Source organism: Allobosea sp. TBD101, assembly GCF_059817965.1.
In genome coordinates this window covers 714696-770447 of record NZ_CM187543.1, presented here as the reverse complement: position 1 = coordinate 770447, position 55752 = coordinate 714696, and the positions used below count along the sequence as shown (strand labels likewise).

The following is a 55752-nucleotide window of genomic DNA, read 5'->3' as shown; positions in this document are numbered from 1 at the left end:
CCACCAAGCCGACCGGCCCGAAGCTGGAAGCGGCCAAGAAGTTCCTCGCCTTCGTCACGACGCCCGAGGCGATGCAGCTCTGGCTCGAAACCGTCGGCGAGTTGCCAGCCCGCAAGGAAGCGGCCGAGACCGAGAAGAACCTGAACCACCCGGTCTACGGGCCGTTCCTCAAGGCGCTCAACTACGCGCACGCCACGGTCTTCGTCGACGAGCTGGCCCAGCGCCAAGTCTCGCTCGACATGATCAACCGCGTGCTGCTGCAGAACCAGGATGCCAAGGCCGCGCTCGCCGAGGCCGCCAAGGCCGAGCAGGGCATCCTCGACCGCTTCTACAAGAAGTGAGAGCCCGCGCGTGAACCACGCCGTCATCCCGGCCGCAGCGCAGCGGAGCGCCGGGATCCATCATAGTGCTCCGACGCTCGACGATGGATCCCGGATCGGCGCGGCTTCGCCGCTTGTCCGGGATGACGCGACGGTTCCCGCGCACGCTTCGGAATGGTCACGATGAGCTTGTCTCAGAAAGCCGCCGATTCCGGCGCCCGCCCCTCTTCGGGCCTCGGCATGCGCCAGAAGCAGGTCCTCTGGGCCTGGTCCTTCCTGGCCGTGCCGGTGCTGTTCTATGCGGTGGTGCGCTTCTATCCGACGCTTGAAGCGTTCTGGATCGCGACCACCAACTGGAACCTGCTGACCAAGCCCTCCTTCATCGGGCTCGCCAATTTCAAGCGGCTGATGGCCGATCCCGTCTTCTGGCAGGTCTTCCGCAACACCGCGCTCTACCTGCTGCTGGGCACGCCGATCAGCCTGCTGCTCGCCTTCACCATCGCCTATCACCTCGACCGCGTGCGCTTCCTGCACGGCTTCATCCGGGCGCTGTACTTCCTGCCCTTCCTGACGACCGCGGCGGCGATGGCCTGGGTCTGGCGCTGGTTCTACCAGCCGGTGCCGATCGGCCTGTTCAACAACCTGCTCGCCGGGCTCGGCATCGCCCAGCAGCCCTTCTTGCGCTCGACCACGCAATCGCTGCCGGCCGTGCTGGCACCCGCGATCTGGGCGGGGCTCGGCTTCCAGGTCGTGATCTTCATGGCCGGCCTGCGCGCGATCCCGACGACCTATTACGAGGCCGCCCGCATCGACGGCGTCTCGAACGGAACGATCCTGCGGCGCATCACCCTGCCGCTGCTCAAGCCGACAATCGTCTTCCTCGTCGTCTTCTCCTCGATCGGGTTCCTGCGCATCTTCGATCAGGTCTACAACATGACCAGCCAAACGAGCAGCGACCCCGGCGGGCCCCTCAACGCCACCAAGCCGCTCGTGCTGATGATCTATCAGACGGCCTTCTCCTCCTTCGACATGGGCTATGCCGCGGCCCAGACCGTCGTGCTCTTCCTCGTGCTGCTCGTGGTCTCGCTGCTGCAGCTTCGGCTGCTGAAAGACCGCTGATGAGCGCCGCCGCCTCCCCCTTGGCCCTGCGCATCGAGCCCGGCCGCCTCCTCACCTGGCTCCTGCTTTTCGGCGGCGGCCTGCTGATGGTGACGCCGCTCGCCTTCATGTTCGCGACCTCGCTGAAGGATTCCTCCGAGATCTACGATCTCGCCTTCTTCCCGGCCCATCCGACGCTCCAAAACTATGTCACCGTGCTCTCGGACGGCCGCTTCCTGCGCTGGTTCGCCAATTCCTTCGGCATCGCGGTCGCGGTGACGCTCTCGAACGTCTTCTTCGACAGCCTCGTCGGCTACACCCTCGCGAAGTTCCAGTTCCGGGGCCGCTATCTCGTCTTCATCGCCATCCTCTCGACCTTGATGATCCCGACCGAGATGCTGGTCATCCCCTGGTACGTCATGGCCAAGAACTTCGGCTGGCTCGACAGCTACTGGGGCATCATGTTCCCGGGCATGATGACGGCCTTCGGCACCTTCCTGATGAAGCAGTTCTTCGAGACCGTGCCGAACGACTTCCTCGAAGCCGCCCGCATCGACGGCCTCAACGAATTTGCGATCTTCTGGCGCATCGCCATGCCGCTGGTGACGCCGGCGCTGTCGGCGCTGGCGATCTTCACCTTCCTCAGCAATTGGACCGCCTTCATCTGGCCGCTGATCGTGACGACCTCCAAGGAACTCTACACCTTGCCGGTCGGCCTCACGAGCTTCGCGGTGGAATCGCAGGTCCAGTGGGAGCTGATCATGACGGGCGCGGCGCTTGCCACCCTGCCGACGCTGACCGTCTTCCTGCTGCTCCAGCGCTATATCGTGCGCGGCGTGGTCCTCGCCGGTCTCAAGGGCTGATTGCCATGACGAAAACCGATCCACGGGCGAGCGACACGTCCGTCTTCCCCGATCCCGTCTACAAGGAAATGGTGCTGCGCCCGCTCTTCGACGGCGCGAAGACGCATCACGTCCAGAGCTTCCGCGCCATCGACCGTGCGCATCTCGTCATGCTGGCTGAGACCGGCATCCTGCCACGCGCCACGGCCGGCCGCATCGCCCGCGCGCTCGACGCGATCGATGCCGAGATCGACCCGGCCAAGCTGAGCTATGACGGCACGGTCGAGGATTATTTCTTCCTGATCGAGGCCGAGCTGAAGAAGCGTCTCCCGGCCGACGATGCCGGGCGCCTCCATACCGGTCGCTCGCGCAACGATATCGACCACACCCTGTTCAAGCTCGCCCTCAAGCCGCGGCTCGACCATATGGCCGGCCTGCTGCGCGCCCTGATCACCGCGACGCTCGATCTCGCCGAGCGCGAGAAGGCGACGCTGATCGTCGCCTATACCCATGGCCAGCCGGCCCAGCCGACCACCCTCGGCCATTACCTCTCCGCCGCGATCGAAGTGATGCTGCGTGACCATGAGCGACTGGTGCAGGCGCGCGCCTTGCTCGATCTCTCGCCGATGGGCGCGGCCGCGATCACCACCTCGGGCTTCCCGCTCGATCGCGCCCGCGTCGCGCATCTGCTCGGCTTTTCGGCCCCGCTGCAGAACTCCTATGGCTGCATCGCCGCAATCGACTACCTGACCGCGACCTATAGCGCGGTCGAGCTCGTCTTCCTGCATCTCGGCCGCCTGATCCAGGATTTGCAGGTCTGGACCGCCTTCGAGGTCGGCCAGCTCTACGTGCCCAATGCTTTCGTGCAGATCTCCTCGATCATGCCGCAGAAGCGCAATCCCGTGCCGATCGAGCATCTGCGCCACCTGGCATCGCAGACCGTGGCGCGCGCCCGGATGGTCCGAGACATCGTCCACAACACGCCCTTCACCGACATGAACGATGCCGAGGGCGAAACCAACGAGGCCGGCTACCAGGCCTTCGCCACCGGCGAGCGCGTGCTCGGCCTCCTCGCCGTGCTGCTGCCGGCGCTACAGGTCGACGGGCGGCGCGTCGCCGAGAACATCCGCCGCTCCTGCATCACCATCACCGAGCTTGCCGATACGCTGGTGCGGTCGGAAGGCCTGTCCTTCCGCACCGCCCATGAGATCGCCGCCGATGTCGCGCGCGCCGTGGTCGCGGCCGATGGCGACCTGCCGCGCGACGGCTATGCCCCCTTCCGCAAGGCCTTCCGCGAGCATGCCGGCCGCGAGCCGGCGTTGACCGAAGCCGCCTTCGCCGAGGCCGTCTCGCCCGAACATTTCGTCGCGGTGCGCGAGCGCTTCGGCGGGCCGGGGCCGCAGGCGCTGGCCGCCGCCTTTGCGGGTTATCGCGGCGTGCTGGTGGCTGCCGGCCTCGCTGCGACTGCAACCGCCGCACGCGAGGCTTCCGCGCGCCATGAACTCGACGCCGCCTTCGCGGATCTGATGGGAGCAGCCTGATGGCGGGTATCGAGCTTCAGGGGCTGGTCAAGCGCTACGGCAAGACGCAGGTCGTTCACGGCATCGACCTTGCCATTGAGGACGGCGAATTCGTCGTCTTCGTCGGCCCGTCCGGCTGCGGCAAGTCGACCACCCTGCGCATGATCGCCGGTCTTGAGGAGATCGACGGCGGCACCATCACCATCGGCGAGCGGCCCGTGAACCGGCTGGAGCCGAAGGAGCGGAACATCGCCATGGTGTTCCAGAACTACGCGATCTACCCGCATATGAGCGTCGCCGAGAATATCGGCTTCGGCCTCTATACGGCCAAGCTCGACAAGGCCGAGAAGCGCCGCCGCATCGAGGAGACCGCGCGCATCCTTGGCCTCGAACCGCTGCTGGAGCGCAAGCCCTCGGCATTGTCGGGCGGCCAGCGCCAGCGCGTCGCCATCGGCCGCGCCATGGTGCGCGACCCCTCGGCCTTCCTCTTCGACGAGCCGCTCTCCAATCTCGACGCCCAGTTGCGTGCGCAGATGCGCCTGGAGATCAAGCGCCTGCACCAGCGGCTCGGCCGCACCATCGTCTTCGTCACCCATGATCAGGTCGAGGCGATGACGCTGGCCGACCGGATCGTGGTGATGCGCGACGGCCGAATCCTCCAGGTCGGTGCGCCGATGGAGCTCTACGAGAAACCGGCCGATGTCTTCACCGCCCGCTTCATCGGCTCGCCGACGATGAACATCCTGCCGGCCAGGACGACCACCGCCGATGGCAAGCCGAAGCTGGAGTTGGCCGGCAACGCCATCGCTCTGCCGTCCCGCCCCACGCCGCTCCCCGCCGAGGTGCTGGTCGGCGTCCGCCCGCAGGAACTGCGCGTGCTCGCCTCCGACGAAAGCGCCGATCTCGTGCTCACCGGCAAGGTCGCCGTGGTCGAGCCGCTGGGGTCCGAGACCTTCGTCCATGTCGAGCATGGCGACGGCCTTATCCTCGCCTCTGCCTCGGCCAAGGCGCCGCCGGTCGTTGGCCACGAAGTCCGGCTCGGCGCCGGCATCGATTCCTTGCGCCTGTTCGACGCGGCAACCGAGCGCGCCCTATGAGCGTCGGCCGCGACCTCGTCCTCAGCATCGGCCGGCTCTACTGCGACATCGTCTTCCGCGGGCTCGACGCAATGCCGCGTCTCGGCGAGGAGCGCTTCGCCGATAGCGTGGCGATCGTGCCCGGCGGTGGCGGCTTCATCACGGCCGCCCATCTCGCCGCGCTCGGAACACGCGCGGGCCTGCTCGCCCGCCTCGGCACGGACCCGCTCTCCGGCACGCTGGCGCCCGCGCTGGCGGAAAGCGGCGTCGATCTGCGCTGGCTCGAACGCACGCCCGAGGCCGGCCCGCAGCCGACCGTCGTGATGGTTCAGGACGGCGAGCGCGCCTTCCTGTCGCGACGTGCCGGCAGCGCCCGCCCGGCGACGCTGGACGTAGCCCTCGCAGACCCGGCCGCGCGCCATCTCCACATCGCCGAATTCGCCACGCTCGCCGAGATCCCCGACCTGATCGACCGGGCGAAGCATGCCGGCCTCACCGTCTCGCTCGATCCGAGCTGGGATGATGACTGGATCCGCCGGCCCGACCTGATCGCGCGCGCCGCCGGCGCCGATATCTTCCTGCCCAACGCGGCCGAGGCGCGCGTCATCACCGCTTGCGATGACCTCGACAAGGCCGGCCGCCGCCTTGCCGAGCATTTCCCGATCGTCGTCATCAAGGACGGCGGCAACGGCGCGCGACTGTTCCAGCGCCACGACGCCATCACCCTGCCCGCGCCCGAGGGCGGACCGGTTCTCGACACGACGGGAGCAGGCGACGCCTTCAATGCCGGTTTCCTCGTTGCCTGGCTCGCCGAGGCCTCCCGCGAACAGGCCTTGGCGGAGGGCATCGCCTGCGGCACGCTGTCAGTGCGTTCGGTTGGCGGAGCCGGGATGCGGCTCGACCGTGCCGATGTCGATGCCATGAGCCAGAACCTGCTGCACAGCGATGACCGGATCGATGCCTGAAGCCCTTCTCACCCGCGAGGCGGCCGAGGCGGCCGAGGTCGCTGCGCGCCAGATTTCGACCAATGCCGACGCCATGGCGCAGCTGGGCGAGCAGCTCCGGCGGCGCAAGCCTGCCTTCATCGCGACCTGCGCGCGCGGCTCCTCCGACCACGCCATGACCTATGGCAAATACCTGCTGGAGCGCACGCTCGGCTTGCCCGTCGCCTCGCTCGGCCCCAGCCTCGCCTCGGTCTATGGCGAGGAGCTCGATCTCTCGGGCGCCGTCTTCATCGCAGCCTCGCAGTCCGGCCGCAGCCCGGACGCGCTGCAACTGACCGAGACCGCCAGGCGCGGCGGCGCGCTGACGGTCGGCCTGATCAACGACATGGACTCGCCGCTTGCCGCATTGGTCGATGTCGCCCTGCCACTTGCCGCCGGCCCCGAGACCAGCGTCGCCGCGACCAAGAGCTTCCTCGCCACCGGCATCGCGCTGCTCCATCTCGCCGCCGCCTGGAGTTGCGACCGAGGCCTTGCGGACACGCTGGTGAGATCCCCCGAGTTGCTCCGGCAGGCCGGGCTCTGCGACTGGTCACCCTTCTTCCGGCGCCTCGAGAACGCGACGAGCCTCTATGTCATCGGCCGCGGGCTCGGGCTCGGCATCGCCCAGGAGATGGCGCTGAAGTTCAAGGAAACCTGTCGCATCCATGCCGAGGCCTTCAGTGCCGCCGAGGTGCTGCACGGCCCGCTGGCGCTGGTCGGGCCGGGGTTCCCGGCACTGGTCCTCGACCCCGCAGACGAAGGCAGCGAGAGCACGCTTTCGATCGCCCGCACCTTCGCCGGGCTGGGCGCCGATATCGCCTATGCCGGCTCCGATGTCGTGCCGGGCATCGCCCTGCCCGTACCGGCAGAGAGCCCGGCCGCGCTGATGCCGCTGCTGCAGGCGCGCGCCTTCTACGGCGGCATCGCCGCGCTCGCGGCCGCGCGTGGACTCGATCCCGACCGCCCGCCGCATCTACGCAAGGTCACGCAGACACTCTAAAACGCCGCACCGCTCTCCCGTCCGAAGCAGAGCGCGCCCGGCGTCTGCATGACTTCCGCTGGGCATCCGCCGGCGCTAGGTTTCGTCCGGATCCGCCGCCCGGAAGGAATGCCCCCGATGTACCAGGGCCTTGATCCGAATATCGATGTCCGCCTGCTGCGGGCGACCTATCTCCTGCTGAAGGAGAAGAATGTCTCGCGGGTGGCGGCCCTGCTCGGCCACAGCCAGCCTGCGGTCAGCCTCAGCCTCAAGCGGTCGCGCGCCGTGTTCAGCGACCCGCTCCTCGTCCGCTCCGGCCAGCGCTGGGTCACGACCGAGCGCGGACGTGAGATCCAGGTTCTGCTCGAAGCCGTCCTCGGGCAGCTCACCGAGGCCACGGAATCCGGTCGGGATTTCGATCCCACGACCGCGGAATTGCGGCTGCGCGTCGCCACCATGAACAGCTTCGGCGCCTTCCTGATCCCGGCGGTGGTGGCGAGCATGCGCCGCGAGGCGCCCGGCATCTGCGTCGACTTCTACGCCCCGACCGAACGTACCGATCTCGCCGGCGAGCTCGGCGAGCGGACCGACCTCGTCATCGGCAGCTGGCTCGCCCCGCCCGGCAATCTGCGTTCCAGCACGCTGCTCCATTGCGGCATCGCCTGCGTGATGCGGAAGGACCATCCGCTCGCCGGCCTGTCCCGGATCGATCTCGACGAATACATGAAACACGACCACGTCTCGCCGACACCGATCGCCAATGCGGCGTATAGCCCGATCGACGCGCCGCTGGCGCGACTGGGCCTGCGCCGGCGCGTCGGCGTCACCGTGCCCGAATACGCCCAGATCCCGCAGTTGCTGCGCCGGACCGATCTCGTCTTCAGCACCGCCAAGCCCTATGCCGACTATATCGCCGAGACGGCCGGCTTCGGCGAACTGACGGTCGTGCCCGCGCCGCGCGAGTTCGGTGAGATGCAGCTCTACATGCAGTGGCACGAGCGCGCCCATGCCAGCCGGCCGAACCAGTGGCTGCGCAACCTGATCCGCCAGGAGGCGAAGCGCTTCGACCACGCCCTGAACGACCTCGCTCACGAGCCGCCGCGCCGCGAAGCGATGCCCGCAGGATAAGCCTGGCGATATACCGATCATAATCCGCCATAAGCTTCCTGTTGTGCCGGCTACGCTCCATAGTGCCGCCGATCTGGATATCCAGGCGGCCACGGACGGGGCGGGACCATGCCGAGCCAACTGCTGATCGAAACCGGCCGCGGCGAGGCAGGGCGATGACGGCCGATCCCGGCTATCTCACCCTCGACTCCCTCAGCGCCAGCTATGGCGGCGCGCTCGCAGTCGACCGGCTCTCGCTGGAGATCGGCAAAGGCGAATTGCTCTCCCTCCTCGGCCCCTCCGGCTGCGGCAAATCGACGACGCTGCGCATGATCGCCGGTTTCGTGCCGACGACAGGCGGCCGCGTGCTGCTCGCCGGGCGCGACATTACCCATCGCAAGCCCTACCAGCGCAATATCGGCGTGGTCTTCCAGTCCTATGCGTTGTTCCCGCACCTGACAGTGCTCGACAATATCGGCTTCGGCCTGCGCATGCGGCGCCTGCCGAAGCAGGTCTGGCGCGAACGGGCGCGGGCCGCGATGGAGACGGTGGGGCTCGGTGGCTACGCCGAGCGCTATCCGTCCCAGCTCTCAGGCGGCCAGCAGCAGCGTGTCACGCTCGCCCGTGCCCTCGTGGTCGAGCCTGAGGTGCTGCTGCTCGACGAGCCTCTTTCCAATCTCGACGCCAATCTGCGTGCCGACATGCGCAACGAGATCCGCTCGCTGCAGCAGCGCCTGGGCATCACCACCATCTTCGTCACCCATGACCAGCAGGAGGCGCTGGCCATGTCGGACCGCGTCGCGGTGATGGAAAAGGGCGTCATCCGCGAGCTCGGCACGCCGCGCCAGCTCTGCGACGCGCCGACCTCGGAATTCTCCGCCAGCTTCCTCGGCGCCCGGACGGTGATCGCGGGCAGCACGAAGAACGGCCTGTTCCATGCGCCGGGGCTGACCTGCGAGCTTGCGCCGAACGGCGTCGGGCGCCTCGTCCTGCGCGCTTCGCGCCTGCGCCTCTCGGACAAGCCGCAGGGACCCTTGCGCGTCTCCGGCACGATCGCCTCGGTCGCCTATCTCGGCGAGAGCTTCGAGGTCGATCTCGCCAGCGAGGCCGGCATCATCCGCCTGATCCTGCCTTCCGATATCCCGCCCCCGCCCGTGGGTGCTCCCGGCAGCGTCATCGCGCTGCCCGGCGGCGCCACCTTCATCTGACAGGAGTGCCAGCCGTGACGCCTTCCCGCAGGACCTTCAACAAGCTGGTGCTCGGCGCCGGCCTCACCGCGCCCGTGCATTTCATCACGCCCGTCCGCGCCCAGCCCAAGAAGGGCGACGAACTCGTCGTCGGCATCTGGGGCGGCGCGCAGGAGCGCATCGTGCGCGAGCATGTCGAGAAGCCGCTCGTCGAAAAATATGGCTGCAAGGTCAGCTATGTCCTCGGCAACACGCTGGAGCGCCGCGCCCGCGCCTATGCCGAGCGCGGCCGGCCGAGCTTCGACGTCATCTATCTCAACATCTACGAGAGCCGCGAGGCCCTGCAGGCCAAGGTCACGCAGGCGCCGACCAAGGCCGTGCCGCAATACGAACACCTCTACGAACCCGCCAAGATCGGCGGCTACGGCATCGCCTTCAACCCCTGCACGATCGTCTATGACGGCCGCAAGGCGAAGAAGCCGGTGACCTCCTGGAAGGACATCTGGAACGACGAGTGGAAAGGCCGCGTGAGCTGGCCCGAAGGTCTCGGCACCGAAGGCATCGCCGCGCTGATGATGACGGCGCGCACCTTCGGCGGCACCGAGAAGGATTTCGACATGGTGATCCAGAAGGTGAAGCAGCTGAAGCCCTTCGCCGCGATCCATTCGAGCCAGGTCCAGCTCTACGACATGTTCGACCAGGGCATCTGCGACATCGGCGTGGAGTTCGCCTCCTTCACCCGCAAATACGCCGAGACCAAGAACCCGAACATCGTCATCGCCGACCCCGTCGAGGGCCAGGCCATCTCGATGAATGTCGGCTGCATCACCGAAGGCACCCGCAATCAGGTCCTGGCCGAAGAGTGGATCAACCTCCACCTGTCCGAACCCTGCATGCTCGCCTTCGCCCGCGAGATCTACTACTCGCCGACCGTGCGCAACATCACCATTCCCGCCGATCTCAAGGGCAAGGTGCTGGCCGGCGACGACATCGCCAAGATGGTCGATTTCGACTGGGCCTATATCAACGCCAATCGTGCGGCCTGGCAGCGCAAGATCGACCGCGAGATCGCCGGATGACCGACTGGAAAGGACCGGCGCTCTCCGCGCCGGTCACGCTCTGGTTGCTGCTCGCCTTCGCCGCCCCGCTGGCGGTGGTGATCCTGCTCTCGCTCCAGGCGGGCGGCGACCCGTTCGCATCGCTGATCCAGCCGCTGTCGCTGGCGCAATTCGCCGAGATCGCCGGGGACAGCTTCTATTTCCAGGTCCTCAACGAAACCATCCTGATCGGCCTCGCCACCACGGCGATCTCGGCCGTGCTCGGCTATCCCCTCGCCTATTGGCTGGCGCGGATGCCCGTGCAGTGGCGCGCGCTCGCCTTCGCGGTGATCCTGATCCCGCTCCTGACCAATGTCGTGGTGCGCTCGCTCGGCGTCATGCTGCTGCTCTCGCCGGACGGTCTGATCAACAGCGTGCTCCGGCTCGTCGGCCTGCCCACCGCCAACCGCATGCTCTTCACCCATGGCGCGGTCGTCGTCGGGCTGGCGCAGGTCTTCATGCCCTTCATGGTGATCGCGCTCTACGACACCATGCAGAGCACCTCGCCGCGCGTCCACGAAGCCGCCGAGAGCCTGGGCGCCGGCCCGGCCGTGCGCTTCCTCACCGTCGACCTGCCGCTCTCCCTGCCCGGCCTGCGCTCGGGCACCGTCATCGTCTTCCTGATGTCGGCCACGGCTTATGTCTCGGCGACGCTGCTCGGCGGCAAGAAGGTCATGACCATCGGCATGCTGGTGATGCAGGAAGCGGTCGCCAATCTCAACGCCCCGCTCGCCTCGGCGCTCGCCATTGTCGTGACCCTCGCCGGCCTGATCTTCGCCGGGCTCAGCACCTGGGGACTGAACCGGGCGATGCCCTGGCGCGCCGGCAAGCCGGGCGAGCCACTCTCCCTGCCCGGCTGGTGTGTTGCACTCGCCGAGGCGCTCGGTCCCACCCTGTCGCGCCTGCTGCTGGCCGCGAGCATCGGCCTTTTGCTACTGCCGCTCGGCCTCGTCGTCGTCCAGAGCGTCAACGACGTGCCTCTGGCGACCGCGGCCGGCTTCCGCGGCTTCACCTGGAAATGGTACGAGCAGGTCCTGTTCGGCGGCTCCTATACCGCCTCCTTCCTGGTCTCGCTCCAGCTCGCCGTAGTCTCGGTGCTGGTCGCGCTGGTATTGGCGACACCGGCCGCCTTCGCGCTCGCCCGTTATCCCTTCGCGGGACGCGGGGCACTGCTCGCCTTCTGGCTCCTGCCGCTGTCCCTGCCGCAGATCGTCATCGGCGTCGGCATGCTCAAGCTGCTGCAGGTCTATGTCGCGATCCCGGCCTTCCTCGGCCTCGTCGGTATCCATGTCGTCATCGTCCTGCCCTTCGTCATCGCGCTGCTGACCACCTCTGTGCAGGCGCTCGACCGGGCGCAGGAGGAGGCGGCGGACAGCCTCGGCGCCGGCCCGGTCCGGCGCTTCCTGCTGGTCACGCTGCCGGCGCTGGCGCCCGGCCTGTTCGCGGCCGGCGTCATCGGCTTCCTGATGAGCTTCGGCGAGGTCACCGTGACGAGCTTCCTGACCACGGCGCGCATGACCACGCTGCCGGTCCGGATCTACTCGGAAGCGACCACGCTCGAACCGACCGCCCATGCCATCTCGGCCCTGCTGATCGCCGCGACCGTCGCGACGCTCTGGCTGGTCGGGCGCGTGGTGCGGCTCGACAAACTCTATGCCCGCTGAGGAGAAAACCGTGAAACGCTACTGGTCCGACTATACCAGCGAGGCCTTCTCGCGACTCGACCACGGCAAGCTGATCGCCGTCCTGCCGGTCGGCGCCACCGAGCAGCACGGCCCGCATCTGCCGCTCTCGGTCGATGCGGCCGTTGTCGGCGGCGTCGTCGAGCGCCTCGCCCGCAAGCTGCCGGAGGAAAGCCCCGTGCTGTTCCTGCCGCGCCAGTCGATCGGCAAGAGCAACGAGCATGCGCGCTATCCGGGCACGCTGACCCATTCGGCCGCGACGCTGATCGCGATGTGGTGCGAGATCGGCGCCTGCGTCGCCGCATCGGGCGTGCGCAAGATGGTGCTGCTCAACAGCCATGGCGGCAATATCAGCACGATGGACATCGTCGCGCGCGAATTGCGCGTTCGGCACGACATGCTGGTCTTCAGCGTGAGCTGGTTCGGCCTCGGCATGCCCGAGGGGCTCTACTCCGACCATGAACTGCGCCACGGCATCCATGCCGGCGACATGGAAACTTCCGTCATGCTGGCGCTGGACGCACCCAACGTCGTCATGGACAAGGCGCGGGATTTCCACCCGGCCAACGCGGATTGGCAAGACCGGTTCCGCCATATCGCACTCGGCGGCGGCGCCAAGCCCGGCTGGCAGGCGCAGGATCTCAACGCCGCCGGCGCCTGCGGCGATGCCACCCTCGCGACCGCCGCGAAGGGCGAGGCGACACTGGACTTCGCCGTCGACCGGCTGGTCGAGCTCTTCGCCGAGATCGAGCGCTTTCCGCTCGCCTCGCTCAATACCCGGCCTGCATGGTAACAAGCCGCCCGATATGCCTCCGGATCACCAGCTCATGAAACAGCCGCTCACGCCCGCTTCGCTCGCCCCGCCCTTCGGGCAGTATTCCCATGGCATGAAGGCGGCCGCGCAGGGCGTTCTCGTCACCTCCGGCCAGCTCGGCGTGGCCGCTGATGGCAGCGTTCCCGACGATGCCGGCGAGCAGGCCCGCATCTGCTTCGAGAGCATCGCCGCGATCCTGCGCGAGGGCGGCCTGTCGCTGGCGAATGTCGTGCGCCTCAACGCCTTCGTCACCGACCGTAAGCATATGCCGGCCTATATGAAGGCGCGCGACGAGGCGCTGGCCGATTACCCGGTCAAGCCGGCCTCGACGCTGGTGATCGTCTCCGGGTTCAGCCGGCCGGAATTCGTGGTCGAGGTCGAGGCGACGGCCGTCTACTGAGCCGGCCGCGCTTTCAGAAGCCTTCGACAAAAGCGCGGGTCATCCCGGACGCAGCGAAGCGGAGATCCGGGATCCATGCCTGAACGCTGATTGACAAGGTTCCGGAATGGGTCCCGGGTCAAGCCCGGGACGACCGCGTGGTTCCGAGATAAACCACCACGTTTCCGGGTCTCCGTATGCTCAGTGAGCGCCCGCCTTGACGAAATTGGCGAGTTCCGGCGTCTGCGGATTGGCGAAGAGCTCCTTCGACGGCCCGCTCTCCCAGATCAGCCCCTGGTGCATGAAGACGGTGGTGTCCGCCACGGTGCGCGCGAAATTCATCTCGTGCGTCACCAGCAGCATGGTCATGCCGCCCTTGGCGAGCTTCTCCATCACCAGCAGCACCTCGCCGGTCAGCTCCGGGTCGAGCGCCGATGTGACCTCGTCGAACAGCATCACCTTGGGCTGCATGGCGAGCGAGCGGGCGATGGCGACGCGCTGCTGCTGGCCGCCGGAAAGGTTGTCGGGATAGCTGTCGAACTTGTCGGAGAGGCCGACCTGCGCCAGCACCTCCTTGGCCAGCGCCATGGCCTGCGCCTGCGGCACGTTCTTGGTGATGCGCGGCGAGAGCATGATGTTCTGCCCCACCGTCAGATGCGGGAACAGGTTGTAGCTCTGGAAGACGATGCCGACATCCTTGCGCAATTCGCGCAGCTTCCTCGGGTCCTGGGTCATGTCGTGGCCGGCAACCACGATCTTGCCGGACTGGAAGGTCTCGAGCCCGTTGATACAGCGCAGGAGCGTCGACTTGCCCGAGCCGGAGCGGCCGATGATCGCGACAACCTGGCCCGCATCGACGCTGAGCGAGACGCCTTTCAGCACCTCGAGCCGGCCGTAGCTCTTGTGGATGTCTTCAATGAGAACGGCTGGCATTCATCACCTTTTCGAGATGGCGGCTGAGCCGGGACAGCGGGAAACAGATCGCGAAATAGATCACCGCCACCAGCGAGAAGACCTGGAAGGCCTGGAAGGTCGCGTTGTTGACGAGCTGCCCGGCGCGCGAGAGCTCGACGAAGCCGACGACCGAGACGATCGAGGTGTTCTTCACGAGCTGGACGAGGAAGCCGACCGTCGGCGGCAGCGAGATGCGGATCGCCTGCGGCAGAATGACATAGCGGTAGGTCTGCGCCGGCGAATGCGCGAGCGAGGCCGAGGCCTCCCATTGCTGGTAGGGCACGGATTCGATCGAGCCGCGCCAGATCTCGGCGAGATAGGCCGAGACATAGACCGCGAGCGAGGCCGAGGCAGCGAAGAAAGGCGGCAATTCGATGCCGATGATCGACAGCCCGTAATAGCTCATGAACAGCACCATGAGCACCGGGATCGACTGGATCACCAGGATGTAGCCAGCGGCAAAGTTGCGGACCAGTTTGATCCGCGAGAGGCGCATGATCGCGAAGGCGCCGCCGATCAGGCTGCCGATGGCGAAGGAGATCGCGGTCAGCAGCAGCGTCCAGCCGGCCGCACGGAAGATGAACATGGCCTCTGGCCAACCGAAGGTCTGCATCAGGCGGCCTCCGCCTTGGCGTCGAGGCGGGACAGGCCCGAGACCTGCGGGAAGAGCTTGCGGCCCAGCCAGAGCAGGAAGACCTTCAGCGACAGCGCCATCACCAGATAGACCACGGTGACGATGATATAGGTCTCGAACGAGCGGAAGGTGCGCTGCTCGACGATCGCCGCCGCGCCGGACAGTTCCTGCACCGAGATGAAGGAACAGATGCTGGAGGCCAGCATCATCAGCACGAACTGGCTCGACAAGGCTGGCCAGACGCGGGCGAAGGCGGGCTGCAGCACGACATACTGGAAGACCTGGCGCCGCGTCATCGCCAGCGACACGCCGGCCTCGAACTGCGACTTGTGGATCGATTCCACGCCGGCGCGGATGATCTCGGTCGAGTAGGCCCCGAGATTCAGCGTCATGGTCAGCAGCGCCGCCTCGACGCCGGACATCCGGATGCCGAGCAGCGGCAGGCCGAAGAAGATCATGAAGAGCTGGATCAGGAAGGGCGTGTTGCGCATCAGCTCGACATAGGCGTCGACGACGATGCCGGCCCAGCGCCCGGCCAGGGTCCGCAGCGCCACGAGCAGGACCGCGAGCGTGCAGCCGAGCACGATGGCGCTGGCCGAAAGCACGATCGTCAGCCAGATCCCCTTCAGGATCAGGTCGGATTCGGCGAGGACGGGATCGAACTGCAAGGAGACTTCCTCCTCAGGTCAGGCACGCGCAGGGCCCTGGGCAGCCGCCGGACAGAGCCGGCGGCCGGATTGAGACCGCCGGCACGGAGCGAGGACGCCCGTGCCGGCCGGACGCGTCGGATCAGAACGTGGGGAGCTGCGGCAGCGGCCCACCGACCCACTTCTCGGAGACGGCGTTCAATTCGCCGTTCTGCTTGATGTAGTAGATCACGTTGTTCAGCCACTGCTTCAGCTCGTAGGCGTCCTTGCGGACGGTCATCGAGTTCGGCTGCATGCCGAAGAAGAACTTGACCTCGGTCTCGGTCTCGCCGCGTGCCTTGATGGCGGCGTTGGCCTGGGCGTCGGGGCCGGCGATGGCCTCGACCTGGCCGGAGAAGAGCGCCTGCATCGTGGTCGAATCGTCCTCGAAGCGCAGGATGGTGAGGTTCAGCTCCTTCTCGCGGTTGACGAATTCGCGCTCGACGCTGGAGCCGCGATTGACGCCGACCTTCTTGCCCTTGAGATCGGCCCAATCCTTGATTGCCGTGCCCTTCTTGGCATAGATGCCCATCTGGAAGGCGCTGTAGGGGATCGTGAACATCACTGCCTTGGCGCGTTCCGGGGTCGGCGCCAGCGTCGCGACCAGGAAGTCGACCTTGTTGGCTTCGAGCGCCGGAATGCGCGACGGCGGCGTCAGCTGCACGACCTCGACCGGCAGGCCGATATACTTGCCGACGAGCGCGGCGACGTCGGCATCGTAGCCGATGGCGTTGCCGGTCGAGTCGACCGAGCCATAAGGCGGAGCGCCGATCAGCACGCCGATGCGGACCTTCCCGCGCTTGGTGATGTCGGCCATCGTCTGGGCCGAGGCCTGGCTGGCGGCGAGCACGCCGGCGCCGAGCGCGAGGGCCAGGCCGGCAATCTTGAGATGCTTGAGCAAGTTCACGTGATGTCTCCTCTGCTGCGGCGACGCCGCTTGTCTTGGCCCGGCTTCTGTTGGCCGGTTGCGGAAGAAATCCGGGTCAGGCGCTGGCGCGCACGACGTTGGCGAGCGGCTCGCCTGCGAAGCGACGCCTGATGTTGTCGGCGATGACCCCCTGCCGGCGGCTGATGGTGCCGCTCGTCCACCCGGACATATGCGGCGTCATTAAAACGTTTGAAAGCTCGTGGAAAGGCAGATTTGCAGGCAGCGGCGTGCTGTCCCCAGCCGTGGGGTAGCGATACCAAGTATCGATGATCGCCCCGCCGATCCGGCCGGCCCTCAGGGCATCGAACAGCGCCTGCTCGTCGATGGTCGGGCCGCGCCCGACATTGATCACGACGGCACCCGGTCTCATCGCGGCGAAGGCGGCGGCGCCGACGATCCCCCTGGTCTGGTCGGTGAACGGCACGGAGACGACGACGACATCGACAGAACCGCAGAACTCTTCCAGCGCATCGAGCGTGAAGGCGCGGTCGACCAGCGGCGAAGCCGGCACGATGCTGCGATTGGCGACATGGATCTTCATCTCAAAGGCCTTGGCCCGCGCCGCGATCGCCTTGCCGATATGCCCGAAGCCGAGCAGGCCGATGGTCTGGCCCGCGATCTCGCCATGGACGCGCTCCGGCGCCCCGGCCCAATAGGCCCAATCGCCCTGCCGCAAGCGCCGGTCGGCATCCGCCAGCGGGATGCTGCGCGCCAGCAGGGCCGCCATCACATATTCCGCGATCGCCTGTTCATGGCCGAAGCAGTTGCAGACTGCGGCCGAGGCCGGCAGCGCGCCGAGATCGACCATGTCGTAGCCGGCGCCCGGCACATGGAACAGCTTGAGCCCGGCGGGCTGCGGCAGATTGACATCGAACTTCACGCCGACGATGACCTCGGCCTCGGCATAGGCCCTCTGGTCGCCCCCCGCTTCGAGATGGTCAGGCAGCAGCCGGATATCGGCCTTGTCGCCAACCAGCTCGTCAAAGCCGTGGCTGAAGGAAGCGGCGTTCTCGCCGTGGAAGACAATGCGCATGGTCCGATAATTCCTTCCGTCAGGTCTTCAGCAGCGGCTCGACCGCGCAATCCAGCAGGGATGGATCGATCGCCGCTTCCATCTCGTCGAACATGCCGTCCACGAAACCGATCAGCGCATCCGAGGCCGCGACAGCCTCATCCGCCCGGCGCGCCGCGATGGCGTTCAGCACCGCGATGTGGTGGTCGATCGAGACGGTGAGGCTGACCCGCTGCGGCATCGCGCTGTGATAGATGAAGCCAATGCGCCGAAAGATCGTATGCAGCGGGCGCAGCGTGTGCTGGAGGAAAGGCTCCGCGGCGGCTGCCAGCACCGTCTCGTCGATCCGTCGATCCAGCGTGTTGAACTCCGCCAGGCTCAAGTTGTCGCGGCGCTCGCGCAGCAGGCGCTCGATATGCAAGAACTGGTTGCGATGGGAGGGGCCGGCTCTCTCGGCCGCAAGCCCGATGACGAAACGCTCGAGGTCGCGACGCAGCCGCAGCAGCACACGTTCCCGCGCCAAGTCGATCGGCGCGATCTGGAGGCCATGGCGCGGGCGGACGACGATCAACGTATCCGCAGCCAACCGGTTCACGGCGTGATGAACCGGCGTGCGGCCATAGCCGGTCATGTCCTGCAGATCCTGAAGCGACAGGAAGCGGCCCGGCGGCAGCTCGCAGGTGACCAGCATCGCCTCGATCCGCTCATAGGCGAGCTCGAACAGGTTGACGCGATTGCGCCGCTTGGGCGCACTCGCCTCTTCTGCCTCGGCCTGTCGGGGCTGGACCGCAGCATGCGCCATTCCCGGTTTCCTCCATGAGAGCGCTCTTGATCGGCGCCTGTTGGGAGGAAGCGTAGACATGTTGTGAAATTTCACAAGAGGATGTTTCACCTCCGCGAAGGCGTGCGCCGGCCTGCACGGCTGAGGCTTGCGCGACCGACGCCGCCTATTAGGTGCTTGCCCTGACGGGAAGGCTTGTCCGGAAGGCTCGACTTCGGTCGAACCTGACGGATTCGTCGTCATTGCGAGAAGCTAAGCGACGAAGCAATCCAGGGGACTGGAGGCAGCTTCTCAGCCGGTCCCCGGGATTGCTTCGCTACGCTCGCAATGACGGCAGCCGCAGAGCGACATCGAGGCTGGCCGACTTCGAAGCGAGAGCCTGCAAAGAGCCCTTGCCGGATCAGTCCCAGGCGAACGACGACAGGCCGTAGCGTGGCAGCAGGCCTTCGCGTGCGAACAGCCGGCGGCAGCTCTCGGGATCGACCTTGCCGTCCCCGCTCCAGTCGAGATCACCGCGATGGATCCCGCCCGCGATGAAGGCGACATCGATCCCCGCCTGCGCCGCGCCGGCGACGTCGTGCTCCAGCGAATCCCCGATCGCGAGCAGGCGCTCGGCCGGACGATCGAGATAGCGCAGGCAGCTCCGGTAGATTCGCGGATGCGGCTTGCCGTGATAATGCACCGTCCCGCCCATCTCCTCGTAGATCAGCGCAGCCAGCCCCGGCGCCTCGTGGAGGGTGCCGTCGGCATGGACGCGGTAGCGGTCGGGATTGCCGCAGATCATCGGCAGATCGCGCCGCAAGGCCTGCTCCAGCACCGGCTTCCAGCCCGCGACCGACTGGCTGTCGGGATCCATGCTCATCACGAACAGGAAGTCGGCCGCCTCGGCCGACCCGACCAGCGTCAGCCCGAGCCCGGCGGCCAGACGATCCTCGCCCGGCCGCGCGAGCAGCAGGCAGCGCGTGCCGAGATTGCGATAGGCCGGCTCGGAGCGTTCCAGCAGCGCCTCGCGCGCATCATCGCCTGCCGAGGCCACACGGTCGTAGAGATGGCGGGGGAAGCCCATGCTGGCGAGCACAGCCTCGTTGTCGCGCCCGCTCCGGCCCGAATTGGACAGGATGATCACAGCCTTGCCGGCAGCCCGCAAGCGTTCGAGGCAGGCGATCGCCTGGGGATAGGGCCGCGTGCCGTCATGCAGCACCCCCCATTGGTCGAGCAGGAAACCGTCATAGCGGTCGACGAGGGCCGAAAGGCCGCCTGGAAAGGCGGTCTCGATCCGCGGTTCAGACAATGCGGGAGCGGACATAAGCCGAAAGCGCCTCGCTGATGATGACGATGCCGAGGATGGCGATCAGGATCACGATCGCCTGCGACCAGGCGAACTGGTTGATCGAGGCGTAGAGCAGGAGACCGATGCCGCCCGCGCCGACAAAACCCAGCACGCTCGATTCGCGCACGTTGATGTCCCAGCGGTAGATCGAGGTGCCGATCAGCACCGGCAGGATCTGCGGCAGGATCGCGACGCCATAGACCTGCAAGGTGCTGGCCCCGGTCGATTCCACCGCCTCGATCTGGCCCGCATCGACCTCCTCGATCGCCTCGGCGACGAGCTTGGCGATGAAGCCGATCGAGCGGGCCGCGACCGCGCAGATGCCGGCGACCGGTCCCGGCCCGAAGATCGCGACGAAGACGAGGCCCCAGATCACCGTGTTGATCGAGCGCGACATGACCAGCATGGCCCGGCCGATCAGCCAGGTCGCCTGGTTGTAGGTGGTGTTGCGCGCCGCGAGGAAGGCGACCGGCAGCGCGAAGACGATGGCGATCATCGTGCCGAGCGTCGCGATATGCAGCGTCTCGATCAGTGGCTGGACGATGCGCGGCAGATAGGTCCAGCGCGGCGGCCACATCCGCGAGATCAGGTCGGCGGCCTGCTCATGCGCATCGGCGAAGAAGGCCCACTCGATATCGAGCGCCGAGACCGACCAGGCGGCGGCGATGGCAATACCGCCGAGCCAGAGCCACTGTACGATGCGCTCGCGCAGCGAATAGCGTTCCCATTGGTCGGGATAGCGGCGCATCGGTGCGCGATCCTGCGGGAGCTGATGCGCGGTCATCTCAGCCTCCGCCGGGCCCAGTCGCTGAACCATTCGCCGAAGGCGACCATCGCCGCGATCGTCAGCAGGATCGCGCTGGCGAAGTCGAAATCATAGCGCGAGAACGAGGCCGAGAGCGTCTGCCCGATGCCGCCGGCCCCGACGATGCCGATCACGGTCGAATGCCGTAGATTGGAATCGAGCCGGTAGATCAGCACGCCCAGCGTCTTGACCAGCACCTGCGGCACGACGGCGTAGAAGAAGGTCTGGCCGAAGCTCGCGCCGGTCGCGCGGATGGCCTCGACCGGACCGGGCTTCATGTTCTCGATATCCTCGGCCAGCATCTTGCCGAGGAAGATCGCCGAGGAGAAGGCGAGCGTCAGCAGCCCCGCGACCGGGCCGAAGCCGAACAGCTTCACGAAGAAAATCGCGATGATGACCTCGTGGAAGGTCCGGCCCGTGACGATGAAGGCGCGCGCCAACAGGTAGAGCGGGCGCGGCGAGAGATTGGCGGCCGCAGCGATGCCGATCGGGATCGACAGCACAGCGCCGATGATCGTCGCAGCGATGGCGATCTGCACACTCTCGACCATGCCCGTGAACAGCAGGTGCCAGCGGCCGAAATCCGGCGGCACCATCCGTTCGAGAATGGTCCAGGCGCGCGGCAGGCCGGCGAGAATGCGAGCGGTGTCGACATTGAGCGTCGAGAGCGACCAGACCAGATAGGCGCAGACCAGCGCCCAGAAGGCGAGCCGCCGGCCGGGGCTGCCGAAGATGCTCGGCGCGCGCCAGCGGCTGGGATAGGTAGAGGCGGCCGTGGTCATGACAGCGCGCCGACCGGCGCCATCGTCGCGGCCGAGGCGGGAGCCTCGTCGTCCTCGTCCCGCGGGGTCGACCAATCTTCCTCGCCGTAGATCCGGGTCAGCGCCGCATCGGTCAGGGCCGAGGCCTCCGCGTCGAAGACGATCAGCCCGTCCTTCATGCCGATGATGCGGTCGGCATGGGCGCGGGCGAGCGCGACGTCGTGAATATTGATGATCGCCGGGGTCTGGCGCTCGGCCACGAGCTCGCGCACGAGACGCATGATCTGGCGCGAGGTCTTGGGGTCGAGGCTCGCGGTCGGCTCGTCCAGCAGCAGCAGGTCCGGCCGCTGCATCAGGGCGCGCGCGATACCGACACGCTGGCGCTGGCCGCCGGAGAGAGCGTCCGCCCGCTGGTTGTGGTAGCCGTCGAGTCCGACCCGGTCGAGCAGCGCGAAAGCCGCCTGGATGTCCTCGGGCGGGAAGCGGTAGCGCAGCGAGGCGAAGAGCCCGGTATAGCCGAGCCGCCCCGAGAGCACGTTCTGCATGACGCTGAGCCGCTCGACCAGGTTGTACTCCTGGAAGATCATGCCGATCCGGCGCCTGGCCGCGCGCAGGCCCTTGCGGTCAAGCGCGACGATATCCTCGCCGTTGAGCCGCACGCTGCCGGCGGTCGGCTCGACCAGCCGGTTGATGCAGCGGATGAAGGTGCTTTTGCCGGCGCCGGACGAGCCGATCACCGCCACGAGCTGCGGCCGGTCGATCACGACATCGACGCCGCCCAGCGCCTTCTTGCCGGTCGGATAGACCTTGGCCAGCCCCGTGACGGCCAGCAGCGGAGCGCCGCCGGCCGAGATCCCCGAAACAGCCGACATCAATCGCCCTTCAGCTTGGCCAGGCCGTCCTGGGTATAGGTGATGCCGCTGTCGCGCTGGATGACGATGATGTCCGACCAGGCCGCTTTGTAAGTCAGTTCCTTGAAGCCCTTGGTGTCCTTGAACTCCTTGGCGAGCCCGGATTTGAGGAAGTCGAAGGAGAGGAAGGCCTGCTTGATCTTGGCCTGGAGCTCAGGGTTCAAGTCATGGGCGAGGCCGAAGGCGGTGCGCGGGAAGGGCGAGGATTCGTAGACGATGCGGATATCGTCGCGCTTGAACATGCCGCGATCGGCCATGCGCTCGACCACGCTGGAGGCGACGGGCGCCGCGTCATAGTCCTTGTTGACCACGCCCATGATCGAATTGTCGTGCTTGCCGGAATAGAGGACCTCGTAGTCCTTGCCGGGCACGACGCCCTTCTCCTTGAACAGGATACGCGGCGCGGTGTCGCCGGAGTTCGAGGAGGGCGCGACATGGGCGACGCGCTTGCCCTTGAGATCGGCGATCGACTGGATCGGGCTGCCCTTGGGCACGATCAGCTGCAGCGTGTAGCCGATCGAATTGTCGTGTTTCTCCATTGCCACGATCGGCCGGAAGCCGGCGAGGTTGACGGCGAAGGGCGTCGGCCCGCTGGCGACGCCGGCAATGTGCAGGCGGCCCGAACGCAACGCCTCGACCTGCGCCGCATAGGATTCGGCGCCGAACCATTTGATCTTCTTGCCGGTGACCTTGGTGAGATGCACCAGGAAATCGGCGAAGACGTTCTCGTAGACCGACGGATCCTCGACCGGCGTATAGGAGAAGATCAACGTGTCCGGGTCCTTCTGCCGCGCCTTGTCGCTCGGGATGTCGGCAAGCAGGTCGCCATCGGCGTCGCAATAGCGGGCGTCGAGCGTCCCGCGACTCGGGCAATTCTGCGCCTGCGCCGGGCTGGCCAGGCCGAAGCCGAGCGCGATCAGGCATAGGGACGCGATCTTGGCGCGCAGCATGGTAACCTCCCTGGAAGCGGCGGCGCCCTGACGGCGCTCGTGTAAGATTTCTTCCATCCTGATCAAAAGCGATCATGGACGCAAGGGTGCCGGCTAAAGATTTGGCGGGAGGACAGGCCGCTTCAGGCCACGAGCCAGCGCGTGCCGCTGCGCTCCCAGCTCGCGCGCAGGCGCGGGCTTGGCTCGGCATCGACGACGACGAGGCTCAGCGCCTCGGGCGGCGCGACGCGGGCCGTGCCTGTCTGCTCGAACTTGGTGCGGTCGGCCAGCGCGATGCTTTGTCGGGCACGGCCCATCGCGGCCTGGCGCACCGCGATCTTCTCGAGGTCGAAATCCATCGGCGCGCCGTCATCGTCGAAGCCGCCGAGCCCGATCAAGGCATAGTCGAAGCGGAAACCCATGATGCTGGCGATCGCGGCCTGCCCGACGAGCGAGCCGTTGGCGCCACGCGTCGTGCCGCCGGTCACGACCACGTCGAAGACGCCATGGCTGCAGAAGATCTGCGCGACGGAGACGCTCGCCGTCACCACCCTGAGGCCGGGCTTGTTGATGAGCGCGCGCGCCGCCGCCTCGACCGTGGTGCCGACATCGAGGAAGACCGAGGCTCCGGGCGGCACGATCCGCGCCACCGCGGCGCCGATCCGCTCCTTGCCGCGCGGCGACACCGTGAGCTTCTGGGCATAGGCCGAGCGGATGCCGCCGGAGGCGAGCCCTGCCCCGCCGTGGAAGCGCTGCAGGAAATTGCCGGCCTGCAACCTGATGATCTCGCGCCGGACCGTCTGCGCCGATACGCCGAAACGCTCGGCCAACGTCTCGATCGTGGTAAAGCCGAGCTCCTGCACGAGGTCGAGGATCTGCCGCTGGCGCGGCGTCAGGGTCTCGGTATCGGGAGCGGTAGGGCTCATCGCGTATCCGTGCCAGACGTGCCGGGCATAGGAAGGCCGCCCCGGCCACGCGCGTATGATATCCGCCCGGCCCGAAATGCAAGCGGGACCAGATGCGGCCTAGCTGCCGCTGCCCCAAAGTGCGTGGACGGATTGCACGATGGCGAAGCCACTGACGGCGAGCAGGATCACGATCGCGACGATGCGGTAGTGGCGCTGCAAGGCGGACCGGAAAAGGCGCGTCCCGATCACCTGCCCGACGAACAGCGCGGGGATGGTCACGGCCGCCAGCAGCACCGTCGAGGCTCCAAGGAGCCCGGATGCACCTGCGAAACCGATCGCGACGGTATCGGAGAGCAGGAAATACAGCACGATCGAGGCGCGCCCGACATGCATCGCTGTCTGGGCGTTCAGGTAGAACAGCACGACGGGCGGGCCGCTCATCGCCGCGGCGCCGTTGAGCAGGCCGGAGAGGATGCCGACGCCGAAGGTCGCGGGCGCCCCCGGCTCGCGGCTCGCCTTCAGCCCGGCGGCGAGCGCCCAGGTCGTCGCGAGCACCACGAGCGCGATGACGAGGCGCATCACGTCGGCCGGCAGGGCGGCGAGACCATAGAGCCCGATCGGCGTCGCTAGCAGCGCACCGCCGACGAGCAGCAGGACCGAGCGCAGATGCGCCGCACGCCACAGGCCGGGCAGCAGTTGCAGGCTGCCGACCACTTCCAGAAGCAGCACCATCGGCACGGCGGTGACGGGATCGGCGATCAGGGCGAGCAGCGGCACGGCCACCAGCGCGAAGCCGAAGCCGGTATAGCCGCGCATGATCGCCGTCAGGAAGACGACGAGGATACAGGCTGAAACCTGCCCCGTGCTGAAAGGCTGCAGCAAGCCGGCGATCGTCATGAAGCCCTCTCGAACTGGCCGACGCCGTATGGGCGCGGCCCGGTCGCCTGCCTAGAGCAGTTCCGGCAAAACTGCTTGGCGGATTTGCGTGAAGTCCAAGCGCTCCGGCGACAGCTCAGGCGCGAGCCATGAGGGTATGCATCAGCGAGGGGTGCCGGCCTCCAGCAGCGTGACCATGGCAGCGTAGCCCCGCGCCCGAGCGTGCTGCAGCGGCGTCGCGCCCTGCCGATCGGCGAGATTGCGGTTGGCGCCGGCCGCGAGCAGAGCCCGTACGGTCTCGACATGGCGCTTGCCGCCATCGCCGAGGATCACGGCTTCGATCAGGGCGGTCCAGCCAAGATTATTGACATGGTCGAGCGGCGCCCCGGCCTTGATCAGTTCGCGGACGATGCCGTCATGGCCGAGATGGGCGGCCGCGATCAGGGCCGTCCCGTCATAGCGGCTGGTGGTGAGCTTGGCCGAGGCGCCCAAGGCGAGCAGGGCCTTCAGCGCCGGAATGTCGTCACTGACGGAGACGATAGTGACGGCGTCATAGCGCTGGTTGTCGAACAGGCCTGGATCGGCCCCTACGGCGATCAGGGCGCGAATCGCCTCCGCCTGCCCCCGGAAGGCCGCGACATGCAGCGGCGTGCGGCCATTGCCGTCGCGTGCATCAAGCCCCTCGCGGGCTCCTGCGAGGCGACGGATAGCAGCGACATCGCCGGAGGCTGCCGCCGCGTGCAGACCACGATACGCGGCGAGCTCGGCCGCATCGGGCGGCGTCTGCGCGACGGCCGGGCCGGTCAGGGTGGCCGCTACCAAAGCGACAGCGATCAGCAGCATCCTCGCCATCACGGCGCTCCCTTGTGCGAACATGCGACGAAGCAGGCGGCCGCTCCCGCAACCGCCTGCTTGTTTCAAGTCTAGTCCAGGCTCAGCGCAGCTTGGCCTTCACCTTCTCGATGCCGGCATTGGCGCATTCCTCGTCGAGATGGCCGCCCGGCGCGCCACCGACGCCGACCGCACCGATCACCTCGTCGCCGACCTTGACCGGCACGCCGCCGCCGAGCAGCAGGAAGCCTTCGATCGAGGCGAGATGGCGCGCGGCCGGGTTCTTCTCGGCGCCTTCGGCGATCGCGCTGGTGACATTGCGGGCCGAAGCAGCCGTGAAGGCCTTGTCGCGGCTGGCGGCGACGGTGTGCGGGCCGGCCCGGTCGGCGCGGAGCACGGCACGAACGACGCCCGCGCGGTCGACGACCGTGGCCGCCACATTGAAGTTCTTGGCAGCGCAGGCCTCGACGGTCGCCTGGGCGATTTCCTGGGCGATGGCGAGCGGCATGTTGCGCTCCTGCAGGACCTGGGCGCCGGCAGCGGCCGGAACGAGCGCGAGCACAACGGCAGCAGCGGCGAAACGGATCTGGGTCATGATCTCTCCGGGACTTGAGCGGGGGCGAGTCGTAAGCTCGATGACCGCAAGCTAGCCGGTCCCGTCAGGCGTTTTGATCGGTGCGGTGCCGGAGCCGCCTCCGTAATCCTACGGAGAGACCGCCCTCACCCCTCCAGCGCGAAGCGTACCATCTCGGCGACGGAGCCCGCCCCGAGCTTCTCTGCGATATGGGCGCGGTGGGTCTCGACGGTCCGCGGCGAGACGTCGAGCGCCCGCGCGATCTCCTTGGTCGACAGCCCCTCGGCAACGAGAGCGAGGATCTCGCGCTCGCGCTGGGTGAGCCTTGCCATGAGAGCATCGCGGCCGGCGCGGGCAGCTTTATCCTGGTTGCGCTGATCGAGCGCCGCGAAAGCCGCCTCGATTGCTTCGAGCAGAACCTGCTCGTCGATCGGCTTGGTCAGGAAATCGACCGCGCCGGCCTTGAAGGCGCGCCGGCAGGCGGCGACGTCGCCATGGCCGGTGATCATCACCGTCGGCATGCCGCCGGCCTCCTTGGCCATGCGTTCCAGCAGTTGCAGGCCGGAGGTGCCGGGCATGCGGATATCGACGACGAGGCAGCCGTCCTGACGCGGGTCGGGCCGGTCGAGGAAGGGCTGCACGCCAGGGAAAGCGCGCGGCGCGAAGCCCATCGTGCGCAGCAGCAGGACGAGCGCGTCGCGCACATCGGCATCGTCGTCGATCAGGTAGACGGTCCGCGCTGCGGGCTTCATTCGGCGGCCATCCCGAGCTCGACTGCAAGCGCAGGGAAGCGCACGCTGAAGATCGCGCCACGCTCCGCCCCGTTACGCGCGGCGATCCGCCCTCCGGCCGCTTCGACCAATCGCTCGCAGAGCGGCAATCCGAGCCCCATGCCGCTGCTCTTGGTGGTGAAGAACGGCTCGAACAGGCGGGCCATGTCGGCCTCGGCGATGCCCGGCCCATCATCCGCCACGGTGATCTCGGCCTCCCCGTCGACGAGGCGCGTGGCCAGCACGATCTCGCGCCGCCCGGCCGGCATGGCCTCGACCGCCTCCGCCGCGTTGCGGACGAGATTATGCACGACCTGCTCGATCGAGACCCGGTCCAGAAGGGCCTGGGGTCCCGGCTCACTCAGCTCCAGCCGAAGCGTGACGCCTCGCTCCTGAAGGTCGCGCTGGCTGAGCTCGACGACGTTGCTGACGATCCGGTTGAGATCGTTCGGCTGCCGCTGCGGCTCCCGCCGCGTCACATAGGCCCGCAACCGCTCCAGGATCTCGCCGGCCCGGCGCGCGTGCCGGACATTCGCCTCCAACACCCCGACGAGATCGCCGGGCACGACCTCGGCCGACCGGGCGAGCCGCAGGCCCGCCTGACTCTGGCTCAGGATCGCCGTCAATGGCTGGGTGATCTCATGCGCGATGCCGGACGCCATCTCGCCGACGGTGTTGACCCGCATCGCATGGGCAAGTCGTGCATCGTGCTCGTGCAGGCGCACCGCCTCGCGCGCCCGCCGGCTGGCGCTCCGCTCGCGCAGCACCGCCAGCAGCAGGAAAAGGCCGAGCCCCGCGGCGATCGGCCAGCCGAACAACAGGCCCGGCGGCAGCAATTCGACGAAGGCCGGCCGCCGCGCCAGCTCCAGCACGAGCGGTTGCGACCGGCTGCCCAGCGCCTTCGCGAAGGCGATCTCCGGGATAGATGCCCCGGCTTGCAGCGGCCAGCCATGCTGGACGATCGCGGTCCCGGCCGCATCGCTCAGCTTCAGCGCCGCATCATCAGGCAGACCGCCTTCCGGCTCGGTCAGCAGCCGGGCATCGATGACGAGAACCAGCGCCCGCGGCCCGTGGCCGACATCCGGCACGCGCTTGACCAGAGCGTAGAACGGACTGCCCGAGCGGCTGGCGAGCGTAACGGCCTGGCCCGGCGCCAGCGCGCTCACGCGCGCAGACAGTGTCGCCGGATCGAAATCCGCAAGACTGGGCGGCACGCTGCCGGCAGAAGCCGTCTCGATCAGCTCGACCGCGGCGATGCGTGGATAGAAGCGCTGCATCGCCTCGATCACGGCCCGGAAGCTCGCCGATTCCGCATTCGAACTGGCGAGCACCGCAGCCAGGCTGGTGAGATGCGCGTCATGCTGCTCGACACGCTGCGAGACGATGCGATGCAGCGTTGTTCCCTCGCGCTGGAGCGCCTCGCTCGCACGCATGAATTCAACGGCGGCGCCGAGCCCCAGCCCAGCCAGTGCCAGCGGAACCCACAACAGCAGGAAAGGGGCGAGGCGCGGTGTCAAGGATTTCATCCGGTTTCAAGCCGAGCTTACAGCGCCGCGCGCCAGCCGTCACTGTCGGGGCGAAGAGCAAGTGCTGTAACGCGAAGGGAGAAAATCCCTCGCCGCAGACGCCTGCAATGCTCTTGCGGACGCCATCGAGCCCCAATAGGCTCCTCTTCGACGTGCCGGAGACAGGCGCGCATAAGGGGAAACGCCTATGTCAAAGATGATCACCAAAATGGTCGCATTCGGCCTTGCCGCTGCGGCCTTTTCCGTATTTGCGGCGCCGGCCTCGGCACAGGCAACGCTCGAAGCCGTGAGGAAGCGCGGCAAGGTGCTCTGCGGCGTCTCCCCGACGGCCCCGGGCTTCTCCTATGCCGACGACAAGGGCGTCCGCCAGGGCTTCGACGCCGATGTCTGCCGCGCCGTCTCCTCCGCCGTCTTCGGTGCGCCGGACAAGGTCGATTTCGTCCCGCTGAACACCAATGTCCGCTTCCAGGGTCTGCAGTCCGGCGAGGTCGACCTGCTCTCGCGCCAGACCACGGCGACCTTCTCGCGCGACACTTCGCTCGGCCTCGATTTCGCGCCGGTGGTCTTCTATGACGGCCAGGGTCTGATGGTGTCGAGCAAGCTCGGCGTGAAGAGCGCGTCGGAACTCTCGCAATCGGCCGTCTGCATCCTGCCGGGCACGACGACGCTGCAGAACCTCGAGGACTACTTCAAGCCGCGCAACATCAAGTACGAGGCCGTCGTCTTCGAGAACCCCGACGAGTGGCGCAACGCCTTCTTCTCCGGCCGCTGCGACGTCATCACCACCGACCGCTCGGACCTCGCCTCGGTGCGCGCCATCGCCAACGATCCGAAGCAATACGTCATCCTGCCCGAGACGATCTCCAAGGAGCCGCTCGCCCCGGTCGTCCGTCAGAACGACAGCAACTGGCGCGACATCGTCTCCTGGACCGTCAATGCCCTGATCGCTGCCGAGGAATACGGCATCACCAAGGGCAATATCGACGAGCAGCTCAAGAGCAAGGACCCCGAGACCCAGCGCCTGCTCGGCGTCAACGGCGACCTCGGCAAGATGCTGAACCTCGACAACAAATGGGCCTATAACGCGATCAAGCAGCTCGGCAATTACGGCGAGCTCTTCGAGCGCCATCTCGGCGAGAAGACCCCGCTCGGCCTCACGCGCGGCCCCAACCAGCTCTGGAACAAGGGTGGTCTGATCTACTCCCCGCCGTTCCGGTGACCCTCGCCATCGCATCGGACCGGAAAGTGGATTCCACTTTCCGGACGGTCCGGCGCGACAACAAGCACATCGATCGCCATTGCCGCGTCCGGCGGGACGCGACGCGATCTGCCATGCGTTCCCACCTTTGACCTGAGACCATCGGCCGCCACCTGGCGGCCGATGCGTCCCCAGCCCGGAACAGCCCGATGGCCACCTCCGATTCCAGCCCGGTGCGGCTGCTCTATGACGTGCGCGTTCGCGCCGTGCTCTATCAGGTCGTCGCGGTTGCACTCGTCGTCGGCATCGGCCTGTATCTCTTCGACACCGTCTCGCGGAAGCTGGCGGCGCAGAACATCGCGACCGGCTTCGACTATCTGTCCCGGCCCGCCGGCTTCGTCATCAGCCAGTCCTTCATCTCCTACGATTCCGGCAACAGCTATGGCCGCGCCATCCTGGTCGGCCTGCTCAACACGATCTGGGTCTCGGTCTTCGCCGTCATCATCTCGACCGTGCTCGGCCTCGTCGTCGGCATCGCCCGGCTATCGCGCAACCCGCTGCTCTCGACGCTGGCGCTGATCTATGTCGAGGCGCTGCGCAATGTGCCGCTGCTGCTCTATCTCTTCCTCTGGTACGCGCTCATCGTCGCGGTCTTCCCGCCGGTGCGCGAGGCCTGGCAGATCCTGCCCGAGGTGTTCCTCAGCAATGGCGGCCTGATCGTACCATCGCTGCGCTGGTCGCCGGCCCATACCGGCGTGCTGGCCGCCGTCGTGCTCGGCATCGTGCTGGCCTGCGTCGTCGCCTCGGCCTTCCGCCGCAAGCGCGTCGCCACCGGCCAGAGCCGCATGGCCTGGCCCTATATCCTTGCCGCGCTCGCCGTCCCGATCCTCCTGGCCATGCTGGTCTTCCAGCCGGACATGGTGGTGAACTGGCCGGAGAAGGGGCGCTTTCGCATCACCGGCGGCCTGCAGGTCACGCCGGAATTCACCGCGCTGCTGGTCGGGCTCGGGCTCTCCGCCTCGGCCGGCATCGCCGAGACCGTCCGCGCCGGTATCCTCTCGGTCGGGCGCGGCCAATGGGAGGCGGCGCGCTCCGTCGGGCTGCATGACCGCCAGACCATGCGGCTCGTCGTGCTGCCGCAGGCCTTGCGCGTGATCATCCCGCCGCTGACCAGCTCTTATCTCTCGACCTTCAAGAACTCGTCGCTCGCCATCGCCATCGGCTATCCCGACCTTGTCATGGTCTCGAACACCACGATGAACCAGACCGGGCAGGCGATCGAGGGCATCGCCATCTTCATGCTGGTCTATCTCGGCATGTCGATCACGATCTCCATGCTGATGAACTGGTACAACGCCCGCGTCGCGCTGGTGGAGCGTTGAGATGACCGATACCGCTCAGCTCAACACCCTCGCCTCCGTCTCCGACGAACGGCCGGTGCGGCCGGCGCAGAACTGGTTCGGGCTGCTCAAGCCTTATATCGGCTCGCCTTTCAACGCCGTCGTCACCTTCGCCTGCCTCTGGCTGATCTACCGGCTCGTCACCGGCGCCTGGGGCTGGCTCGTCACCCGCGCCATCGTCGAGGGCGGGCCTCAGACTTGCAAGGCAGCGGCCGGCGCCGGCGCCTGCTGGCCGTTCCTGGCGGCGAAGCTGCGCTTCATGATCTTCGGCTTCTTCCCCTATGACGAGCACTGGCGCCCGGCTCTCGCGGTGCTGCTTTTCCTCGGCGCGATGATCTATTCGATGATCCCGCGCTTCTGGTCGCGCCGCCTGCTCTGGCTCTGGCTGGCCGTCGTCGTCATCTGCGGCGTGCTGATGTATGGCGGCGTTTGCGGCCTCCAGGTGGTCAACACCACGAACTGGGGCGGCCTGCCGCTCTCCTTCATGCTCTCCTCGGTCGGGCTCGCCTTCGGCTTCGTGCTCGGCGTGCTCTTGGCGCTGGCGCGCTCGTCCAAGCTGCCGGCGATCCAGGTCATCGCCATCGTCTTCATCGAGATGGTGCGCGGCGTGCCGCTGGTCTCGATCCTGTTCATGGCCTCGGTGATGCTGCCGCTGTTCATGCCGGATGGCGTGACCATCGACAAATTGCTGCGGGCCCAGGTCGCGATCATCATCTTCGCCGGCGCCTACATCGCCGAGACGGTGCGCGGTGGCCTGCAGGCCGTCCCCAAGGGCCAGCACGAGGCGGCCGCCTCGCTCGGCCTCGGCTACTGGCTGTCGATGCGCAAGATCGTGCTGCCGCAGGCGCTGAAGATCGTGATCCCGCCGCTGGTCAACATCTTCATCGGCTTCTTCCAGGACACGACGCTGGTCACCATCATCGGCCTGCTCGACTTCCTCGACACGGTCCGCTCGGCGATGCGCGATCCGGTCTGGCAGGGCATCGCGGTGCTGGAGGGCTATATCTTCGCGGCCCTGGTCTATGCCGTGTTCAGCTACGGCATGGGCTCCTATAGCCGCTTCATCGAAAGGCGCCTGAAGACCGACCACAGCCACGGCCGGCACTGAGAAGCGCTTTTGGAGTCACTTCGCGGGCGCTTCTGCGTCCGCGCAATGTTCCAGCAAACCGCCGCGCCGACCACTCCCGATGATTCTCATCGTGGAGATCGGACGATGCTCTTCAGCCCCGATCGGTCGGCAGCCCTCGCCGGCCGCGCCCTGCATGCCTATCTCGACCTCGTCAGGCGAACGACACGCTTCAAGCCGATCATCCCTGGCGCCCGCCCCTGGGAGCGCAACCGCGAGCCCTTCATCGCCTTGACCTGGCACGGCCAGCAGATGCTGACCTTCGCCGCACTGCAAGGAGCTTCGCGCGTCGCGGTCCTGACATCCCTGCATTTCGACGGAGCGGTCGTAAGCTCTGCGGTCGAGCGTGCCGGCTTCCGCAGCATCCGTGGTTCCGGCACGCAAACCCCTGCCAAGATCGCAGCAAAGCGCGCTGTCCCCGCCTTCTTCGAGATGCGCGACGCCCTGCGCCAGGGCACGAGCCTGATGCTCACGGCCGATGTCCCGAAGGTATCGCGCGTCGCCGGCAAGGGCGCGGTACAGCTTGCCCGTGCGACCGGCCGGCCGATCTATCTCTTCGCGGCCGTCACCAGCGCACGGGTCGATCTCGACAATTGGGACCATGCCAGCATCGCCCTGCCTTTCGGGCGCGGCTGCGTCCTCTGGTCCGAGCCTCTCTATGTGCGCAAGGCCGCCGACGACCGCGAAATCGGCCTGATCGCCATGGATATCTCCGAGCGCCTCGACGAGCTCCATGCGACCGCCCAGCGCAACATCGGCCGCGAGCGCTGACCCCGCTCCTCGCCTTAGCGTCGGCCGGGCGGCGCGCAGCCTCCGGGCGCCCCGCAGATATCAGCCGGTGGGCGCAACGTCTCCGGCTCGCCGCCGGGCTCGATGCGGATGCGGCTGAGGTCGCCGGAAAGCCTGAGGCCCAGGCCGGACGAGATCAGCACGATCCGCGCCCGGCTGGAGGCCAGGATCGTCGCATTCGCGCCGGCGAGGAAATGGGCGCTGCCGCCGAGGCTGGCATAGGTGCCGAACACGTCCTCCTGGCGGTCGAGCCCGTAGACCAGCATGATCACCCGCCCGTAATCGGCGCCGAGCCCGATGCCGACCGAGAGTGCCGACCAGACCACCGGCATCGGAATCCCGTCCGAGAACCGCAATTCGCCGCTGCCATGCCGCCCGCCGATCACGAAGGAGCCGCTGAGCTCGCCGCCGACGATATAGGCGTTCGGCTCCCCGAACAGTGCGAGCGAGCGCTCGATCGGCACGCTGACCGTCTTGGAGGCCGTGTCGAACACACCCTCGACCAGCCGGGCGATGTCATGGCGCGACGCGGTCGGCAGCTGGCCGGGCCGGATGTCCTCCCGCTGCGGCACGCTCTGCGCGAAAACCGACGCCTGCACCTGCGCGATGGCGAGCAGGACCGCCAGCACCAGATGGCGCAGCCGGAACCCTCCCGCCATGGCGCGCAGCGCTTGCATCAGGCCCGGCGATCCGTGAGGGGGTTGAACGACAAGGGTGATACGGTCCATGCAGAGCCCGGCAGGGCGACGCCCCCGACCCGAGAAGCCATACCCGCACAGAGGCTCCGTGACGACCCGCAACGTTGAAACCGTTTCGATATCCCCTGCGTCGAAACGCTCGCGGCTGTTGACGGGTGGCCGGCGATGACCTCGCTCTCGCGCGCCCTCACCATCCGGCTGACGCTGCTCGGCACCGTTCTGTTCGTCGCCTTCATCGCGGCCGTGCTCGCCTTCACCTTCATCACCGAGGACCCGGGCGTCCTGCGCAACGATGTCACCTCCCAGATCATTCGGCAAAGCGTGCGTCCGTCCGGCAGCGCCGCGCTGCAGGTCGAGAAGGCGCCGGGCCTCCTGAAGATCGAGCAGGCCAGCCCGCTGCTTTGGTATCTGGTCTCCGACGGACGTTCCGTCGTCGAGTATGCGCCAGAATTGCGGCCGGGCCTGCCGATCGACATCCGGCTGGACGGCCCGACCATCGCCGCGCAGATGCGGGTCGGCGGCGATAATGCGCTCTCCGTCGACGTCGCCGAGCAGGACGGCAGCCGCATCCTCGTCGCCACCGGCGGCGGCCAGCCGGGCTGGGATGTCATCATCGGCTATTTTCTGCGCGCCATCGCAGGCTCCGCGGCGGCGATCTCGGTCGTGTTCGGGATCATGATCGCGGCGGCCATCGCCATGTCAGTCTCCTACATCACCAGCCGCCTGCGCAGCGCGGCCGAAGCTGCCGCCCGGATCGACCCGCGCGCGCCGCGCGGCCTGCTGCCGACGGAAGAGACGCCGGTCGAACTGATGCCCCTGACGACCGCGCTTAACTCGGCGCTTGACCAGATCGCGGGCAACATGGAGGTGCAGCGGCGCTTCATGAACAATGTCGCGCATGAGCTGCGCACGCCGCTCGCGGTGATGCGCACCAAGGTAGATTCGTTGACCGACGAGGCCGCGCGCCTTGCGCTCACGACCGATGTCAGCCGCCTCACCACCATCGTCTCCTCGATGCTACAGCTCGCCCGCCTGCACAACACCGAGCTGCCCTTCGAGCCGCTGCGCCTGAACGCGTTGGCGCGCGACGTGCTCGCCGATCTCGCGCCGCTCGTACTCAGCAACGGCATCGGCATCGCACTCGAGGAGGAAGGCGCGCGCGATGTCCTGGTCGCGGCCAACGAGGCCACCGCCCGCGCGGCGATCGCCAACCTCGTCGACAACGCGTTGCGCCATGCGCAGGCGCGCTCATCGATCCTGGTCCGGGTCATCGACGGCAATGTGCTGGAGGTCAGCGACGACGGGATCGGAATTGCGGCCGCCAAGCGCGCGCAGGTGACCGAGCCGTTCAACCGGATGTCGCCGCATTCGACCGGGGCGGGGCTTGGCCTGACGATCGTGCGCGACATCATGGCCGCCCATGGCGGCACGCTCGATCTCAGCGACACGGAAGGCGGCGGCACCACGATCCGCCTGCTCTTCCGCACGGTGTAGTGGGATCGCATGCTGCAACCCGCTGTGTAGAAGCCCGATCACAACAGCTTCGCGGCGCCTTTGTCATTCCGGGGCGCGCCGCAGGCGCGAACCCGGAACCCACGACCGGGTGAGAGGCCAAGAGTTCGGTTACGAACCACCAACCCAGTCGTGGGTTCCGGGCTCTTCGCTGCGCGAAGCCCCGGAATGACAAGGGTGGTGCGAACCATGCGCTAGAACGCCGGCTCGACCTTCTTCAGGATATAGCCAATGCCACGCAGGGAGGTGATCTCGACATCCGCCCCGGCATCGCGGAGCTTGCGCCGGAGCCGCGATATCTGCGCTTCCAGCGTGTTCGACTCGATCAGGTCGTCGAAGCCGTAGACCGCCTCGATCAGCACGTCGCGGGTGACGACGCGGCCGGTGCGCTGCACCAGCGCCTCCAGGATCAAGGCCTCGCGCCGGCGCAGGTCGAGTGTTTCCATCCCGACCGAGGCATTGCGGCCTTCGAGGTCGAGCGAGAGATTGCCCGCATTGAGGACGAGCGACCGCTTCGGATGGCGCCGCCGTGCGAGAACGCGAACCCGCGCGATCAATTCGCCCGGTTCGAACGGCTTGACCAGATAGTCGTCGGCGCCGCCGTTCAGGCCCTCGATCACATCGGGCTTGGCGTCGCGCGCCGTCAGCATCAGGAAGGCCGGGCGGTTCTCGGTCTTGGCCATCGCCTTGACGATCGACAGCCCATCGCCATCGGGCAGCCGCCGGTCGACCACCGCGATGTCGAAGGGCGCCGTCCGCAGGGCCGCGAGTGCGGCCTCCACGCTATCCGTGCGATCCACGACCAGCCCGGCATTGCCGAGCAGCAGCGAGAGATAGGACATGAGCTCCGGCTCGTCCTCGACAATCAAAGCGCGCATGTCACGTCCGTGGTGATGCATGGATGGAACGTCATGTCGGACAAGGGACAACAAATCCAGACACCGCGCTCCATCCATGCCCGGTTGCGGCCGGCGCGACAGCGACGCACGCGCGATACCGCAACCCGAACCGGACCGGCTGACGGGCCGGCCCGGAACCTTCGCGATCAGAACCTGTAGTTCAGGCCGGCCTTGACCAGATGCTCGGTGACGCCGACCCGCGTGCGGGTGTTGCCGAGCTGGAAGTTGTCCTTGCCGAGCGAGACGTAGTTGTACTCGATCTTGGCGGAGAGATTGTCGGTGATGCCGTATTCGGCGCCGGCGCCGACGACGTAGCCGGTCTTGCCACGCGTCTTGGAGACAAGGCCGTCGCTGGCCTTGATGCTGCCATAGGCGAGACCACCGGTTCCGTAGACCAGCAGGCGGTCGAAGGTGACGCCGGCGCGCGCCTTCAGCGTCCCGACATAGCGCATGTCGGCGCTGGTGCCGCCGCCACGCTTCGAGCCCTTGCCGAAGCCGTTCATCGACAGGTCGCTTTCAACGCCGAAGAGCATCGTGCCCATATGGACGTTGTAGCCGACCTGGCCGCCGAACAGCACTTCGTTGCGGCTCTTCTTGCTGACGCCGTTGAAGCGATCGAAGCCGCCGCCGGTATGGGCGCCGACATAGAAGCCGTTCCAGTTATAGGCGCGCGGCGCCGTATAGGCCGGCCATTCCTGGGGCCGCTGCCGTGCCCGATCGGCCGCCTCGGCGGGCAACGCGAACAGGGCCATCAGGCCGAGAGCGGCCATCGGAAGGATACGAGACATCGACTACTCCTTGCGGGGCTCCTCGCCGCCGACACATCTGCCAGCCGATTCGGCTCCGTGGGTCGGAGCGGGCCGGCATGCGCAGATTGCGGGCGAAGATTACGGCAAGGTTGCCCATTCAGGCGGCAATGGCGGCCGGAGCGGAACGATGTCGAAAAAGGCCCCGCCCCCAGGGGGCGAGGCCGGATCGGAGTGCGTCAGAGAACCGGCGCGGCGTGCTTGCCGAGTTCCTCGGCCGGCGGAATCCGGCCGCCCTCGAACCAGTAGGAGGCAGCGGCGCGGGACATCGCCGCCCCATCATGGCCGATGCCGGCGACCGTGAGCAATTGCCAGTTGCAGGGCACGCCGAGGCGAGCGGCTTCGGTCTTGCCGAACGCCAGCATGTTATGGGCACGGCCATAGCGATGCGGTCCCTGCGCCAGCGCCTCGGGCTGCGACGGCAGGTTCGGATCGTCGGTGGCAATGTCGCGATCCCCCGCGAAGAGGATCATCGGATAGCCGAGCCAGCGCGTCAGCGCCGCCTTGTCGAGGCCGAGTCCGCCGAGGCCTTCCGGGAAGTTCCGTTCCGGCGTCGGCAAGGTGTACCAACCGGGATTGGAGGCCATCGCCGCCTCGAACGGCGCGCCGCCTTCCGTCGCCAGCATGCGATGCACGAACTGGCCACCGGCCGAATGCCCGAAGATGCGGATGACCGGCTTATCGATCACGCCCGCAGCGCGCAGCGCATCGAGCACGCGGCCGGGCACCGCGTAGAGCCACGCGGCGCGCGGCGCGATCTTGCCCTCTTCAGAGACGACCAGGCCGTTATTGTAGCCTTCGGCCTTCGGGAAAGGCTCGTTCGGGAAAGTCGGCGCGACGATCAGGAGGTTGTGCTTCTCGGCCGCATCGATCCAGAAATCGCGATATTCGTCGCCGTTGCGCAGCATGCCGTGCTGCACGACGATGACCGGATCGTTCGGCTGATGCCGCGCCGGTCGGTAGCAATTGACCTCGAGCGGCTTGTCCGGATTGCTGACGTCGATGAAGGGCAGCGTGCTGCGCCCGATCGGCGGGTTCAGGGTCTTGGTGATCATGCGGCCTCCGGAGCCTAGATCATCGCGCGTCCGATCGGACGCGATAACGATGATCTATTCTATTGGAACCGCATCGGATTTTTCCGAAAGGTGGATTCCACTTTTCGGTCCGATGCTGGTGTGCAGATGGCAGGCGGCGCTGCGGCCGGGCGCGACCTCGGTGAGGACAGGCCGGACCTCGCGGCAGACGGGCATCGCCTGCTCGCAGCGCGGATGAAACGGGCAGCCCGGCGGCGGCGCCAAAGGCGAAGGCAATTCGCCCTTGAGCGGCTGGAAGGCGCGCTTGCGCCGTGCCGCCGAGGGGATCGCCGCGATCAGCGCCGCGCTGTAGGGATGCGCCGGCTCCGTGAATATCTCCGCCGCCGTGCCGACCTCGACGATGCGGCCGAGATACATGATCGCGACACGGTCGCTGATATGGCGGACGAGACCGAGATCATGGCTGACGAAGAGATAGGTCAGGCCATGGCGCTCGCGCACGTCCATGAACAGATTGATCACCTGCGCCTGGATCGAGACGTCGAGCGCCGAGACCGGCTCGTCGCAGACGAGGAAATCCGGCTTCACGGCAAGCGCCCGGGCGATGCCGATGCGCTGGCGCTGCCCGCCCGAGAACTGGTGCGGATAGCGCTCGCGATAGGCGAGATCGAGCCCGACCTCGCTCAGCGCCTGGTCGACGGCCCCATCGATCTCCGCCTTCGGCAACAGCTTGTGGACGCTCAAGGCCTCGCCGACGATGCGGCTGACCTTCATGCGCGGATCGAGCGAAGCGTAGGGGTCCTGGAAGATCATCTGGACCTTGAGCAGGAAATCGAGGCGTTCCTTGCCCTTCAGCCCAACGACAGGACGCTGCTCATAGACCACCTCGCCGGCCGTCGGCTTGAGGATGCCGGTGACGACGCGCGCCAGCGTGGACTTGCCGCAGCCGGATTCGCCGACGAGGCCGAGCACCTCGCCGCGCTTCACGCTGAGATCGATGCCGTCGACGGCGCGCAGCACTGGCGGCGCCTTGCCGCGCCCGGTCGCCATCAGGATGCGTTCCGCCAGCGTCGGCTTGCGGCGGAAATGCTTGGTGATGCCCTTGAGCTCGATAATCGGGGCGCTGGTCTGGGTGGTTGTCGAAGCACTCATGCGGCTTCTCCCACCGGCACCGGATTGTGGCAGCGGAAGCTGCGGGCGCCCTCGCCCGCGGCTTCAGGATCGCGCTCGGCGCAGACCGGCTGGACGCGCGGGCAGCGTGGGCGGAACGGGCAGCCGCTCGGGCGAGCGTCGATGCGTGGCGCGACGCCGTCGATCTGGTTCAGCCGCTCGCCCGGCGCGACATTGGCGGCCGAGGAGTTGAGCAGGCCGAGCGTATAGGGATGGCGCGGCGCATCGAGCACCTCGTCGACCGGCCCGATCTCGACGACGCGGCCGGCATACATCACCGCCACGCGGTCCGCGAGCTCGGCCACGACCGCGAGATCATGCGTGATCCAGAGCACGGCCGTGCCGGTCTCGCGGGCGAGCTTCTGAACCTCGAACAGGATTTGGCTCTGGATGGTGACGTCGAGCGCGGTCGTCGGCTCGTCGGCGATGATCAGGTCGGGCGCATTGAGCAGCGCCGTCGCGATCGCGACGCGCTGGCGCATGCCCCCGGAGAACTCGTGCGGGAACTGCTTGAGCCGCGCCTCGGGCGAGGAGATACCGACGCGAGCCAGCGCCTTCGCGGCCCCGCTGAGCGCTTCCTCGCGGCTGCAGTCGCGATGCTCCAGGATCGCCTCGCTCATCTGCTCGCCGATGCTGAGCACCGGGTTCAGCGTCATCAGCGGGTCTTGGAAGATCATGGCGATGCGGTCGCCGCGCAGGTCGCGCAGGCGCTCCTCGCTCGCCGCGCGCAAATCCTCGCCGCCGAAACTGATCGTCCCGGCGACGATCTCGCCGGGCGGATCGATCAGCCGGATCAGCGAGAAGCCGGTCACCGACTTGCCGGAGCCGGATTCGCCGACCAGCCCCAGCACCTCGCCACGCGAGACGCTGAGATCGACGCCGTCGGCGGCAGGCCAGGCGCCGTCGAGCGCATGGAAGACGGTCCTGAGGCCGCGGACCTCGAGCAAGGGGTCGGTTCTGAAATCACTCATGAGCGCACGTTGAAGCTGCGGCGCAGCCGGTCGCCGACGAGGTTGAGCGAGCCGATCAGCAGCACCAGCGCGATGCCGGGGAAGACCGCGATCCAGTATTCGCCGGAGAGCAGGAACTCGAAGCCGTTGGCGATGAGCAGGCCGAGCGAGGGCTGCGTCACCGGCACGCCGACGCCGAGGAAGGAGAGTGTCGCCTCCAGCGTGATCGCGCCGGCGATGCTGATCGAGGCGACGACGAGCACCGAGCCGACCGAGTTCGGCAAGAGATGCGCGATCATGATGTGCCGGGTCGGCAGGCCGAAATTGAGCGCGGCCTCGATATATTCCTTGCGCCGCTCGACCAGCGCGGAGGCGCGCATCAGGCGCGCATATTGCGCCCATTGCACCAGCACGATGGCGAGGATGACCTTGTCGACACCGCGCCCGATCGAGGCCAGCAGCACGAGCGCGATCAGGATCGACGGGAAGCCGAGCATGAAGTCGACGACGCGCATGATCACCGCATCGACCACGCCACCGAACTGCGCGGCGACGAGCCCGGCCGAGATGCCGATGAACAGCGCGCCCAGTGTCGCGGTGAGCCCGACCATCAGGCTGGTGCGCAACCCGTAGAGGATCGCGCTCAGCATGTCGCGGCCCTGCGAATCCGTGCCGAGCCAGTACGTCATGCCGCTCATCGCGGTCTCGCCCGGCGGCAGGCGGTTATCCATCACGCTGAGCGCGGCGAGATCATGCGGGTTCTGCGGCGCGATGACGGGCGCGAGCAGGGCCAGTGCGACCATGATGCCGAGCAGGATCGCCGCGCCACGCGTCGTCGGCCGGTTGCGGATGCGGCGCAGCACCTTCTCGCGGAGCGGCGTGTCGGCATAGGCCGGGATGGCCGGGGCTTTCGCCGGGGCGGTCATGCCATCTCTCCCGTCAGCTTCACGCGCGGGTCGAGCGCGGCATAGAGGATGTCGACGAGAAAGTTCACGGTGACGAAGAGCAGCGTCGCCAGCAGCACATAGGCGACGACCACCGGCCGATCGAGCTGGTAGACCGAGTCGATCAGGAGCTTGCCCATGCCCGGCCAAGCGAAGACCGTCTCGGTGATCGTCGAGAAGGCGACGAGGCTGCCGAACTCGATGCCGACAACGGTGACGACCGGGATCAGGATGTTGCGCAGCACATGCCGCCCGACGACGCGGCGCGGTTTCACGCCCTTGGCGCGCGCGTATTTCACATAATCCTGCGTCATCGCCTCGGTCGTGCCGGCGGCGACGAGGCGGATCATGAGCGCCATCTGGGGGATGGCGAGGTTGATCGCCGGCAGGGCGAGATGGCTAAGCCCGTCCCGGGTCAGGAGGCTGGTCTGGATGCCCAGGACCGAAACCGTCTCGCCGCGCCCGGCCGTCGGCAGCCAGCCGAGCACGACCGCGAAGAGCAGGATCAGCATCATGCCCTTCCAGAAGCTCGGCAGCGAGAAGCCGAGGATGGTGCTGCCCATGATGATGCGCGAGGGACGGCTGTCCGGATCGAGCCCGGCATAGAGCCCGAGCGGCACGCCGGTAACGATGGCGAGCGTCATCGAGAGCAGAACGAGCTCGAAGGTCGCCGGCAGGCGGCCGAGGATCAGCTCGATCGCCGGCACGCCATGCACGAAGGAACGGCCGAGATCGCCCTTCAAGGCGTTGCCCATGAAGACGAAATATTGCTGCCAGACCGGCAGGTCGAGACCCAGCCTCCGGACCAGCGCCTCGCGCTCGGCCGCGCTGGACGAGGGCGAGACGAGCAATTCGATCGGGTCGCCGATGCCGTAGACGGCGAAGAACACCACGACCGAAACCGCGAGCAGCACGAGCACGCTCTGGATCAGTCGCTGCAGGATATAGGCGGTCATGGCGTTCGACCGGCTCCACTCAATGGTTCGCGGGCCGCCCTCGACGGGCGGCCCGGCTTGTCGATGACCTGGCGGTCGGTGGCTTACTTGGCTTTCGGCTTGACCGACATCGCCAGCGTGTACTGGTCGGCACGACCCACGAGGTCGAGATCGGACTTGAAGGCCCAGATGCCGCTTTCGAAGTGCAGCGGGATGAAGGCATTGTCGGCCAGGACGAGCTTGCCGGCCTGCTGCAGCAGGTCAGAGCGCTTGGCATCGTTGAGCGTGGTGATCGCCTCGCGAATCAGCTTGTCGAACTGCTCGTTCTTGTAGCCGCCATAGTTCGATCCGCCGATCGTCTTGGCCTCGTTCGGAGTCGGCGGCCACTGGCGCAGGAAGGAGGCCGCCTCGCCGGTGGTGGAGCCCCAGCCGCCGATCGCGACGGAGAATTCCTTCTTGGCGCGGCGCGGGAAGTAGATTGCGCGAGTCATGGCGTCGACCTCGGCCTTGATGCCGACCTGGGTCAGATACTGCGCGACGGCCTGGGTGATCTGGCTGTCGTTGATATAGCGGTCATTGGTGGTCGAAAGCGTGACCTGGAAGCCCTTGGCATAGCCGGCCTCGGCCAGGAGCTTCTTCGCCTGCGCAGGGTCATAGGCCTGCTTCGGCGGGTTCGGCAGCGTGCCGAACATGCCGGTCGGCAGGTACTGGTAGGCCGGCTCGGCCGCACCGTCCATGATGCGCTTGACGATGGCGTCGCGATCGATGGCGAGCGACATCGCCTGGCGCACGCGCGGGTCTTTCAGCGGGTTCTTGCCGTCTTCGGACTTGACGAAGGGGCTCTGATCGCGGGCGACGTCGAGCTGGAAATAGACGACACGGGTCGAGGGCGTGACGACATGGCCGAAGCGCTTGTCGTCCTTGATCCGGCCGAGATCGCGCGCCGCCGGGTTCTCGATCACGTCATAATCGCCGGCGAGCAGCCCGGCGAGGCGCGGACCGGCATTGGTGACGGGCAGCAGGCGGACGGTCGCCCAGGGCTCGGCCTTGCCCCAATAGCTCGGGCTGCGCTCGAGCTCGATCGCCGAACCACGCACATAGGACTTGAGCTTGTAGGGACCGGTGCCGACGGCGAGCGTGCCGTCATTGAAGCCGGTCACCGTCGGCCAGGGGCCGGTGACGCCGCAGTTCTTGGCGATGTCATAGGTGATCGGGCCATGTTCGACGATCGAGGCCGAGAGGATGCTGAGACCCGAAAGCAGGTTCGGCAGCAGCGGCTCGGGCTCCTTCGTATTGATCACCAGTGTATGGGCATCCGGCATCTCGACCGACGCGAAATTGCCGGTCACGTCGGCGAAGGAATCCGAGACCTTGGTCTCGTTCTTCAGCGTGCGGCAGAAGGTGAAGACCACGTCCTCGGCGACGAAGGGCTTGCCGTTGGTAAACTTGACGTCCTGGCGCAGCTTGAAGGTCCAGCGGTTCTTGCCGTCGTTCTCCCAGGAGGAAGCAAGATTGGGATGCAGCTGCTGCTTCTCGTCTTGCTTGACCAGCGAATCGAAGATGTGCTGCGCCAGCGCATTGTTCGGCGTCAGCTCATGGTAATGCGGATCGACCGCCGTCGGCTCCGAGGACAGCGCAATGCGCAGCGTCTGCGCCGAGACGGCCGTGCCGGCAAGGCAGGCGGCCGCAAAAGCCGCGAGGAAAATGGGTTTACGCATGATCAGGTCCGCTCCCGGTTGAGAACCGCTTTTGACAGCTTTATTTTCGTCTAGTAGCAAACATGAAAATTTTCGAACGTCAATCGGGTAGCCGCGCATGTCACAGGGCCTGAAGCCGACGACGGATCTTTCGAACCGGATCGCCCAGATCTACCCCTCGCTCAGCAACGGCCATCGCCGCGCCGCCGACTTCGTGCTGCAGCACCCGCTCGACGTCGCGACCATGACGATCGAGGGGCTGGCCGAGGGCAGCGGCACCTCCAACGCGACGGTCACGCGCTTTGTCAGGGCGCTCGGCTACGCCAACTACAGCGAGTTCCGCAGCGGGCTTTCCGCCGCCCTGAAATTTGCCCATGACCCGGTCGACAGCTTCGCCGGCGCCCGCTCCGCCGCCGGCTCGACCTTCGCGACCTTCACCGCCGCCCTCGCCGACCAGAACGCCAATCTCCAGGAGGCTCGCGACGGGCTCGACGAGGCTTCCGTGACGAAAGCCGTCGAATTGCTGCTGAAGGCGCCGCGCGTCTTCATCGCCGCCTCCGGCGCCAGCCACCACGTCGCCTCCTTCCTGGAGGACGGGCTCGCGCTCTATCTCGATGCCGATGTGATCTTCGCGTCATCGCGCACCGGCCCGGAACGTGCCATCCGGCACATGATGTCGGCGAGGCCCGACGATCTCGTCGTCGCGATCTCGGTACCGCGCTATTCCCGCGCCACGCTGGACCTCGCGACCTTCGCCAAGAAACGCGGCGCTTCGCTGCTCGCCCTGACCGACAGCCCGACCTCGCCGCTCGCCCCCGCCGCCGACGTCACCCTCTTTGCTCCGGCCCGCAGCCGCCTGCTGCCAAACTCGCCGACCGCGGTCTTCGCCCTCGCGGATGCGCTCATCGCCGCCGTCGCGCGCGAGCGGCCGGATGCGGTCGAGGCGCTCAAGGAGCTCAGCGAAAGCCTGCTCTGGACCTTCCACCAATAGGTCGCCGGAGGCTCACGCCGCCCCGATGCGTGCCGATGCGAAGCGCTCGCGCAGCCAGCGCGCCGCCGGCCCACAGGGGCGCTGCTTGTGCCAGACCATTTCCAGCGCCACCGGCAGGTCGAAATCGTCGAACTGGAGATCGGGCGTCACCAGATCGGCCGTCACCGGCGAATTCGCGATGACGTAGCTGGAGACGAAGGCCCAGCCGATGCCCTGTTTGACCAGTTGCAGGATCACCCAGTGGCTCTCGACCCACCACACCTCGGCGGCAACGCGCAGGCGCTGCTTCTCCGGCCCATCGCCGCGCGCCGCGACGAGGATCTGGCGATGGCGCTTCAGCTCCTCCCAGTCGACGCGGGTGCCGGCCAGCGGATGGCCCTTGCCGCAGACGAGCTTGATCGGCACCCAGCCGACCGTCTGGAAGCCGAGTTCCGGCGGCAGCGCCTCCTGGCGCCACATCACCCCGATATCGGCCTGCCCAGCGAGCACGAGCTGGCTGACATCCTCCATCAGCGGGAACAGCAGCTCCAGCTCGACATGCGGAAAATGCCGCGCGAAATCGGCGAAGAGCGTGCCGAGCAGATGCTCGGGATAGAGTTCGTCGATGGCGACGACGAGCCGCGTCTCGACATGACTCTCGAAGCTGCTGGCGACGCCGATCAGATGCGCGCGACGGTCCAGGATCACCTTCGCCTCGCGAAGCAGGCGCTCGCCCGCCACGGTCAGCACCGGATTGCGCCCGGCCCGGCTGAACAGCGCGACGCCGAGGTCCTCCTCAAGGTTGGCGACCTGTGTGCTGATCGCCGACTGCGCCTTGCGCAATGCCCGCCCCGCCGCCGAGAAGGAGCCCTGTTCGGCCGCTGCGACGAAGGCTTCGAGCTGCTCGAAGGAGAGATTCATCTATCTGATATCCAGATGCGACCTAACTTGAATCATCCAGTTTTGGCGATAGAAGGCAGCACGTCAACAAGATCAGACGACAGGTGTTTCGAATGTCCATGCGCTCCTTCCCCGACCGGATTCGCCATACGGTGATGTTCGAGGTGATCGGGCTGGCGCTGGTGATCCCCGGCGGCGCCATGCTCTTCAACCTGCCGGCGACCCATATGGGGGTGATCGGCGTCGGCTCGGCCACCGTCGCAACGCTGTGGAACTTCGTCTTCAATCTCGGCTTCGACCACGCGATGCTCCGCTTCGCCGGCCACACCCGCAAGAGCCTGGGGCTGCGCGTGCTGCACGCGCTGCTGTTCGAAGGCGGGTTGCTGGTCCTGCTGCTGCCGCCGATGGCCTGGTATCTCGGCATGGGTCTGTGGCAGACTTTCGTAATGGACCTCGCGATCGTGGTTTTCTACGTGGTCTACGCCTTCCTCTTTAATCTGGCCTATGACCGGGTCTTTCCGGTCTCGGGCAATGAGCAAATGGCGATCGCCTGAAACGCTCGCTGAGCGGGATACATCGCGATTGCGAAAAGGCCATGCCGCGCTTGCGTCGTGACGATGGACATTCTCCCGCGTTCGTATTCTGATCGCGCCGGAACCCCCGGGGCGGCCCGCCCGTCTCGGCGCGAATGCATGTCGCGGCAGCAGGCCGCGCCTTGGGAGGAACGATGACAGGTAAGATCTATGACGGCCCGGCGGCTGCGCTGGAAGGGCTGCTCTTCGACGGAATGACGATCATGTCGGGCGGCTTCGGCCTGTCGGGCAACCCGGAGAGCCTGATCCCGCAGATTCGCGATTCCGGCGTGAAGAACATCACCGTGATCTCGAACAATGCCGGCGCCGACGGCTTCGGCCTTTGGATGCTGCTGCAGAGCCGCCAGATCAAGAAGATGATCGCGTCCTATGTCGGCGAGAACAAATTGTTCGAGCAGCAATACCTGGCTGGCGAGCTGGAACTTGAGCTGAACCCGCAGGGCACGCTGGCCGAGCGCATCCGCGCCGGCGGCGCCGGCATTCCGGCCTTCTACACCAAGACCGGCGTCGGCACCGTCGTCGCCGAGGGCAAGCCGGTCGAGGAATTCGAGGGCCAGCTCTATGTCCGCGAGACCTGGCTGCGCGCCGATGTCGCCATCGTCAAGGCCTGGAAGGCCGATACCGCCGGCAATCTCGTCTATCGGAAGACCGCGCGGAACTTCAATCCGAACATGGCGACCGCCGGCAAGGTGACCGTGGCCGAGGTTGAGGAGATCGTCCCGGTCGGCTCGCTCGACCCCGAGGCGATCCACACCCCCGGCATCTATGTCGACCGCGTCATCAAGAGCACGATCAACGAGAAGCGCATCGAGAAGCTGACCGAGCGCAAGAGGGAGGCAGCCTGATGGCCTGGACCCGCGAAGAGGTCGCCGCGCGCGCGGCCAAGGAGCTCAGGGACGGCTTCTACGTCAATCTCGGCATCGGTATTCCGACGCTGGTGGCGAACTACATCCCCGAAGGCGTGGACGTGACGCTGCAATCCGAAAACGGCCTGCTCGGCATCGGTCCCTTCCCCTACGAGGGCGAGGCCGATCCCGACCTGATCAATGCCGGCAAGCAGACGATCACGATCCTACCGAGCTCGAGCTTCTTCTCCTCGGCCGATAGCTTTGCGATGATCCGCGGCGGCCATATCGACCTGACCATTCTCGGCGCCATGGAAGTGGCTGAAAATGGCGACATCGCCAACTGGACCATCCCCGGCAAGATGGTGAAGGGCATGGGCGGCGCGATGGACCTCGTCGCCGGCGTCAAGCGGGTCATCGTCGTGATGGACCACGCCAACAAGGCCGGCGAATCCAAGGTGCTGGAGCGCTGCTCGCTGCCGCTGACGGGCGCGGGCGTGGTCGACATGATCATCACCGATCTCTGCGTGATGACCTGCGACAAGGCCAATGGCGGCGGCCTGACCCTGATCGAGCTCGCACCCGGCGTCAGCCTCGACGAGGTCAAGGCCAAGACGCAGGCCGCCTTCGCCGTCGCGCCAAGCCTCGCAAAGGCCGCGTGAGCGGGCTTCTACGCACGCGGCCCGCGACGACTCACGCGATGCTGGCCGCGTTCTCGGACGCGGCCACGTTGCGTCATGCCCTCGCCTTCGAGGCCGAACTCGCGCGCGCCGAGGCAGCCGAGGGCCTGATCGGCGCCGAGGCGGCCGAAGCGATCGCCGCACTCTGCGCTTCGATCACGATCGACCCCGCCGAACTGGCGGAGGAAGCGGCGCTCGCCGGCACACTGGCGATCCCGCTGGTGGCGCGTCTGCGTGCCGCCCTGAGCGGTGACGCCGCAAAAGCCCTGCACAAGGGCGCCACCAGCCAGGATGTCGCCGACACCGTCCTGGCTTGCCAGATCCGCGCCGCGAGCGGCCTGCTCGACGCAGACCTGACCCGCATCACGACGGCGCTTGCCGTCCTCGCCCGGCGCCATGCCGCAACTCCGGCCATCGGCCGCACGCTGTTGCAGGATGCGCTGCCGATCGGCTTCGGCCTGCGCATCGCGCATTGGCAGGCCGGCATCGCGGAAGCCGCAACCCGCCTGCGCCGCGAGGTCGAGGCGGGTGCCGCCCTGCAATTCGGCGGCGCAGCCGGTTCTCGCGCCAGTCTCGACGACAAGGCGGCAGCCGTCTCCGCCCGTCTTGCCGCCGCGCTAGGTCTTCCCGACGCACCGCCCTGGCATGCGCGCCGCGGCGGCATCGCCGGCATCGCGACGGCGATCGCGATCGCAATCGGCGCGCTCGGCAAGATGGCGCGCGACGTCTCGCTTCTCGCACAGAGCGGCATCGCCGAGGCCCGCGAGCCCGCCATCCCCGGCCGCGGCGGCTCTTCCGCCATGGCCCATAAGCGCAATCCGACCGGCTGCCAGGTCGCCCTCTCGGCGGCACTGCGCGCGCCCGGCCTCGTCGCCGGCATTCTCGCCGGCCTTCCCGCCGAGCAGGAACGAGGCCTCGGCGGCTGGCAGGCGGAAGGCCCGGCGCTGGCCGATCTCTTCCTGATTGTGGCCGGCGCGGCCGATGCCATGGCGACGGTCGCCGAGGGGCTGGAGATCGACGAGGCCGCCATCGCCCGCAATCTCACCGCGGCCGGGCTCGGCGACGATATCGGCGAAAGCGCAGGCCTGGTCACCGCGCTGCTCGCCCAGCACGACTGAGGAACGCACGATGCCCTTCGCGACGAGCAACGGCGCCCGCATCTACTGGAAGCTGGAAGGCACCGACGACAAGCCCGCGCTCGTCCTGCTGAACTCGATCGGCACCGATCGCGGCTTGTGGGACGCGGCCATGCCTGCCCTGCTCGGAGCCTTCCGCGTGCTGCGTCTCGACACGCGCGGCCACGGCGCCTCCGACGCACCAGACGGCGATTACACGCTCGCCATGCTCGCGGATGATGTCGCCGCCGTCATGGACGCAGCCGGGATCGCGCAAGCTGCGGTAGCCGGCGTCTCGCTCGGCGGCATGATCGCGATGGAGCTGGCTCTGGCCCGGCCAGCGCGTGTCTCGGCGCTGGCGCTGATCTGCACCTCCGCCACCATGGACAAGGCAGCCTGGCAGGACCGGATCGGCAAGGTTCGCGCTGGCGGCACCGCCGCAATCGCCGATCTCGCCATGCAGCGTTTCCTGTCGCCGGCCTTCACGGCTGGGCAGCCGGCAGTGGCCGAGAGTGTCCGGCGCAACCTCATTGCCATGGCCCGCGAAGGCTATGCAGGAGCGGGCGCCGCAATCCGGGACATGGATCTGATCGGCCGCATCCCCGCCCTCACATGCCCGACGCTGGTTGTCGTCGGTGAACGCGACGTCTCCACCCCCTTCGCCGGCCATGGCGAGAACCTTGTCGCGGCCATCCCCGGCGCCGCGCTGGAACGGCTCGATTGCGGCCATCTCGCTCCGCTTGAAGCCCCCGCGGCCCTGGCCGGCGCCCTGCGCGCCTTCCTCTCCCCCGGCCCGGATACTCAGGATGCGGCGGACGCCCTGTTCGAGGCAGGCCTCAAGAACCGCCGCCGCGTGCTCGGCGATGCCTGGGTCGACCGCTCGCTCGCCAACCGCACACCCTTCAATGCCGAATTCCAGGCGATGATCACCCGCATCGCCTGGCAGGAGATCTGGAGCCGGCCCGGCCTCGACGACCGCACGCGCCGCCTGCTCGTGCTGGCGATCACCGCGAGCCTCGGCCGCTGGGAGGAGTTCCGCCTGCATGTCCGCGCCGGTCTGACCCGCGGCGGCTTCACCCGCGACGACCTCAAGGAAGTGCTGATGCAGACGGCGATCTATGCCGGCGTCCCCGCCGGCAACACCGCCTTCGCTGAAGCCGCCGCCGTGATGAAGGACATCGAGGCGGCCGGATAAGCGGCCTCAGGCCTTCGCCCGGTAATCCGAGGGCGACACGCCCGCCCGCTTGGCGAAGAACCGCGAGAAATAAGCGGGATCGGCAAAGCCCAGCCGGAACGATATCCGCGAGATTGACATCGACGTGTAGACGAGATCGCGCCGCGCCTCGATCATCAATCGGTCCTGGATCACCCGCGCGGCGGAGCGGCCCAGCAGTTCCCGGCAGGAACGTGAGAGATGCGGCACAGAGGTGCCGAGCATGTGCGCATAATCCGTCAGCGCATCATGATGCTGGAAGCGCGTCTCGACCTGCTCGACGAAGCGGCGGACGAGGTCGGCCCGTGCATCCCGCACCGGCTCCGCGACCGCCCGCGCTCCCCGCATGGCTCGGACGAACCAGCCCGCGATCAGGTCGGCATAGGCGCCGAGCGAGAATTCCCGCACCGGCCGATTGGCGGCGAACTCGCTCATCGCCAGCCTGAGCGTGGCATCGAGCCCGGCATACTGCGCCCCGCCAACCGGCACATGCAGTACCGCCGCGCTGCCGAGCAGCGCCCGCGCCTCCGGTTCGGTGCCGAATAGACGCTTCAGCGAGGTCGCTGCCGCGCTGGCGACGAAGCCGTCGGTATCATCGAGGAAGGCGAATTCATGGATGGTCGAGGGCGGCAGCAGCAGCACCGAACCGGGCGACAGGGCATGCTCGCGCCCATCCACGCGCGTGCGCCCTCCCCCGGCAGTCACCAGGAAGAACTGGAAGAGATCGTGATGCATATGCGGCTGGATCGTCCAGCCGTGCAGGGAGCTGCGCGCTACGATCGGCTCGATATGCAGCGCGTCCGGGAAGCGCTCCGTCAGGCGCTCGCCATAGAGCCAATAGGCGGGGACGCTTCTGCCGGGCATGTCGCGCTCACGATCGATTTATCCAAGACAATGCGCGAATCCTCCATTCCGTCAACGCCAGTGAAAGCGTTAGCATCGGCCTGCGGATCGAACGGTGCAAACCGTTGCTTCGCGGGAGGCAAAGAAGAACAATGCGGACGCAGGTCGCCATCATCGGTGCGGGGCCCGCGGGATTGCTGCTCGGGCAGCTCCTGTCGCGCGCCGGCATCGACAACGTCATCCTCGAACGGCGCAGCGCCGACTATGTGCTGTCGCGCATCCGTGCCGGCGTGCTCGAACAGGGCATGGTCGATCTCCTGCACGAGGCCGGCGTCGGCGAGCGGCTGGATCAGGAGGGCCTGGTTCATGACGGCTTCTCGCTTGCCTTCGGCGGCGCGCTTCATCGCCTCGATTTGAAAGAGCTCAGCGGCGGCAAGACGGTCACCGTCTACGGCCAGACCGAAGTGACGCGCGACCTGATCGCGGCCCGCCATGCGCTCGACCGCCCCACGATCTACGAGGCCGAGGATGTCGCGCTGCATGATTTCGACAGCGCCGCGCCGCGCGTGACCTTCCGGGCGAACGGGCAGGAGCAGGAGCTGCACTGCGACTTCATTGCCGGCTGCGACGGCTATCACGGCATCTCGCGGGCCTCGGTCCCGGCCAGCGCCTTGCAGACCTTCGAGCGCGTCTACCCGTTCGGCTGGCTCGGCCTGCTGGTCGACCGGCCGCCGGCTGCGCATGAACTGGTCTACGCCAATCACGAGCGCGGCTTCGCCTTGTGCTCGATGCGCTCGGCCGGGCGCAGCCGCTACTATGTCCAGGTCCCGCTGGAGGAGAAGGTCGGAAACTGGTCCGACGACGCCTTCTTCGACGAGTTGCGCCGCCGCCTGCCGGCCGAGATCGCCGATGCCGTGCAGACCGGCCCCTCGCTGGAGAAGAGCATCGCGCCGCTGCGCTCTTTCGTTGCCGAGCCGATGCGCTTCGGCCGGCTCTTCCTTGCCGGCGACGCCGCCCATATCGTGCCGCCGACCGGCGCCAAGGGGCTCAACCTCGCCGCAAGCGACATCCGCTATCTCTTCGACGCCTTCCGCGAGCACTATCGCGAGAGTTCGAATGCCGGGCTCGACGGCTATTCGGCGCGCGCGCTCGCCCGCGTCTGGAAGGCCGAGCGCTTCTCCTGGTGGATGACCAACCTGCTGCATCGCTTCCCGGAGCGGGACGGCTTCGACCAGCGCATCCAGCAGGCGGAGTTCGACTACCTCGTCCATTCCCGCGCGGCGGCCACCGCCGTCGCCGAGAACTATGTCGGCCTGCCCTATTGAGGGCATTGCCCTCGCGGCAGAAAATTGCGTTGGTGACAACAAGAGGCACGGCGCCATGGCGGCGACCGGCCCGAGCAGCTAGAGCTTCGACCCACGCAAGGCATTTGCGGGATCGCAGGCAGGATCGGGAGGAGATGGAATGACCAAGGGTTTCCTGAACAGGTTGCTGCCGGCCGGCGCGCTGGCCCTCGCCGGAGCGCTCGCGCTCGGTGCCTCCGCCATGGCGGACACGATCAAGGTCGGCATCATCGGGCCGTTCTCCGGCCCCTTCGCCCTGCAGGGCAAGAACTTCCAGGCCGGAGCCGAAGCCTGGCTCGCGCAGAACGGCAAGACCGTCGCCGGCCACGATATCGAGCTGGTCTATCGCGACCTGCCGACCGCCAATCCGCAGCAGGCCCGCGCGCTGGCGCAGGAGCTGATCGTCCGCGACAAGGTGCAATATCTCGGCGGCGTCTATTTCACGCCGGACGCGATGGCGATCACCCCGCTCTTGAAGCAGGGCAATGTCCCGCTGGTGATCTTCAACGCCGCGACCTCGGCGATCATGACCTCCTCGCCGCTGGTGGTGCGCACCTCCTTCACCCTGTCCCAGACCACGACGCCGCTCGGCAAGGCGGCGGTGGAGCGCGGGGTCAAGAAATTCGTCTCGATCGTCAGCGATTACGGCCCGGGCGTCGATGCCGAAACTGCCTTCAAGAAGGCGATCGAGGCAGCCGGCGGCGAGGTCAAGGAAGCGATCCGCATCCCCCTGAACACCACCGAGTTCAGCCCGATCATGCAGCGCATTCGCGATGCCGGGGCCGAGGGCGTCTTCGCCTTCCTGCCGTCGGGCCCGCCGACGCTCGGCTTCGTCAAGGCCTTCAGCGATACCGGCCTGAAGAAGGCGGGCGTCAAGCTCTTCGCGCCGGGCGACCTGACCCAGGAATCGGATCTGCCGGCTCTGGGCGAGGCGGCCGCCGGCCTGATCACCTCGTTCCACTACGCGGTCTCGCATGATTCCGAGATCAACAAGCGCTTCGTCGCTGCTGCCGAGAAGGCAATCGGTGCACCCGACCTCGTCTCCTTCCCGGCCGTTGGCGCCTATGACGGCATGTTCGTGATCTCCAAGATGATCGCCGCCACCGCCGGCAAGCAGGACGCCGAGAAGGCGGTCGAGGCGGTGAAGGGGCTCGGCTGGGAGAGCCCGCGCGGCCCGGTCAAGATCGATCCTGAGACCCGTCACATCACCCAGACGATCTACCTGCGCGAAGTCGCGAAGGATGCGCAGGGCCGCTGGATCAACAAGGAGATCGCCAGCGTGCCGGAGCAGAAGGATTCCGGCCTGACGAAGTAACGACGTCGTTTCCCGCTGGAAACACACCGTCATTCCGGGCTTGCCTCGGAATCCATCGTAGAGCGCCGGGCCTTACGATGGATTCCGGATCGGCGCCGCTTCGCGGCTTGTCCGGAATGACGGTGGTGATTCCATCCAAACTCGGCACGCCTGAGCATCGGAAAGCCCGCTGAATGCAGACCGCGCTGAGCATTGCCGTGGATGCGCTGGCCTATGGCATGGCGCTGTTCATCATCTGCATCGGCCTGTCGCTGACCATGGGCCTGATGCGGGTGGTCAACCTCGCCCATGGCGCCTTCGCCATGATCGGCGGCTACATCGCCTCCTATGCCGCGCGCGATCTCGGCCTCGGCTACGGCTTCGGCATCATCCTCGCCGTGGTCGGCACGGTCATCCTCGCCGTGCCGCTGGAGCGGCTGCTCTATCGCCGCATCTATGACCGCAGCGAGCTCTCGCAGGTGCTGATGACGATCGGCATCACCTTCTGCGTCATCGGCATCACCAATTATTTCTTCGGCCCGACGCTCAAGACCATTCCCCTGCCGGCGGAATTGGCCCGCTCCGTCGATCTCGGCTTCCGCAGCATCGCCGGCCACCGGCTCTTCGTCATTGCGAGCGGCCTCGTCGTCGCCGGCGGCCTGTGGTTCCTGATCGAGCGGACCGGCTTCGGTATTCATCTGCGCGCCGCCGTCGAGAACGCGCCTATGGCCCGCACGCTCGGCATCCGCACCGAGATCATCTATGCTGCGAGCTTCGCGCTGGCGATCGGGCTTGCGGCCTTCGGCGGCGTGGTCGGCGCCGAGTTCCTGCCGATCGAGCCCTATTATGCGCTGCGCTACATGGTGACCTTCCTCGTCGTCGTCTCGGTCGGCGGCGCGGGCTCGATCCCCGGCGCGCTCGCCGCCTGCCTGCTGCTCGGCGCCATCGACGTCACCGCGCGCTATCTCGTGCCGGATTTCGGCAATTTCTTCTTCTATCTCGCGGTGATCCTGGTGGTCTGCGCCTTCCCGCGCGGTCTGATGGGACGGGCGCAGTAGCATGGCACCCGCAACGTCCATGCCAATGACCGCATCCGCCAGCCGCACCGTCGGTCGCGACCTTCTCGGCCTCGCCCTGATCGCGCTCGTCGGCCTTGCCGGCTACTGGCTCTTTCCCGACAACCTCGCCTTCCTGACCCGTGTGATCTCGGTCGCGCTGCTCGTGCTCTCGCTCGACCTGATCGTGGGCTATTGCGGCGTCGCCTCGCTCGGCCAGGGCGCGCTCTATGGCGCCGGCGCCTATGCCGCCGGCATCGCCTGCGTCCATGGCATCACCGACCCCGTCCTGCTGATCCTGATCGGCGCGGGGGCCGGAGCAATCATGGGGCTCCTGATGGGTGCGATCATGCTGCGCGCCCATGGTCTGCCGCAGCTCGTGCTCTCGATCGCCATCGTCCAGCTCCTGCACGAAGCCGCCAACAAGGCCTCCTCGATCACCGGCGGCAGCGACGGCCTCTCCGGCATGAGCCCCGCCCCGCTCTTCGGCCTCTTCGAATTCGATCTCTGGGGTCGCAGCGCCTATCTCTTCGGGCTCGGCCTGCTCCTCATCGTGTTCGCCGTGCTGCGCTTCGTCACGCGCTCGCCCTTCGGCATGGTCTGCCGCGGCCTGAAGGAGGATCCGCTCAGGATCAGCGCGCTCGGCATCTATGCCTTCCCTGTCCTGCTCAAGATGTTCGTCATCTCAGGCACCGTCGCCGGCATGGGCGGCGCGCTCGCCGCCATCGCGACCCAGGTCGTCGGGCTCGACAGCGTGAGCTTCGAGGTTTCGGCGAACGCTCTCGTCATGCTGGTGCTCGGCGGCATCGGCCATCTCTACGGCGCGCTGATCGGCACCGTGATCTTCATGGCGCTCGAACATGTCGTCGCCGCGATCAACCCGTTCCACTGGATGACGCTGGTCGGCGCCGTGCTGATCGCCATCGTGCTCTTCGCCCCGCGCGGACTTTCCGGCACGTTGGACGAACTCGCCCGGATGTTGACCCGCGACCGCTGGAGGGCCGGCCGATGAGCGCGGTCTTCGAGGTCTCGCATCTCTCCAAGGCGTTCGGCGGGCTCAAGGTCAACAGCGACATCTCGCTGGCGATGAACGAGGGCGAGCGGCTCGCCCTGATCGGCCCGAACGGCGCCGGCAAAACCACCTTCGTCAACCTCGTCACCGGCCGTATTCCGCCGAGCGCCGGCAGCGTCCATCTCGCGGGCGAGGACATCACGAGCCTGGGTGCCGTGAAGCGCGTCCGGCGCGGCCTCGTCCGCACCTTCCAGGTCACGCGCCTTTTCCCGGACATGACGCCGGAAGAGCATGTCGTGATGACCATCCTGCAGCGTCTCGGCCGGGCGACGCGCATCCTCGCCCGCTTCCACGGCGATTCCGAAGCCACCGACGAAGCCGCCGAAATCCTTGCCACGCTCGGCCTGACCGAGGTCGCCCGCTGCAAGGTC

57 protein-coding genes (2 of these 57 running past the window's edge) are annotated in these 55752 nt (G+C 67.2%); 29 read left to right on the top strand and 28 right to left on the bottom strand.

Going from position 1 to position 55752, the window contains the following annotated elements:
• The 13 genes from AC6RIC_RS03690 to AC6RIC_RS03630 form a co-directional block, all read left to right on the top strand.
• Positions 1–341, top strand: partial view of a sugar ABC transporter substrate-binding protein gene (locus AC6RIC_RS03690; protein ID WP_499735142.1) — the 3' portion only. 919 nt of this gene lie to the left of the window's left edge; 341 of the gene's 1260 nt are visible here — the last part of the coding sequence; the start codon falls outside the window, past its left edge; the stop codon is at positions 339–341.
• Positions 342–494: 153 nt separating this feature from the next.
• A complete protein-coding gene (locus AC6RIC_RS03685; RefSeq protein ID WP_499735141.1) occupies positions 495–1439 on the top strand; it encodes a carbohydrate ABC transporter permease in 945 nt (314 codons plus the stop codon).
• Positions 1439–2281, top strand: a complete 843-nt coding sequence (locus tag AC6RIC_RS03680) for a carbohydrate ABC transporter permease (protein ID WP_454654816.1) — start codon at positions 1439–1441, stop codon at positions 2279–2281. The genes AC6RIC_RS03685 and AC6RIC_RS03680 overlap by 1 nt, the downstream gene beginning before the upstream one ends.
• A gap of 5 nt (positions 2282–2286) precedes the next feature.
• Positions 2287–3801, top strand: a complete 1515-nt coding sequence (locus AC6RIC_RS03675) for an argininosuccinate lyase (protein WP_499735140.1) — start codon at positions 2287–2289, stop codon at positions 3799–3801.
• On the top strand, positions 3801–4877 hold the full coding sequence (locus AC6RIC_RS03670; protein WP_499735139.1) for an ABC transporter ATP-binding protein: 1077 nt from the start codon (positions 3801–3803) through the stop codon (positions 4875–4877). The genes AC6RIC_RS03675 and AC6RIC_RS03670 overlap by 1 nt, the downstream gene beginning before the upstream one ends.
• Entirely contained in the window at positions 4874–5821 is a 948-nt protein-coding gene (locus AC6RIC_RS03665) for a carbohydrate kinase family protein (RefSeq protein ID WP_499735138.1), read from the top strand. The genes AC6RIC_RS03670 and AC6RIC_RS03665 overlap by 4 nt, the downstream gene beginning before the upstream one ends.
• Complete coding sequence (locus tag AC6RIC_RS03660; RefSeq protein WP_499735137.1) at positions 5814–6839, top strand: SIS domain-containing protein; 1026 nt, start codon at positions 5814–5816, stop codon at positions 6837–6839. The genes AC6RIC_RS03665 and AC6RIC_RS03660 overlap by 8 nt, the downstream gene beginning before the upstream one ends.
• 117 nt (positions 6840–6956) lie before the next feature.
• Entirely contained in the window at positions 6957–7946 is a 990-nt protein-coding gene (locus tag AC6RIC_RS03655) for a LysR family transcriptional regulator (RefSeq protein WP_499735136.1), read from the top strand.
• A gap of 155 nt (positions 7947–8101) precedes the next feature.
• On the top strand, positions 8102–9133 hold the full coding sequence (locus tag AC6RIC_RS03650) for an ABC transporter ATP-binding protein (protein ID WP_499735135.1): 1032 nt from the start codon (positions 8102–8104) through the stop codon (positions 9131–9133).
• Positions 9134–9147: 14 nt separating this feature from the next.
• The gene (locus tag AC6RIC_RS03645; RefSeq protein ID WP_499735134.1) at positions 9148–10191 is read left to right on the top strand and encodes an ABC transporter substrate-binding protein; all 1044 of its coding nucleotides are present in this window, start codon (positions 9148–9150) and stop codon (positions 10189–10191) included.
• On the top strand, positions 10188–11873 hold the full coding sequence (locus AC6RIC_RS03640; protein WP_499735133.1) for an ABC transporter permease subunit: 1686 nt from the start codon (positions 10188–10190) through the stop codon (positions 11871–11873). Before AC6RIC_RS03645 ends, AC6RIC_RS03640 begins: the two co-directional genes overlap by 4 nt.
• A 10-nt stretch (positions 11874–11883) precedes the next feature.
• Positions 11884–12684, top strand: coding sequence for a creatininase family protein (locus AC6RIC_RS03635; protein ID WP_499735132.1), 801 nt, complete (start codon positions 11884–11886; stop codon positions 12682–12684).
• A 34-nt stretch (positions 12685–12718) separates the two neighbouring features.
• Positions 12719–13105: a RidA family protein gene (locus tag AC6RIC_RS03630; protein WP_499735131.1), complete on the top strand. Its 387-nt coding sequence runs from the start codon at positions 12719–12721 to the stop codon at positions 13103–13105.
• Between the two features lie 180 nt (positions 13106–13285).
• Here the strand turns inward: AC6RIC_RS03630 and AC6RIC_RS03625 are convergent, their stop codons facing one another.
• From AC6RIC_RS03625 to AC6RIC_RS03545, 17 genes are all read right to left on the bottom strand, one after another.
• On the bottom strand, positions 13286–14017 hold the full coding sequence (locus AC6RIC_RS03625) for an amino acid ABC transporter ATP-binding protein (protein WP_499735130.1): 732 nt from the start codon (positions 14015–14017) through the stop codon (positions 13286–13288).
• On the bottom strand, positions 13998–14651 hold the full coding sequence (locus AC6RIC_RS03620; protein WP_499735129.1) for an amino acid ABC transporter permease: 654 nt from the start codon (positions 14649–14651) through the stop codon (positions 13998–14000). The genes AC6RIC_RS03625 and AC6RIC_RS03620 overlap by 20 nt, the downstream gene beginning before the upstream one ends.
• Complete coding sequence (locus tag AC6RIC_RS03615) at positions 14651–15340, bottom strand: amino acid ABC transporter permease (RefSeq protein ID WP_454654795.1); 690 nt, start codon at positions 15338–15340, stop codon at positions 14651–14653. The genes AC6RIC_RS03620 and AC6RIC_RS03615 overlap by 1 nt, the downstream gene beginning before the upstream one ends.
• Before the next feature lie 121 nt (positions 15341–15461).
• Complete coding sequence (locus AC6RIC_RS03610; protein WP_454654793.1) at positions 15462–16265, bottom strand: transporter substrate-binding domain-containing protein; 804 nt, start codon at positions 16263–16265, stop codon at positions 15462–15464.
• Positions 16266–16341: 76 nt separating this feature from the next.
• On the bottom strand, positions 16342–17319 hold the full coding sequence (locus AC6RIC_RS03605) for a 2-hydroxyacid dehydrogenase (protein WP_499735128.1): 978 nt from the start codon (positions 17317–17319) through the stop codon (positions 16342–16344).
• 19 nt (positions 17320–17338) lie between these two features.
• Positions 17339–18100 carry a GntR family transcriptional regulator gene (locus AC6RIC_RS03600; protein WP_499735127.1) on the bottom strand — a complete coding sequence of 254 codons (762 nt, stop codon included), beginning with the start codon at positions 18098–18100 and terminating at the stop codon, positions 17339–17341.
• Positions 18101–18479: 379 nt separating this feature from the next.
• Positions 18480–19385 carry a TIGR01459 family HAD-type hydrolase gene (locus AC6RIC_RS03595; protein ID WP_499735126.1) on the bottom strand — a complete coding sequence of 302 codons (906 nt, stop codon included), beginning with the start codon at positions 19383–19385 and terminating at the stop codon, positions 18480–18482.
• A complete protein-coding gene (phnE, locus tag AC6RIC_RS03590; RefSeq protein ID WP_499735125.1) occupies positions 19363–20193 on the bottom strand; it encodes a phosphonate ABC transporter, permease protein PhnE in 831 nt (276 codons plus the stop codon). Before phnE (AC6RIC_RS03590) ends, AC6RIC_RS03595 begins: the two co-directional genes overlap by 23 nt.
• Complete coding sequence (phnE, locus tag AC6RIC_RS03585; RefSeq protein ID WP_499735124.1) at positions 20190–20996, bottom strand: phosphonate ABC transporter, permease protein PhnE; 807 nt, start codon at positions 20994–20996, stop codon at positions 20190–20192. Before phnE (AC6RIC_RS03585) ends, phnE (AC6RIC_RS03590) begins: the two co-directional genes overlap by 4 nt.
• Positions 20993–21808 carry a phosphonate ABC transporter ATP-binding protein gene (phnC, locus tag AC6RIC_RS03580; RefSeq protein ID WP_454658929.1) on the bottom strand — a complete coding sequence of 272 codons (816 nt, stop codon included), beginning with the start codon at positions 21806–21808 and terminating at the stop codon, positions 20993–20995. The genes phnE (AC6RIC_RS03585) and phnC overlap by 4 nt, the downstream gene beginning before the upstream one ends.
• Positions 21809–21846: 38 nt before the next feature.
• On the bottom strand, positions 21847–22836 hold the full coding sequence (gene phnD, locus AC6RIC_RS03575; RefSeq protein WP_499735123.1) for a phosphate/phosphite/phosphonate ABC transporter substrate-binding protein: 990 nt from the start codon (positions 22834–22836) through the stop codon (positions 21847–21849).
• 122 nt (positions 22837–22958) lie between these two features.
• The gene (locus AC6RIC_RS03570; protein WP_499735122.1) at positions 22959–23741 is read right to left on the bottom strand and encodes a DeoR/GlpR family DNA-binding transcription regulator; all 783 of its coding nucleotides are present in this window, start codon (positions 23739–23741) and stop codon (positions 22959–22961) included.
• A 99-nt stretch (positions 23742–23840) separates the two neighbouring features.
• Complete coding sequence (locus tag AC6RIC_RS03565; RefSeq protein ID WP_499735121.1) at positions 23841–24620, bottom strand: TSUP family transporter; 780 nt, start codon at positions 24618–24620, stop codon at positions 23841–23843.
• A gap of 141 nt (positions 24621–24761) precedes the next feature.
• Positions 24762–25451: an ankyrin repeat domain-containing protein gene (locus AC6RIC_RS03560; RefSeq protein WP_499735120.1), complete on the bottom strand. Its 690-nt coding sequence runs from the start codon at positions 25449–25451 to the stop codon at positions 24762–24764.
• Positions 25452–25533: 82 nt separating this feature from the next.
• Positions 25534–26025: a GlcG/HbpS family heme-binding protein gene (locus AC6RIC_RS03555; RefSeq protein WP_454654781.1), complete on the bottom strand. Its 492-nt coding sequence runs from the start codon at positions 26023–26025 to the stop codon at positions 25534–25536.
• A 125-nt stretch (positions 26026–26150) separates the two neighbouring features.
• Positions 26151–26756, bottom strand: a complete 606-nt coding sequence (locus AC6RIC_RS03550) for a response regulator transcription factor (RefSeq protein WP_499735119.1) — start codon at positions 26754–26756, stop codon at positions 26151–26153.
• Complete coding sequence (locus AC6RIC_RS03545) at positions 26753–28291, bottom strand: sensor histidine kinase (RefSeq protein WP_499735118.1); 1539 nt, start codon at positions 28289–28291, stop codon at positions 26753–26755. Before AC6RIC_RS03545 ends, AC6RIC_RS03550 begins: the two co-directional genes overlap by 4 nt.
• 205 nt (positions 28292–28496) lie before the next feature.
• On the opposite strand from AC6RIC_RS03545, the gene AC6RIC_RS03540 reads away from it, so the two are divergent.
• From AC6RIC_RS03540 to AC6RIC_RS03525, 4 genes are all read left to right on the top strand, one after another.
• On the top strand, positions 28497–29519 hold the full coding sequence (locus tag AC6RIC_RS03540; RefSeq protein WP_454658928.1) for an amino acid ABC transporter substrate-binding protein: 1023 nt from the start codon (positions 28497–28499) through the stop codon (positions 29517–29519).
• Positions 29520–29707: 188 nt separating this feature from the next.
• On the top strand, positions 29708–30880 hold the full coding sequence (locus AC6RIC_RS03535) for an amino acid ABC transporter permease (protein ID WP_454654775.1): 1173 nt from the start codon (positions 29708–29710) through the stop codon (positions 30878–30880).
• A gap of 1 nt (position 30881) precedes the next feature.
• A complete protein-coding gene (locus tag AC6RIC_RS03530) occupies positions 30882–32006 on the top strand; it encodes an amino acid ABC transporter permease (protein WP_499735117.1) in 1125 nt (374 codons plus the stop codon).
• Positions 32007–32111: 105 nt separating this feature from the next.
• Positions 32112–32795, top strand: a complete 684-nt coding sequence (locus tag AC6RIC_RS03525; RefSeq protein WP_454654772.1) for a lysophospholipid acyltransferase family protein — start codon at positions 32112–32114, stop codon at positions 32793–32795.
• Positions 32796–32809: 14 nt separating this feature from the next.
• Here the strand turns inward: AC6RIC_RS03525 and AC6RIC_RS03520 are convergent, their stop codons facing one another.
• Positions 32810–33490 (bottom strand): EipA family protein, encoded by a 681-nt coding sequence (locus AC6RIC_RS03520; protein ID WP_499735116.1) that lies wholly within the window; start codon positions 33488–33490, stop codon positions 32810–32812.
• 186 nt (positions 33491–33676) lie between these two features.
• On the opposite strand from AC6RIC_RS03520, the gene AC6RIC_RS03515 reads away from it, so the two are divergent.
• Positions 33677–35005 (top strand): ATP-binding protein, encoded by a 1329-nt coding sequence (locus AC6RIC_RS03515; protein WP_499735115.1) that lies wholly within the window; start codon positions 33677–33679, stop codon positions 35003–35005.
• Between the two features lie 212 nt (positions 35006–35217).
• On the opposite strand, the gene AC6RIC_RS03510 is transcribed toward AC6RIC_RS03515, so the two are convergent.
• From AC6RIC_RS03510 to AC6RIC_RS03475, 8 genes are all read right to left on the bottom strand, one after another.
• Complete coding sequence (locus tag AC6RIC_RS03510) at positions 35218–35901, bottom strand: response regulator transcription factor (RefSeq protein ID WP_499735114.1); 684 nt, start codon at positions 35899–35901, stop codon at positions 35218–35220.
• A gap of 167 nt (positions 35902–36068) precedes the next feature.
• Positions 36069–36710, bottom strand: coding sequence for an outer membrane protein (locus AC6RIC_RS03505; protein WP_499735113.1), 642 nt, complete (start codon positions 36708–36710; stop codon positions 36069–36071).
• A gap of 197 nt (positions 36711–36907) precedes the next feature.
• Complete coding sequence (locus AC6RIC_RS03500; RefSeq protein ID WP_499735112.1) at positions 36908–37783, bottom strand: alpha/beta hydrolase family protein; 876 nt, start codon at positions 37781–37783, stop codon at positions 36908–36910.
• A gap of 54 nt (positions 37784–37837) precedes the next feature.
• Positions 37838–38914, bottom strand: coding sequence for an ABC transporter ATP-binding protein (locus AC6RIC_RS03495; protein WP_499735111.1), 1077 nt, complete (start codon positions 38912–38914; stop codon positions 37838–37840).
• Positions 38911–39903 carry an ABC transporter ATP-binding protein gene (locus tag AC6RIC_RS03490; protein ID WP_499735110.1) on the bottom strand — a complete coding sequence of 331 codons (993 nt, stop codon included), beginning with the start codon at positions 39901–39903 and terminating at the stop codon, positions 38911–38913. Before AC6RIC_RS03490 ends, AC6RIC_RS03495 begins: the two co-directional genes overlap by 4 nt.
• The gene (locus AC6RIC_RS03485; RefSeq protein WP_454654761.1) at positions 39900–40808 is read right to left on the bottom strand and encodes an ABC transporter permease; all 909 of its coding nucleotides are present in this window, start codon (positions 40806–40808) and stop codon (positions 39900–39902) included. Before AC6RIC_RS03485 ends, AC6RIC_RS03490 begins: the two co-directional genes overlap by 4 nt.
• Positions 40805–41782 (bottom strand): ABC transporter permease, encoded by a 978-nt coding sequence (locus tag AC6RIC_RS03480; protein WP_499735109.1) that lies wholly within the window; start codon positions 41780–41782, stop codon positions 40805–40807. The genes AC6RIC_RS03485 and AC6RIC_RS03480 overlap by 4 nt, the downstream gene beginning before the upstream one ends.
• Positions 41783–41865: 83 nt before the next feature.
• Positions 41866–43479: an ABC transporter substrate-binding protein gene (locus tag AC6RIC_RS03475; protein WP_499735108.1), complete on the bottom strand. Its 1614-nt coding sequence runs from the start codon at positions 43477–43479 to the stop codon at positions 41866–41868.
• A gap of 97 nt (positions 43480–43576) precedes the next feature.
• Here AC6RIC_RS03475 and AC6RIC_RS03470 point away from each other — a divergent pair, with 97 nt between their 5' ends.
• Positions 43577–44449: a MurR/RpiR family transcriptional regulator gene (locus AC6RIC_RS03470; protein WP_499735107.1), complete on the top strand. Its 873-nt coding sequence runs from the start codon at positions 43577–43579 to the stop codon at positions 44447–44449.
• 12 nt (positions 44450–44461) lie between these two features.
• On the opposite strand, the gene AC6RIC_RS03465 is transcribed toward AC6RIC_RS03470, so the two are convergent.
• Positions 44462–45349, bottom strand: a complete 888-nt coding sequence (locus AC6RIC_RS03465) for a LysR family transcriptional regulator (protein WP_454654757.1) — start codon at positions 45347–45349, stop codon at positions 44462–44464.
• A gap of 98 nt (positions 45350–45447) precedes the next feature.
• Here AC6RIC_RS03465 and AC6RIC_RS03460 point away from each other — a divergent pair, with 98 nt between their 5' ends.
• The 5 genes from AC6RIC_RS03460 (at position 45448) to pcaDC (ending at position 49756) form a co-directional block, all read left to right on the top strand.
• Positions 45448–45882, top strand: a complete 435-nt coding sequence (locus AC6RIC_RS03460) for a PACE efflux transporter (protein WP_454658927.1) — start codon at positions 45448–45450, stop codon at positions 45880–45882.
• Positions 45883–46055: 173 nt separating this feature from the next.
• Positions 46056–46766 (top strand): CoA transferase subunit A, encoded by a 711-nt coding sequence (locus tag AC6RIC_RS03455; RefSeq protein WP_492285798.1) that lies wholly within the window; start codon positions 46056–46058, stop codon positions 46764–46766.
• Positions 46766–47428 carry a 3-oxoacid CoA-transferase subunit B gene (locus AC6RIC_RS03450; RefSeq protein ID WP_499735106.1) on the top strand — a complete coding sequence of 221 codons (663 nt, stop codon included), beginning with the start codon at positions 46766–46768 and terminating at the stop codon, positions 47426–47428. The genes AC6RIC_RS03455 and AC6RIC_RS03450 overlap by 1 nt, the downstream gene beginning before the upstream one ends.
• A 38-nt stretch (positions 47429–47466) precedes the next feature.
• Entirely contained in the window at positions 47467–48564 is a 1098-nt protein-coding gene (locus AC6RIC_RS03445) for a lyase family protein (RefSeq protein WP_499735105.1), read from the top strand.
• Positions 48565–48574: 10 nt separating this feature from the next.
• Positions 48575–49756, top strand: coding sequence for a bifunctional 3-oxoadipate enol-lactonase/4-carboxymuconolactone decarboxylase PcaDC (pcaDC, locus tag AC6RIC_RS03440; protein ID WP_499735104.1), 1182 nt, complete (start codon positions 48575–48577; stop codon positions 49754–49756).
• A 6-nt stretch (positions 49757–49762) separates the two neighbouring features.
• Here the strand turns inward: pcaDC and AC6RIC_RS03435 are convergent, their stop codons facing one another.
• Positions 49763–50638, bottom strand: a complete 876-nt coding sequence (locus AC6RIC_RS03435) for a helix-turn-helix domain-containing protein (protein ID WP_499735103.1) — start codon at positions 50636–50638, stop codon at positions 49763–49765.
• A gap of 131 nt (positions 50639–50769) precedes the next feature.
• On the opposite strand from AC6RIC_RS03435, the gene pobA reads away from it, so the two are divergent.
• The 5 genes from pobA to AC6RIC_RS03410 form a co-directional block, all read left to right on the top strand.
• Entirely contained in the window at positions 50770–51942 is a 1173-nt protein-coding gene (gene pobA, locus AC6RIC_RS03430; protein WP_499735102.1) for a 4-hydroxybenzoate 3-monooxygenase, read from the top strand.
• A 139-nt stretch (positions 51943–52081) separates the two neighbouring features.
• The gene (locus tag AC6RIC_RS03425) at positions 52082–53275 is read left to right on the top strand and encodes an ABC transporter substrate-binding protein (RefSeq protein ID WP_499735101.1); all 1194 of its coding nucleotides are present in this window, start codon (positions 52082–52084) and stop codon (positions 53273–53275) included.
• Between the two features lie 173 nt (positions 53276–53448).
• Entirely contained in the window at positions 53449–54312 is an 864-nt protein-coding gene (locus AC6RIC_RS03420) for a branched-chain amino acid ABC transporter permease (RefSeq protein ID WP_499735100.1), read from the top strand.
• Between the two features lies 1 nt (position 54313).
• The gene (locus AC6RIC_RS03415) at positions 54314–55321 is read left to right on the top strand and encodes a branched-chain amino acid ABC transporter permease (RefSeq protein WP_499735099.1); all 1008 of its coding nucleotides are present in this window, start codon (positions 54314–54316) and stop codon (positions 55319–55321) included.
• On the top strand, positions 55318–55752 hold the 5' portion of the coding sequence (locus tag AC6RIC_RS03410) for an ABC transporter ATP-binding protein (protein WP_499735098.1). 324 nt of this gene lie beyond the right edge of the window; 435 of the gene's 759 nt are visible here — the first part of the coding sequence; it begins with the start codon at positions 55318–55320; the stop codon falls past the right edge of the window. Before AC6RIC_RS03415 ends, AC6RIC_RS03410 begins: the two co-directional genes overlap by 4 nt.

Bases quoted from the DNA above. Each gene is read 5' to 3' on its own strand.
- AC6RIC_RS03680 (WP_454654816.1), top strand. From the start codon at position 1,439: ATGAGCGCCGCCGCCTCCCCCTTGGCCCTGCGCATCGAGCCCGGCCGC.
- pcaDC (WP_499735104.1), top strand. From the start codon at position 48,575: ATGCCCTTCGCGACGAGCAACGGCGCCCGCATCTACTGGAAGCTGGAA.
- AC6RIC_RS03470 (WP_499735107.1), top strand. From the start codon at position 43,577: ATGTCACAGGGCCTGAAGCCGACGACGGATCTTTCGAACCGGATCGCC.
- phnE (WP_499735125.1), bottom strand. From the start codon at position 20,193: ATGACCGCGCATCAGCTCCCGCAGGATCGCGCACCGATGCGCCGCTAT.
- AC6RIC_RS03535 (WP_454654775.1), top strand. From the start codon at position 29,708: ATGGCCACCTCCGATTCCAGCCCGGTGCGGCTGCTCTATGACGTGCGC.
- AC6RIC_RS03415 (WP_499735099.1), top strand. From the start codon at position 54,314: ATGGCACCCGCAACGTCCATGCCAATGACCGCATCCGCCAGCCGCACC.
- AC6RIC_RS03445 (WP_499735105.1), top strand. From the start codon at position 47,467: ATGCTGGCCGCGTTCTCGGACGCGGCCACGTTGCGTCATGCCCTCGCC.
- AC6RIC_RS03655 (WP_499735136.1), top strand. From the start codon at position 6,957: ATGTACCAGGGCCTTGATCCGAATATCGATGTCCGCCTGCTGCGGGCG.
- AC6RIC_RS03530 (WP_499735117.1), top strand. From the start codon at position 30,882: ATGACCGATACCGCTCAGCTCAACACCCTCGCCTCCGTCTCCGACGAA.
- AC6RIC_RS03540 (WP_454658928.1), top strand. From the start codon at position 28,497: ATGATCACCAAAATGGTCGCATTCGGCCTTGCCGCTGCGGCCTTTTCC.
- AC6RIC_RS03450 (WP_499735106.1), top strand. From the start codon at position 46,766: ATGGCCTGGACCCGCGAAGAGGTCGCCGCGCGCGCGGCCAAGGAGCTC.
- AC6RIC_RS03600 (WP_499735127.1), bottom strand. From the start codon at position 18,100: ATGGCGCATGCTGCGGTCCAGCCCCGACAGGCCGAGGCAGAAGAGGCG.
- AC6RIC_RS03630 (WP_499735131.1), top strand. From the start codon at position 12,719: ATGAAACAGCCGCTCACGCCCGCTTCGCTCGCCCCGCCCTTCGGGCAG.
- AC6RIC_RS03515 (WP_499735115.1), top strand. From the start codon at position 33,677: ATGACCTCGCTCTCGCGCGCCCTCACCATCCGGCTGACGCTGCTCGGC.
- AC6RIC_RS03485 (WP_454654761.1), bottom strand. From the start codon at position 40,808: ATGACCGCCCCGGCGAAAGCCCCGGCCATCCCGGCCTATGCCGACACG.
- AC6RIC_RS03650 (WP_499735135.1), top strand. From the start codon at position 8,102: ATGACGGCCGATCCCGGCTATCTCACCCTCGACTCCCTCAGCGCCAGC.
- AC6RIC_RS03670 (WP_499735139.1), top strand. From the start codon at position 3,801: ATGGCGGGTATCGAGCTTCAGGGGCTGGTCAAGCGCTACGGCAAGACG.
- AC6RIC_RS03675 (WP_499735140.1), top strand. From the start codon at position 2,287: ATGACGAAAACCGATCCACGGGCGAGCGACACGTCCGTCTTCCCCGAT.
- AC6RIC_RS03475 (WP_499735108.1), bottom strand. From the start codon at position 43,479: ATGCGTAAACCCATTTTCCTCGCGGCTTTTGCGGCCGCCTGCCTTGCC.
- AC6RIC_RS03455 (WP_492285798.1), top strand. From the start codon at position 46,056: ATGACAGGTAAGATCTATGACGGCCCGGCGGCTGCGCTGGAAGGGCTG.
- AC6RIC_RS03525 (WP_454654772.1), top strand. From the start codon at position 32,112: ATGCTCTTCAGCCCCGATCGGTCGGCAGCCCTCGCCGGCCGCGCCCTG.
- AC6RIC_RS03420 (WP_499735100.1), top strand. From the start codon at position 53,449: ATGCAGACCGCGCTGAGCATTGCCGTGGATGCGCTGGCCTATGGCATG.
- AC6RIC_RS03510 (WP_499735114.1), bottom strand. From the start codon at position 35,901: ATGCGCGCTTTGATTGTCGAGGACGAGCCGGAGCTCATGTCCTATCTC.
- AC6RIC_RS03550 (WP_499735119.1), bottom strand. From the start codon at position 26,756: ATGAAGCCCGCAGCGCGGACCGTCTACCTGATCGACGACGATGCCGAT.
- pobA (WP_499735102.1), top strand. From the start codon at position 50,770: ATGCGGACGCAGGTCGCCATCATCGGTGCGGGGCCCGCGGGATTGCTG.
- AC6RIC_RS03620 (WP_499735129.1), bottom strand. From the start codon at position 14,651: ATGCAGACCTTCGGTTGGCCAGAGGCCATGTTCATCTTCCGTGCGGCC.
- AC6RIC_RS03495 (WP_499735111.1), bottom strand. From the start codon at position 38,914: ATGAGTGCTTCGACAACCACCCAGACCAGCGCCCCGATTATCGAGCTC.
- phnE (WP_499735124.1), bottom strand. From the start codon at position 20,996: ATGACCACGGCCGCCTCTACCTATCCCAGCCGCTGGCGCGCGCCGAGC.
- AC6RIC_RS03520 (WP_499735116.1), bottom strand. From the start codon at position 33,490: ATGCAAGCGCTGCGCGCCATGGCGGGAGGGTTCCGGCTGCGCCATCTG.
- phnD (WP_499735123.1), bottom strand. From the start codon at position 22,836: ATGCTGCGCGCCAAGATCGCGTCCCTATGCCTGATCGCGCTCGGCTTC.
- AC6RIC_RS03460 (WP_454658927.1), top strand. From the start codon at position 45,448: ATGCGCTCCTTCCCCGACCGGATTCGCCATACGGTGATGTTCGAGGTG.
- AC6RIC_RS03570 (WP_499735122.1), bottom strand. From the start codon at position 23,741: ATGAGCCCTACCGCTCCCGATACCGAGACCCTGACGCCGCGCCAGCGG.
- AC6RIC_RS03465 (WP_454654757.1), bottom strand. From the start codon at position 45,349: ATGAATCTCTCCTTCGAGCAGCTCGAAGCCTTCGTCGCAGCGGCCGAA.
- AC6RIC_RS03425 (WP_499735101.1), top strand. From the start codon at position 52,082: ATGACCAAGGGTTTCCTGAACAGGTTGCTGCCGGCCGGCGCGCTGGCC.
- AC6RIC_RS03685 (WP_499735141.1), top strand. From the start codon at position 495: ATGGTCACGATGAGCTTGTCTCAGAAAGCCGCCGATTCCGGCGCCCGC.
- AC6RIC_RS03565 (WP_499735121.1), bottom strand. From the start codon at position 24,620: ATGACGATCGCCGGCTTGCTGCAGCCTTTCAGCACGGGGCAGGTTTCA.
- AC6RIC_RS03595 (WP_499735126.1), bottom strand. From the start codon at position 19,385: ATGTCCGCTCCCGCATTGTCTGAACCGCGGATCGAGACCGCCTTTCCA.
- AC6RIC_RS03435 (WP_499735103.1), bottom strand. From the start codon at position 50,638: ATGCCCGGCAGAAGCGTCCCCGCCTATTGGCTCTATGGCGAGCGCCTG.
- AC6RIC_RS03605 (WP_499735128.1), bottom strand. From the start codon at position 17,319: ATGCGCATTGTCTTCCACGGCGAGAACGCCGCTTCCTTCAGCCACGGC.
- AC6RIC_RS03560 (WP_499735120.1), bottom strand. From the start codon at position 25,451: ATGGCGAGGATGCTGCTGATCGCTGTCGCTTTGGTAGCGGCCACCCTG.
- AC6RIC_RS03625 (WP_499735130.1), bottom strand. From the start codon at position 14,017: ATGCCAGCCGTTCTCATTGAAGACATCCACAAGAGCTACGGCCGGCTC.
- AC6RIC_RS03490 (WP_499735110.1), bottom strand. From the start codon at position 39,903: ATGAGTGATTTCAGAACCGACCCCTTGCTCGAGGTCCGCGGCCTCAGG.
- AC6RIC_RS03660 (WP_499735137.1), top strand. From the start codon at position 5,814: ATGCCTGAAGCCCTTCTCACCCGCGAGGCGGCCGAGGCGGCCGAGGTC.
- AC6RIC_RS03505 (WP_499735113.1), bottom strand. From the start codon at position 36,710: ATGTCTCGTATCCTTCCGATGGCCGCTCTCGGCCTGATGGCCCTGTTC.
- AC6RIC_RS03640 (WP_499735133.1), top strand. From the start codon at position 10,188: ATGACCGACTGGAAAGGACCGGCGCTCTCCGCGCCGGTCACGCTCTGG.
- AC6RIC_RS03500 (WP_499735112.1), bottom strand. From the start codon at position 37,783: ATGATCACCAAGACCCTGAACCCGCCGATCGGGCGCAGCACGCTGCCC.
- AC6RIC_RS03555 (WP_454654781.1), bottom strand. From the start codon at position 26,025: ATGACCCAGATCCGTTTCGCCGCTGCTGCCGTTGTGCTCGCGCTCGTT.
- AC6RIC_RS03665 (WP_499735138.1), top strand. From the start codon at position 4,874: ATGAGCGTCGGCCGCGACCTCGTCCTCAGCATCGGCCGGCTCTACTGC.
- AC6RIC_RS03480 (WP_499735109.1), bottom strand. From the start codon at position 41,782: ATGACCGCCTATATCCTGCAGCGACTGATCCAGAGCGTGCTCGTGCTG.